We start from the raw sequence: 57,270 nt of genomic DNA, 5'->3' as shown, positions 1-57,270 counted from the left end.
TGCCAACGAAGTCATCGCCAACATCGCGCTGGAGGCCATGGGCCATCAGAAGGGCGAATACCAGTACCTGCACCCCAACAACGACGTGAACATGGCGCAGTCGACCAACGACGCCTACCCGACCGCGATCCGCCTGGGTCTGCTGCTGGGCCATGACGCGCTGTTGGCCAGCCTCGACAGCCTGATCCAGGCGTTCGCCGCCAAGGGCGAAGAGTTCAGCCACGTGCTGAAAATGGGCCGCACCCAACTGCAAGACGCCGTGCCGATGACCCTCGGCCAGGAATTCCGCGCCTTCGCCACCACTCTCGGTGAAGACCTGGCCCGCCTGAAAACCCTGGCGCCAGAGCTGCTGACCGAAGTGAACCTGGGCGGCACCGCCATCGGCACCGGCATCAACGCCGACCCGCGCTACCAGGCCCTGGCCGTACAGCGCCTGGCCGTCATCAGCGGCCAGCCCGTGGTTCCGGCGGCCGACCTGATCGAAGCCACTTCCGACATGGGCGCCTTCGTGCTGTTCTCCGGCATGCTCAAGCGTACTGCGGTGAAGCTGTCGAAGATCTGCAACGACCTGCGTCTGCTGTCCAGCGGCCCACGCACCGGCATCAACGAGATCAACCTGCCGGCACGCCAGCCAGGCAGCTCAATCATGCCCGGCAAGGTCAACCCGGTGATTCCGGAAGCGGTCAACCAGGTGGCGTTCCAAGTCATCGGCAACGACCTGGCCCTGACCATGGCGGCCGAAGGCGGCCAGCTGCAACTGAACGTGATGGAGCCGCTGATCGCTTTCAAGATCTTCGACTCGATCCGCCTGCTGCAACGCGCCATGGACATGCTGCGCGAGCACTGCATCGTCGGCATCACCGCCAACGAAGCCCGCTGCCGCGAACTGGTGGAGCACTCCATCGGCCTGGTCACCGCGCTGAACCCGTACATCGGCTATGAAAACGCCACCCGCATTGCGCGTATCGCCCTGGAAAGCGGCCGCGGTGTGCTGGAACTGGTGCGCGAAGAAGGCTTGCTCGACGACGCCATGCTCGACGACATCCTGCGCCCCGAAAACATGATTGCCCCACGCTTGGTCCCGCTGAAGGCCTAAGCGTTAGATGCACCGCTCACCAGGTTGAGGGACTAGACACCTCTCACCTTTTGAGGGCCTGAAGGCTCGTTCTTCAGGCCCTTTTTTTTGCCTCAAGGTTGTGAAATGAAGCCCATAAAAAATCCAATATCGCCCTGCAAACCCACCTTGCCTGCAACAGCTTGGCTGAAACCTTTAATCAGCCCGAGCAGACGGATCACGTTCGCCTAGGTATAGTGCCGCCCCTCTTCGCGTCTGCGGCTGTCGGTAACGACGCCCGGAAATCCGCGAAACCGCATGAATAACAACCCGCAAAAGGATTGGGGTCGAACCGTCGCGCACTGCCTGGTGCGATGCGACGTCTTTGAGCCGTCCTGCGTTTGCCATTAGAAAAATCAGCGAGGAACACTCCATGCTCGAAGTCATCAACGACTTCCTCTCAGGGAAAGTACTGATCGTGCTCATTGTCGGGCTCGGCGGTTATTTCACGATCCGCTCGCGTTTCGTACAGCTACGCCACTTTTTCCACATGTTTTCGGTGTTTCGCGACAGCCTCAAGAGTAGTGCCGGCCAGCTCAGCTCGTTCCAGGCGCTGATGCTCAGCCTCGCCGGGCGCGTGGGTGCCGGCAACATCGCCGGTGTCGGCATTGCCGTTACCCTCGGCGGCCCGGGTGCCGTGTTCTGGATGTGGGTCACCGCATTGGTGGGCATGTCTTCGAGCTTTATCGAGTGCTCCCTCGGCCAGTTGTACAAGCGTACAGACGCGGAAGGCACCTTCCGTGGCGGCCCGGCTTATTACATCCAGCACGGTCTGCACAAACGCTGGCTGGGCATGGTCATGGCGTTCCTGTTGTTAGTGACCTTCGGTTTTGCCTTCAACGGCCTGCAAGCCCATGCCGTGACCCACTCGCTGAACAACGCCTTCGGCCTGGACACCACCTACACCGGCCTGGCCCTGGCGATATTGCTGGGCCTGGTGTTTATCGGCGGGATCAAGCGCATCGCGTCGATCGCCGACCTGCTGGTGCCGGTCAAGACCCTGGTCTACATCGCCGTGACTCTGTACGTGATCGTGCTGCAATTCGACCACGTACCGGCCATGCTCGCGACCATCGTCAAGAGCGCCTTCGGCCTCGACCAAGCCTTCGGCGGCCTGGTGGGCAGCGCCATCATCATGGGCGTCAAGCGCGGCGTGTTCGCCAACGAAGCCGGTTTGGGCAGTGCGCCTAACGTGGCGGCAGTTGCCTCGGTTGAGCACCCGATCGCCCAGGGCGTGGTCCAGGCATTCAGCGTGTTCCTCGACACTTTCGTGATCTGCACCTGCACCGCGCTGCTGATCCTGCTCTCCGGTTTCTACACCCCAGGCTTTGAAGGCGACGGCATTGCCCTGACCCAGAACTCCCTGGCGGCAGTGGTCGGCGATTGGGGCCGCATGTTCATCTCGGTAGCCCTGGCGTTGTTCGTGTTCACCTCGATCATGTACAACTACTACCTCGGCGAGAGCAACCTGCGCTTCCTGGTGGGCAACAACCGCAAAGTGCTGATGGGCTACCGCACCCTGGTACTGGTGCTGATTTTCTGGGGTTCGATCGAGAACCTGAGCACCGTGTTCGCCTTCGCTGACATCACCATGACCATGCTGGCGTTCGTCAACCTGTTCGCCCTGGCGTTCCTGTTCAAGATCGCCATGCGCATCCTCAAGGACTACGACGACCAGCGCGCAGCGGGCATCAAGACCCCGGTGTTCGACTCCAGCCAGTTCCCGGACCTGGACCTGGATCGCAAGGCTTGGCCGGCCAACCCGGTCAAGTCCGAGCCAGCCGCTCAAGCGAGCGCTGAACTGAACGCTCAAACGCAACGTTGAGCGTAGGTAGATGACACGCCGCCCGGCCTTGGGCATGCTCGGGGCCCGGCGGCGTTTTTCGTTCAGGAGAATTCTCGATGTCCCCAGCCAACAACATCATGGTGCTCTACACCGGCGGCACCATCGGCATGCAGGCCAGCGCCAACGGCCTGGCGCCCGCGTCGGGTTTCGAAGCGCGCATGCGCGAACAGTTTGCCGACGTGAAGGTGCCTACCTGGCGCTTCCGTGAAATGTCCCCGCTGATCGACAGCGCCAACATGACCCCGACCTACTGGCAGCACCTGCGCTGCGCCGTGGTCGAGGCCGTGGACGACGGCTGCGACGCGGTGCTGATCCTGCACGGCACCGACACCCTGGCCTACAGCGCGGCGGCCATGGCGTTCCAACTGCTGGGCCTGCCGGCGCCGGTGGTGTTCACCGGTTCCATGCTGCCGGCGGGCGTGCCCGACAGCGATGCCTGGGAAAACGTCCGCGGCGCCCTGCTGGCGCTGGGCGCGGGCCTGGCACCGGGCGTGCATTTGTACTTCCACGGCGCGCTGATGGCGCCGACCCGCTGCGCGAAAATCCGCAGCTTCGGCCGTCACCCTTTCGCCGCGCTACAGCGTCAGGGCGGCGCAGCCAAGGTCGATGCCATTGCCGATACCTTGGGCTATCGCCAGCCCAAGGCGCTGGCGAACGTCGGCGTGCTGCCTCTGGTGCCCGGTCTTTCGGCGGCGCTGCTCGACAGCCTGATCGACAGCGGCATCCAAGCGCTGATCCTGGAATGCTACGGCAGCGGCACCGGGCCCAGCGACAATCCGGCCTTCCTCGCCAGCCTGCAGCGCGCACAGAATCAGGGCGTGGTGGTGGTGGCCATCACCCAATGCCATGAAGGCGGCGTAGAACTGGACGTGTATGAAGCTGGCAGCCGCTTGCGCGGCGTCGGTGTGCTGTCCGGTGGCGGCATGACCCGTGAGGCGGCGTTCGGCAAGCTCAACGCCCTGCTCGGGGCGGGGCTGCCCACTGCCGAGGTCCGTCGTCTGGTCGAACTGGACCTGTGCGGCGAACTGAGCTGACGTCCGATACATAGTCACTCCCGCCGCTGACCTGGCGGTGCCTAGCATGGAAAACCCGAGCCCTCGCTCGGGTGTTTTCCATCAGCCGGCACCACAGGAATGCCCCCATGACCTCTTCAACCTCCACTTCCACGCAACAACCCACGGGCAATGACCCCAGCCTGGAGCTGATCGCGCAGTTCTATGCAGGCCCCTCCTTCCGCGAAGCCGCCACCGCAACGTTGCGCCAGGCGCTGAACGAACACTATCCGAACCTGAACATCGACCCCGGCAGCACCCTGATGGGGTCGCCAACCTGGACCCTGGTAGGCGATGAACTTGTGGCCGGGCCGCCCGACTATCACGCGCTGAGCGATCTGCTGGCGCGCCAGGCAGTGCTTGCCGTACCGGCGCTGTGTATCGAGGGCGAACATTTTCTCACCCGCCAACCGGTGACCGACCCGCCGGTGCATTTGCCCGTGCGCATGACCGACATCGCAAAAATCCTCAACACCCGTGCCCCGGTGATGCTCAGTGTGTTTCAGGAATACCTGGTCGAGTACTGGAACGAGAGCAATACCCTGGGCCCGCGCTGGCAGGAACTGTCCAGCACCCTGCGCAATGGCTGGAACGTGCAAAACGTCGAAGGCTGGGACGAGACCGACCACGCCATGGCACGTCGGCTGTTCCGCTTGCCCGAGCGCGCCACTCGGCAGGTCGACGACCCGTACACCAGCACCGCCAGCATCGTCGAGGTCCAGCAGTTGCATGGCGAATCGGCACAGGGGTTCACTCCGCTGATGTTCGCGGTGCTGTCGGGGCAGGTTCAAGGGCGCCCGGTCATCCTCAGTTACTCCCTGCTCAAGGGCTATGAGAAGTTCGATTCTTTGCAGCAGTTAGGCCAGTCATTGCCCGATCACGTTGGGCCACAGGCACAGCTGTCAGGGTTGCAATGGCGCCTGTATGAGCCCGACGGTCACTTTTTCGATTACCTGGCCTGCACCTTCATCGCTCAACAGGTGGACGCCGTTGGCGCGATGGATTTCTCCGATCTGCGCCAGGGCAGCCCCAGCCGGATCAACAGCGCGTTGAACTCAACCCCTGGCGCGGATGATGCGGCGGCGCAGAAAGGCCCAGGCTTGGAGTGGTATCGCGATGCCCTGCCCGACTGGCTGAGCGCCGGCTCCACCGCAGACTTGAACAACTACGCGCGGCACCTCAAAGACCTCGCGGCCCTTAATAGCCAGCATGCCGGCCAGTCCTACCTCGATGGCATCCCCGGCATCGAGGAGTACGCCCTGGCCCAGCTCAGGCAACAGGTGCTGATTGACCACCCGGACGCCCAGCATCTGCCCTTGGACAAAGTCGTGGTGAGGGTGCAAAGCGTCGTCACCTGGGGCACGTTCATCGTGCCCGGCGCCACCGAGACCACCACCTTTACCCTGGTGGAGCTGGCGCTGCAGAACTTGATCGCACTGCCCCTGGGCACCAAGACGGTTCAACTGCCCAACGGCGCACAGCTGCCCGCCTGGCTGACCGTCGATTACGTAGAGCAACTGATTCAAGAGGTGGATATCGGCAAGAACTACCCCGAGCTGATCAAAGCCCAATTGGTGGATATTCGCCAGGAAGCTGCGCGGCGCAGGAATCTGTACACCGAACAGGTGCGTATCCAACTGCCGCTGATGGCGCTGCAAAGCAAACTTCGCCAACAGAACGGAATCGACGAGCAAGGCTACCGTTACATCGCCGCGCTGATGAATGCCGAGGCCCACGAGCGCAAAGTCGATAACCAGACGATTGTCATGCGCCCGTTGGCGTTCGCGCCCAAACGCCGCACGGATGGCACGTATGACACGGTGGAAAACATGTACGTGATCGGCCCGCAAAGCCTCACGGCCGGCCCCTGCCTGCTGTATCGCCCACTGTTCGACCCACCGCTGGTTCAATACGCCTCGCCCGCCAACCTGATCTATGCGATCGCGCAATCGGAATCGCTGCGCAGCTCGGTCCTGGCCTGGCTGCCCGACGCGGTGCGCGAGGACTACGCCAACTACGTATTCCCAGGGGACCTGCCGTCGCCGTGGGCGGTTGCCGAGTACCTGGTCGAGCCCGATAAACTCTGGACCCTGAGCGGCCCTATGACCCTGGCCAACACCGTGTTGAACGGCGACCTGCTGGGGACGTTGTTCAATGCCAACGCGCAGGCACTGATCGCCTTGGCGGACCGCACGTCGGTGTCCAACGCCGAAAGCCGCTGGGCAACGTTCAAGCAGGCCGGCTGGACCCTGCTCAATGCCGTGCTGCCCTTTCTCAGCCCGACGCTTGGCACCGCGGCGTGGATTTGGCAGATCCTCGATCAACTCAAGCAATTGGCCGAGGCCGAACAGCAACACGACACCGCGACGCAACAAGCCACCCTCACCGACGTGCTGCTCAACCTCGGCCTGGCGATCACCCTGCACATCGCCACACGCCATTCGCGTATAGGCCCGACACTGGCAGCGCGCCGGGGGCCGGAGGCGGAACCGCCAGTCAAGAAACTCGTCATCCAACAAGTGCTTGCCACCCCGGCGAGCGACCCGTTGACCGAACGTGGATCCCCGCTGAACATCCTCGGCGCCGTCAATCGCCTGCCCGAAAAACTCGGCACCGTCCTGGACCGCTTCAAAGTGGATAAGCCCTCAGACCTGAGTGCTCCCATCGCCGAAGCCGGTACTTATCAGCACCTCTACCGTTCAGGGCAGCACTATTACGTGCCCGTGGGCGCACGCTGGTTTCAGGTCTCGGCTCAACCGGACGAGCCGGTGCACATCGTCGATCCGAAACAACCGGAACGTAGCGGGCCGATGCTGGTGCACAATGCCGCCGGCCAATGGTTTATCGATACCCGCTTGCGCTTGCGCGGTGGTGGCCCCAAACGGGCGATCAAGCGAGCCAGCCTTGAAGCCGCGGAAAGAGCCAAGCAACTGCGCGACAAACTGCAAGCCTTCGAGAAAGCCAAAAAAACCGCACAGGTTGAATTGCAGCAAGCGCACACAGCCATGACCGATGCCCCCGGCACCTCGACCGAGGCCAAGCGCCAGCTTTACCTGCAAAAGCTCGCCAGCCAGCGCGCGGACTATGAAACCGCACTGCAACAGCTCAAAGAACTGAACGTGTTTGACCCCTTGCCCGATTACCAGCCCAGGGCCATGGCCTACCTCAAGGCACAGCTGGATTTATCCGAAGCCAGCATCAGCGAGACCCAGCGCAGCTTTACCCCGGTGTTCCGCCGCGTGTTGGACCAGATCGAACGCCAGGCTCATGCACCCCAAGAGCGACATATCGAAGACGCTCGAACCCTCACCGAAATGAACCGAGACATGATCGAACGCCTGGACTACGTGCAGTCGCGCTTCGAACAGTTACGCCAATTGCCCTCCGAAGGGCTGCGCCAGATCCAGGAACGGAAAAAACGCCTACCCGCCTACAACAGCAGCGATCTACGGGCCATGCAAGTGACCATGGCGCGCAACCTGTGCATGCGTGAAGCCTCGCTGAGCAGCGCGCCCGATGCGTGGGAGGCCTTGGACCAGATCGTCAATGCCGCCGATATCGCGATCCAGGCCCTGCGCGACACCTTGCACGAGCGCAGCGAAACACGCCTGGATGAGCGCATCGAGGCGCTGGGGAGTCTGATCGAACAATTTGCCGTGATCGATGAGCGCCTCGAAGACCTGCCGCAAGATTTTGCCGACGCCATCATTCCCGAGCAGCTGGCCAGTTTGCGCAGCAAAATACGCCAATACTCACAAGACACGCAGGTGCAACTGGCCCTCCTGCACCTGGACCGCGATGCCCTCAGGAGCCGCCCCACGCCGCCGCCCACGCCGCCCAAGCCCAAGATGAAATTCATCCACACCCGCTACAACGGCGTATTGATCGGCGAACCGCGCTTGACGCCGGTCGGACTGGAAACCGGCCTGGTGGATATCAAGTCGCCGATCACACAGCAGGTGATCGCGACCTATCACCAGAAAGGTCAGGATGTGTACGTGCAGCGCATCAGCACACCGACGCCAACGCCGCCCGCCGTGCCGGATATCCAGGTTGCCCTCGATAAAGCCAAGGGGTTTCTCGACGATTTGCACAGCTTCAAGACCCGCGCCGACGAACAGGCGGCCAAGCCCACCCGCACCGCAATGGGCATTGAGTACCTGTACCACCAGCACGCCCTGCGGCTGGAAGAGACCGACCAGGCCATCGAGCATGGCTTGGCGTCGGCCAGCCTTACCGCCGACCAGCACCGCGCCGCCGCGATTCTCAGCCGCAAACTCAAAGAGGCCACCGCCGAACTCTACCAAGAGGCCACGCAACATATGCTGCGCATGATCCGCGAAAAGCCGCCGACCATCGCCGGTGTGGATTGGCTGCTGCAACGCCACAAAGTCACTTTGAAGAAAACCATGAGCCGCCGTCGACTCAAGAGCGCCAAGCCCGATTACCTGGATGAATACACCGTCGCCGATCGCACCACCCATGAAGTGCTCTGGTACGCCCACTTCCACTACTCAACGTCATGGACGCCGGCCAAGGCGTTTATTTCCGCTCGGTTGAAAACCCCGGCCGAGCGCCGTCTGGGGCTGGCCGCCGACACCGTCAATGGGCTGAACGCGCAGCAGCGGCTGGATTACTACCGCAGCGAAATCAATCTGGAGCAAGCCCGTCGGTTGTTCTTCAACCTCTGATCGGGCATTGCACGCGGCATGGGAATTGCTCGCTTCTGGCAATCGTCCCAGGGACTTACCCCATGCTGCACTCGCACCTGACCACCCTCAACGCCGTTTCGCTGGTACTCGACGCCTTCAGCGCCGACGGCATCCATCAGCAGGTGCTGCTGGCCGGCAGCGGCATTGCGAGCGCGGACCTGCACCAGCCCGACACGCGAATCACCACGCGTCAGGAGATGCGGGTCTGCGCCAATGCCGTAGCGCTGCGCCGCGACCTGGGGCTGGACCTGGGCCAGCGCATGCACGTGTCGTCCTACGGCATGCTGGGTTATGCGCTGCTCACCAGTGCCACCTTCGGTGACGCTTTGCGCCTGGCGCTGCGCTACCCCGCATTGCTGGGAACACTTTTCGAGCTGAGCCTTGAAGAGGACGGCCAACGGATCTGGTTCACTGCCAGCGATTATCGGGAAGACCCGGCGCTGGCCGCGTTCAATATCGAGCTGTGCCTGGTGTCGCTCAAAGTCATCTGCGACGACCTGCTCGGCCAGCCGCTGCCACTGTTGGGGGCGCGCTTCGACTATCCGGCGCCGGCCTATCAGGCACGCTACCGCGAACGTTTCACCTGCCCGTTGCAGTTCCAGGCCGCCGGCAACGCGTTTGCCTTCGACCGTCACTGGCTCGATCAACCGTTGCCGCTGGCCGATGCCATCACCCATCGCGCCATGGCCGAACGCTGCCGCAAACAGAACACCGAATTCACCGGGCGCCAGGCGTGGCTGGGGCGCGTGCGCCAGTTACTGGCCTCGCAACTGCACGCCGCGCCGGGGCTGGATCGGCTGGCCGAACAGCTGAACTGCTCGTCACGCACCTTGCGGCGGCACCTGCACGATCTGGGCAGCAGCTACCAGGAGTTGCTCGACGAATTGCGGTTCGAGCGCGCCAAGCAATGGTTGGCAGAGGATGCGATGCCGATCCACTGCATCGCCGAGCAGTTGGGTTTCAGTGAAACCGCGAGTTTCCGACATGCCTTCGTGCGCTGGAGCGGGGTCGCGCCGAGCCAGTTCCGGCCATGAAGGGGCAAAAGAGGCCAGACTGGACAGCGCGCCTGGCCATATTTATCCCCTTTTGGCCGCTCCTGTCGTTCTCTTGCCGCGCCGGCCCGGCAACACTGCAAGGCATCACCCTCAGCCCGCGAGAACAACAACATGCTGACGATCTACTCGGACGATCATCACCTGCACCACGGCCGCTGCGAACTGATGGATGGGCAACTGATGCCCTGTTTCGAAATGCCCTCCCGCGCCGACCATGTATTGCAGCGAGTCCAGCAACGCGAACTCGGCCCAGTGCAGGCGCCCCACGACTTTGGCCTGGCGCCGCTGGCACGCATTCATGACCCGGCCTACCTGGAATTCTTCAAAGGCGCGTGGGCACGCTGGGCCCTGTCGGGTCATGAGGGCGACTTGCTGCCCTACACCTGGCCCGCCCGCACGTTGCGCCAGGTAATGCCCACCAGCCTGCACGGGCAATTGGGCTATTACAGCTTCGACGGCGGCGCGCCGATCACCGCCGGCACCTGGCAGGCGGCATACAGCGCGGCGCAAGTGGCGCTCACCGCGCAGCAGGCGATCCAAAACGGTGCCCACAGTGCGTTTGCCTTGTGCCGCCCGCCCGGTCACCACGCCGCCGCCGACCTCATGGGCGGTTATTGCTATCTCAATAACGCAGCCATTGCCGCCCAGGCGTTCCTCGACCAGGGCCATCGCAAAGTCGCGATCCTCGATGTGGATTACCACCACGGCAATGGCACCCAATCGATTTTCTACGCCCGCAACGACGTGCTCTTCGCCTCCATCCACGGCGACCCGCAAGCCGAGTTCCCGTTTTTCCTCGGGTATGCCGATGAGCGCGGCGAAGGCGCGGGCGAAGGCTTCAACTTCAATTACCCATTGCCGGCCGGCACCGGCTGGGCGCGTTGGAGCGCTGCACTGGACAGCGCTTGCGCCGAGATCGAAGGCTATGGCGCCGATATTGTGGTGGTGTCGCTGGGGGTCGATACGTTCAAAGACGACCCGATCTCACAGTTCAAGCTCGACAGCCCGGACTACCTGGCCATGGGGCAACGTATCGCCCAACTCGGCAAGCCGACGCTGTTCGTGATGGAAGGCGGTTATGCGGTGGAAGAAATCGGCATCAATGCCGTCAACGTTCTCGAAGGTTTTGAGGGGTCAGCCGAATGAACATATTCAAGTCTCTGTTGCTCTGCGCCGCCGTGGCGAGCAGCGCCGTGCACGCCGAAGAAAAAACCCTGCGGGTCTACAACTGGTTCGACTACATCACGCCCAAGGCGCTGGATGACTTCAAGGCTGCCAACCCGGCGATCAAGCTGATCTACGACATCTTCGATACCAACGAAGCCCTGGAAGCCAAGCTGCTGACCGGCAACTCCGGCTATGACGTGGTGGTACCGTCCAACGTATTTCTGGCCAAACAGATCGAAGCCGGCGTGTTCCAGCCTCTGGACCGCAGCCAGTTACCCAACTGGAACCACCTGGACCCCAAGCTGATGAAGCTGATCGAGGCCAACGACCCCGGCAACAAATTCGCCGTGCCCTACATGTACGGCACCATCCTGATCGGCTTCAACCCGGCCAAGGTCAAGGCGGCGTTGGGCGACGATGCGCCGGTGGACAGCTGGGACTTGATCTTCAAGCCGGAAAACATCAGCAAGCTCAAGCAGTGCGGCGTCGCCCTGCTCGACTCGCCTTCGGAAATCCTGCCCCTGGCCCTGCAACACCTGGGCCTGGACCCCAACAGCCAGAACCCCAAGGACTATGAAAAGGCCGAAGCGCTGCTGCTGAAAATCCGCCCCTACATCACCTACTTCCATTCCTCCAAATACATGGCCGACATCGCCAATGGCGATATCTGCGTGGCCGTGGGTTACTCCGGTAGCTTTTCCCAGGCCGCCAACCGCGCCAAGGAAGCCAATAACGGCGTGACCGTGGACATGCGCCTGCCCAAGGAAGGCGCACCGATCTGGTTCGACATGCTGGCCATTCCCAAAGGCGCGAAAAACCCGCAGGACGCCTACACCTTTATCAACTACCTGCTGCAACCCCAAGTGATCGCGCCAATCAGCGATTTCGTCGGTTACCCCAACCCGAACAAGGACGCCACCGAGCAGGTCGACCCGGCGATCCGCAACAACCCCAACCTTTATCCCACTGAGGCGGCGATGGCCACGCTGTACACCTTAAAACCCCTCGACAACAAGGCCGAGCGCGCCAGGACGCGGGCCTGGACCAAGATCAAGTCCGGCACCTGAGCCGGCCGCCACCTGGGCAATGTGCGAACTGTCCTTTACTGAAGTTCGCCACAGTCATAACCAGGCTTTACGCAGTCGCATCAAGGCCTGGGCGATGGCCGCCTCGGGCACGGCGGCGAACCCCAGCACCAGGCCGGCGCGCTGATCCGGCGCAATGGCCGAGTGCGGCAGCCAATAGCTGCTCAGGCCATTGACCTCGACATCCACCGCGCGGGCCTGTGCCAACAATTGTTGCTCCCGGGCGAGGCTGTCCACCCGCACGGTCAGGTGCAGGCCCGCTGCCACGGTGGGCAACTCGCCTACCCCCGGCAGCGCCGCCGGCCAGCCTGCCAGCAAGGTGTTGCGCCGACTCAGCGCGGCGCGGCGCATGCGGCGGATATGCCGTTGAAAGTGCCCCGCCGCCATGAATTCGGCCATGACTGCCTGGGTACTGACTTCCGAGTGGCGCATGTCCACGGCGCGGCGCCGCGAGAACGCATCCACCAGCCCCGGCGGTAACACCAGGTAGCCCAGGCGCAAAGCCGGAAATGCGACTTTGCCGAACGTGCCGACGTACAGCACCCGGCCGCTACGATCCAGCGCAGCCAGGGGCGACAGCGGTGCACCGCTGTAGCGGTATTCGCCATCGTAGTCGTCCTCGATAATCCAGCCGCCCGTGCGCTCGGCCCAGGCCAGCAGTTCCAGGCGCCGCGCCAGGCTCATTACCACCCCGAGCGGGTACTGATGGGACGGCGTGACATAGGCCACGCGGCAGTCAGCCAAGGTATCGAGCACCTCACACTCGATGCCGTCGGCATCCACCGGCACACCATGCAGGTGCGCACCGGCCAGGGCGAAGGCATGGCCCGCGGCGCGATAGCCCGGATTTTCCACCGCCACGCCGTCACCGGGCTCCACCAGCAGCTGTGCACAAAGGCTGATCGCCTGCTGCGCGCCACTGGTGATCACTATTTGCTCAGCGCAGCACTGCATGCCCCGCGAACTGCGCAGGTACGCCGCGATCAAGCCACGCAGGCGACCGTCTCCGGCAGGGTCGCCGTAGCACAGCTGCTCCAGGTTCGGCTTGCGCCAGAAAGCCCCGTTGAGCTTGGCCCAGACCTCAAACGGGAACAGATCGAAGGCCGGCACGCCGACACGAAACGCCTTCGGCGGGCCAGCCGGCGGCGGCGGCAAATGGTTGTTTTCCAAGCGGCCCAATCCAGCCTTGTGGATAACTTTCGGGAGCGAATTAACCGGTAAATCCAGCCAATTTGTGGATAAGGCTGGGGATAAGCCTGGTGATAACCCTGTGGACAGTTTTGTGGATAGTTTTTCAGCGGTCGGCAATTGGGCAACATAGGTGCCGTCTCCCACCCGCCCTTCGATAAAGCCTTCGGCATACAGCTGATCGTAGGCGCGCACCACGCTGTTACGGGAAATCGCCAAGGCCGCCGCCAGATCACGGCTGGCGGGCAAGCGCGTGCCGCCAACCAAGCGCCCATCCAATACACGCTGGCGCAGGGCGTCGTAGAGCTGGCGGGTCAGGCCCTGGCGGCGGTCCAGCTCGATACCGGCGGGGTTGAATGACAAAGGCGGTGCGATGGGCGACATATTGGACCTATGAAATTGGCCACAGATGGCTCTTACAACAGACCATTAGCCTGCCTAGGATGCAGCCATTCGCCAAGGAAAATAATCATGTACACACCGCGCGCCTTTGCCCTCGACGACTTGCCAGAAATCCAGCAATTGATCCAGCACACCCGTCTGGCGCAGTTGGTCAGCGTCGGCGAACACGGCTTGCAAGCCAGCCACCTGCCGCTGTTGCTCAACCCCGATGAGGGCGCCAATGGCACGTTGTACGGGCATATGGCCAAGGCCAATCCACAGTGGCGCGACTTGCAAAACGGCGCTGAAGCCTTGGTGATCTTTGCTGGCGCCGACGCCTACGTCAGCCCCGCGTTCTACCCGGCCAAGGCCGAACACGGCAAAGTCGTGCCCACTTGGAATTACCTGGCGGTGCACGCCTACGGCAAGGCCGAGGTGTTCACCGATGCCGAGCGCTTGCTGGCCGTGGTCAGCGCTTTGACCGATCGCCACGAAGGCGGCCGCCCGCAGCCGTGGGCCGTCAGCGATGCGCCGGCCGATTACATTGACGGCATGCTCAAGGCCATCGTTGGCTTCGCCCTGCCCATCGAGCGCGTGATCGGCAAACGCAAGCTGAGCCAGAACCGCAGCCAGGCCGACATCAACGGCGTGCGTAACGGCCTGGCGGCCAGCGACGACGTACGCGACCAGACCCTCGCCCGCTTTATTCCCCAAGGAGTTGCTGAATGAGCCAGATCGACATCCGCCCAGTCACCGCCGCCGACCAAGCCGCCTGGCTGCCGCTGTGGCAGGCGTACTTGAAGTTCTACAACACCGAACTGCCGGACGCCGTCACCCAAAGCACCTGGCAGCGCCTGATCGACCCCAGAGAACCGACCCATTCGGCGCTGGCCTGGCAGGACGGCAAGGCGGTGGGCATGGTCAACTTCATCTACCATCGCTCCAACTGGAGCATCGAGAATTCCTGCTACCTGCAGGATCTGTTGGTGGACCCCGCCCAACGCGGCACCGGCGTGGGTCGCAAACTGATCGAATTCGTCTACGCCACCGCCAAAGCCGACGGTTGCTGCAAGGTGCACTGGCTGACCCACGAAACCAATGCCACCGCGATCCAACTGTATGAACGCATCGCCGAACGTCCGGGTTTCATTCAATTTCGCCAAGGTCTTTAAGGAGCGCAGCATGCCCACTTCCCTCGCCGACTGGAAAGGTGCCCCGGCCCCCTCCGCTCAACTGCTCGAAGGGCGCTTTATCCGCCTGGAAAAACTCGACCCCGCACGCCACGCCGAGCAACTGTGGCAAGCCCTCGAAGGCCCCGGCGCCGACCCCAAACTGTGGGATTACTTGCCCTATGGCCCGTTTACCGAGCGCACCGCGTTCGATGCCTGGCTGAACAACCACGCGGCCAACGGCGACCCGTATTTCTTCAGCGTGATCGACCGCGCCAGCGGCGAGGTGCAAGGCATCCTCAGCCTGATGTCGATCGTGCCGGCCCAGGGCCGCATCGAAATCGGCCACGTCACCTTTGGCGCACCGATGCAGCGTTCGCCGAAAAGCACCGAAGCGGTGTACTTGCTGGCCAAGTACGCCTTCGAGCAGGGCTATCGCCGCCTGGAGTGGAAATGCAACAACGGCAACGCCCGCTCCAAGTACGCGGCCGAACGGTTGGGGTTCAGTTTTGAAGGGGTGTTCCGCCAGCACATGGTGGTCAAGGGGCAGAACCGGGACACGGCGTGGTATTCGATTTTGGACGGGGAATGGCCGGTGGTGGGCGCGGCTTTTGAGCAATGGTTATCGGAGGCCAATCAGACCGCTTCGGGGCAGCTCAAGAGCCTGGCGGAGTTCCGCCAGGCGCTTTAAACGTCAGTTCAGCTTCTGCGCCAGCACCGCAATATGCTCCGGCCCGATCCCGCAGCAGCCGCCCAGGTGACTGGCGCCACGGGCCTGCCAGTCGGCAGCCCATTGCAGGTAGCCCGGCGGGTCGAGGTCTTCGCGCAGCGGGTCCAGGCCGTCGTTGGCCGTGGCTTCCTTGGGTTGCGGCGGGAAGGCATTGGCGTAGGCGCCGATCTGGATCTGCACGCCCAGGCGTTCGAAGGTCTGACGCGCCGCATCGATCGCCGCGCCAATCACTTCAGGCTGGCTGCAGTTGAACAGCAGCACCTGTACACCCAATTGCGCCGTCGCCTCGGCCGCGTCCGCCACCGGCTCGCCGGAACGCAGGCGCGGCACTTCATCGGTGTCTTCGTCTTTCAAGGTAAACGACAGCCAGAATGGCTTGCCGTCCTTTGGCAGACCGGCGTGGATCGCCCGCGCCTCGGCGATGGAACTCTGGGTTTCCGCCAGCCACAGGTCGACATAGGGCGCCAGGCCCTGCACCAAAGGCGTGAGCAATTCGGACACTCGCGCCGGCTCGAACAGATCCGGCCGGTACGAGCCGAATAACGGCGGCAACGACCCCGCCACGCGCACCGCTTTGCCCGAGGCGTCCGCTGCGCGGCGCGCCAATTCACCCGCCAACGCCGCCAGGGCCTGGCCTTCGGCGGCAAAGCGCGCTTCGCCGATATGGAACGGCACCACGGCGTAGCTGTTGCTGGTGATCACGTCGGCGCCGCTGTCGATGTAGGCCGCGTGCACCGCCTCTACCGCTTGCGGGGCCTCGCTCAGGGCCAGCGCCGACCACTCCGGCTGCCGGAAGGGCGCGCCGCGCCGTTGCAGTTCACGGCCCATGCCGCCGTCGAGAATTACTGTGCTTTTAGCGCCCATATAGCTTTTACTCATATGCTTATGAAAATAACTCACTATGAGAGTCGTTCTTATAACTATTTAATGCGTACCAATCGGTTAATAACAACTTCTTTTTTAATCAGGTGTTCATTTTGAAACTCAAACCGCTATTGGCCCTGGGCCTGACGATGCTGGCCGCTTCAACCCAAGCCTTTGGCGGCGCCACGCTGGATCGGATCGAACAGAAAAAAGAACTGGTGGGCGTGCTGATGGAAAGCTACCCGCCGTTTTCGTTTCTCAACGATCAGAACCAGCTCGACGGCTTCGATGTCGACGTGGCCAAGGCCGTGGCGCAGAAATTGGGCGTGAAGCTGCGCCTGGAAACGCCGTCCTGGGACGTGATCGCCGCCGGCCGCTGGAGCGGGCGCTATGACATCTGCATCTGCTCCATGACCCCAAGCAAAGCGCGCGCCGAGGTGTTCGACTTCCCGGTTGAGTACTACGCCTCGCCTGCGGTGATTGTGGTCAACGCCAAGGATGAGCGCATCCACGGCGCCAAGGACCTGAGCGGCAAAAAGGTCGGCCTGACCAGTGCCTCCAGCTATGAAAGCTACCTGAATAAAAACCTGGTGATCGAAGGCGCTGAGGACACGCAGTTGCAGTACCCGTTCGAAGACGTGCAAATCGCACCGTACGACACCGACAACGTGGCATTTCAGGACCTCGGCCTGGGCGCGGGCGTACGCCTGGATGCGATCCTCACCAACCTGGTCACTGCCCAGCCGCGCCTGAATCAAGACAAGCGCTTCAAGCTGGCTGGCGAGCCCCTGTATGCCGAGCCCAACTCGGTAGCCATCGAAAAAGGCGACCCGCAGTGGGACAGCAAAGTGCGTGAAGTCTTCGCGCAGTTGAAACAGGACGGCACCTTGAGCAAGCTGTCGCAAAAATGGATCGGTGCCGACATCAGCCAATGAGTCATCTCCCCAAACCTGCGCGCGGGCTGTTCGGTTTTCGCACGCGCCTGTACCTGACCTGGGCGGCATTGTTTGCCCTGTTCGCCAGCTTCTTCCTGAGCTTTGACCTGAAGTTCTCGATCATCCTCGACAAGCTGCCCAACCTGGTCGGCGTGCACCTGGCGCCCAATGGCTTCCTGCAGGGCGCGGCGCTGACACTGTTCCTGTGTCTGTGCTCGATGCTGGCGTCGTCGGTGCTGGGCTTTATCACTGCCCTGGGGCGCCTGTCGAAAAGCGCCGTGGCCTTTGGCATTGCCAGTTTCTATGCGTCGTTCTTCCGCGGCACGCCGCTGCTGATTCAAATCCTGCTGATCTACCTGGGCCTGCCGCAACTGGGGCTGGTGCCGGGCGCAATCGTCGCCGGGATCATCGCGCTTTCACTGAACTACGGCGCGTACCTGAGCGAGATTTTCCGCGCCGGCATCCTTGGCGTCCCCCAGGGCCAACGGGAAGCCGCCCTGGCCCTGGGCATGCGCGACCGTGAGATCTTCTGGCACGTCACCCTGCCCCAGGCCATGCGCACCATCATCCCGCCGGCCACCAACCAGTTCATCTCGATGCTCAAGGACTCGTCACTGATCTCGGTGATGGGCGTATGGGAAGTGATGTTCCTGGCGCAGTCCTACGGCCGTTCGAGCTACCGCTACATCGAGATGCTCACCACCGCCGCGATCATCTACTGGGTGATGTCCCTGGGCCTGGAACTGATCCAGGCACGCATGGAGCGGCACTACGGCAAGGGCTATGCGGGGCGGGGGTGAAGGGTGTCGATCGCGCCTGATTCACCGTGCACTCAATGCTGTGCAGATTTAACGAATTGTTTTATCGCAACGGACTAGAGACATCTCCCGCAAACCCGCAGCAACCGGCCTGACAGTTATCCCCCAGACACCTCGCTAAATTCCCCGCCTCATACATCACGAGGTGGGTTTACATGCCGCTCATACACAAGCAATTCGCACTCGCCATCACCTTGGCATTGGGTGCAATCGGGGCTCAACATGCACAGGCTCGCGGCGATATGGCGCCAGAGGATGAAGTGCTGCAGCCACTTAGAATGAGCAGCACCAAACACCCTTATCAGCCGGTGACGCCCGCACCGGAAGACTTTTATTTCGCCGACCGTGCCCTCAGCCGCAACGGCCTGAGCGTGGCCCGTGTGTTGGATGCGGCGGTAGACGAACTGCTGGCATCGGATGAATTCGGCCCACGGGAGAAATACCATCTGGAACATTACGCGCAGTATCTCGCCAGCCTCGAACCCGGTCGCCTGGGGGTTTGGCTTGAGCAACTGGCGGGCAGCCATAACGCCAACCTAGGCACGGCCACCCAAGCCAGCTTGGAGCCTTTGAACGCCAGCCTGCTTTCGGCCATCCGCCAGTTGGATAACGACACCGACGAGGCAGGCCGCGTGTGGCTGCAGGCCTTTGGAAGCAGCGGCAATCTCGACGCACAACACGGCAGCGCCGGTTTGAAACAGCGTCGCCAAGGCGTGTTGCTGGGTGCCGACTGGTCCCTCGATCAAGCTTGGCGGATCGGCCTGGTGGGCGCCAAATCCGCTAGCGACCTCAGCGCCGGTCGTTTCAAGGGCGACGTGGACAGCTGGCACCTGGGCGCTTACGCGGCACGTCAGGACGGGCCGATTGCACTGCGCCTGGGTGCGCTGTACAGCCGCCACGCGGGGCAAAACAAGCGCGAGGTCGATTTCAATTTCATCGATTACCGCGAACATCTCACCGGCCAATACAAGGCCGTCAGCCAGAATGTATTCGCCGAATTGGGCTATCGATTGGACACCGGCGACCTACGCGCCGAACCGTTTGCCGGTATCGGCTTCGCGCGTTATCACCGTCAGGGTTTTCAGGAAAAAGGCGGCTACAGCGCGCTGAATGTCGGGTCTCAGACTCAACAAAACCTCAGCAGCACCTTGGGTCTGCGGGTGGCCAAGGACTTCACGCTGGATAACCAGATGACCCTCAAACCGAACCTGAGCGCCAGTTGGAAACACCTGTATGGCGACGTGAGCAGTCGCGTGCGTCAGTCGTTCGTTGAGGAGAAACGCGAAGACTTCAACAGCGAGTTCACCATCGGCGGCACGTCCCTGGACCGAGATAACCTGACCCTGCGCACCGGCCTGGATCTGGCACTGTCGGCCGAACACAGCGTGGGCCTGACTTACACCGCCGCCTTCGGCAGCCACAGTCGCAACCAAGGCTTGATGGGGCAGTGGGCGATGGCGTTCTAAGGCGTCAAATCCGGCGCAAAAAAAAGGGGAGCACCTGCTCCCCCGAGGATTAAGCGGTTGTATCGAAGGCTGTATCAGCCTTCGATTTCAATCAGGATTTCGCCAGGGTTGACCCGATCGCCCTTGGCCACATGCACGGCCGTCACCTTACCGGCAATGGCGGCCTGCACTTCGGTCTCCATCTTCATGGCTTCGGTGATCAACACAGCCTGACCGGCTTTGACCATGTCGCCTTCCTTGACCAGTACATCGACGATATTGCCCGGCATCGCGGTGCTCACATGGCCCGGCGCCGTGGCGTGCTTGCGCTGGTTACCGCCGCTGCTGACGAATTCATTGAGCGGTTCGAACACCACTTCTTCCGGCATGCCGTCGATGGACAGGTAGAAGTGGCGCTTGCCTTCGGCCTTCACGCCTACACCAGTGATGTCGACGCGGTAGCTTTCGCCGTGCACGTCAATGACGAACTCGGTCGGCACCCCTTCGCCACCGGCACGGGCCACGCCGCCGGCTTCTGGGATCGGCAACAGCACTTCCGGCGCCAGCGTCCCGGCTTCGCGCTCTTCAAGGAACTTGCGCCCGATGTCCGGGAACATGGCGTAGGTCAGCACGTCTTCTTCAGACTTGGCCAGCCCACCGATTTCCCCACGCAGCTTGGTCATTTCTGGCTTGAGCAGGTCAGCCGGGCGCACGTCGATCACGTCTTCGCTGCCAATGGCCTGACGGCGCAGTTTTTCGTTCACCACGCCCGGCGCTTTGCCGTAGCCACCTTGCAGGTACAACTTCACTTCGTTGGTGATGGTCTTGTAGCGCTCACCGGCCAGCACGTTGAAGAACGCCTGGGTGCCGACGATTTGCGAGGTCGGGGTCACCAACGGTGGGAAACCGAGGTCTTCGCGTACCCGCGGGATTTCCGCCAGCACTTCGCTCATGCGGTTGAGGGCGCCCTGCTCTTTGAGCTGGTTGGCCAGGTTGGAAATCATGCCGCCCGGCACCTGGTTGACTTGCACGCGGGTGTCGACTGCGGTGAATTCGCTCTCGAACTGGTGGTACTTCTTACGCACCGCGTAGAAGTACAGGCCGATCTCTTGCAGCAGCTCCAGATCGAGGCCGGTGTCGAACTCACTGCCCTTAAGGGCGGCGACCATCGATTCGGTGCCTGGGTGGCTGGTGCCCCAGGCGAAGCTGGAGATGGCGGTGTCGATATGGTCGGCACCGTTTTCGATGGCCTTGAGTTGGCACATCGCAGCCAGGCCGGCGGTGTCGTGGGAGTGGATAAACACCGGCAGGCTCTGCTCGGCTTTCAGCGCCTTGACCAGTTCGCCGGTGGCGTACGGCGTCAGCAGGCCAGCCATGTCCTTGATCGCGATGGAGTCGCAGCCCATGGATTCCAACTGCTTGGCCTGGGCGACGAATGCCTCGACGGTGTGCACGGGGCTGGTGGTGTAGGCGATGGTGCCTTGGGCATGTTTGCCGGCGGCCTTCACCGCTTCGATGGCCACGCGCAGGTTACGCACGTCGTTCATCGCATCGAAAATGCGGAATACGTCGATGCCATTTACAGCCGCCTTGGCCACGAAGGCTTTGACCACGTCATCGCTGTAGTGGCGGTATCCCAGCAGGTTCTGCCCACGCAGCAGCATTTGCAGGCGCGTGTTGGGCAACGCGGCGCGCAGTTTGCGCAGGCGCTCCCATGGGTCTTCCTTGAGGAAGCGCACGCAGGCGTCGAAGGTTGCGCCGCCCCAGACTTCCAGGGACCAGTAGCCGACTTTGTCGAGCTTGTCGCAGATCGGCAGCATGTCGTCGGTGCGCATGCGGGTGGCCAGCAACGATTGGTGGGCGTCGCGCAGGATGGTGTCAGTAACGAAGATCTTTTTAGTCATTGGTATCTCCTCATAGCGGCAAGTTTCAAGCTACAAGCCGCAAGAAAAAGCCAATCTGCCTTTACTTGCAGCTTGCCGCTGACAACTTGCCGCTGTTTATTCATAAACCCGCATGCGCGGCAATGGCGGCGGCGATGGCCAGGGCCAGCTCTTCGGGTTTGCGCTTGATCGAGTAGTTGGTCAGCTCAGGGTGGCTTTCCACAAAACTGGTGTTGAACTGGCCGCTGCGGAATTCCGGGTTGCGCAGGATTTCCTGATAGTAGGCGGCGGTGGTCTTCACGCCTTGCAGGCGCATGTCGTCCAGGGCACGCAGGCCGCGGTCCATGGCTTCTTCCCAGGTCAACGCCCAGACCACCAGTTTCAGGCACATGGAGTCGTAGAACGGCGGGATGGTGTAACCGGTGTAGATCGCCGTGTCGGTGCGCACGCCGGGGCCGCCGGGGGCGTAGTAACGGGTGATCTTGCCGAAGCTGGGCAGGAAATTGTTCTTCGGGTCTTCGGCGTTGATACGGAACTGCAACGCAAAGCCACGGTGCTGGATGTCTTCCTGTTTCACCGACAACGGCAGGCCCGAGGCGATGCGGATCTGCTCACGAACGATGTCGATCCCGGTGATTTCTTCGGTGATGGTGTGTTCCACCTGCACCCGGGTGTTCATCTCCATGAAGTACACCTCGCCCTCGGCGAGCAGGAACTCTACGGTGCCGGCGTTCTCGTACCCCACGGCTTTGGCCGCGCGCACCGACAGGTCACCGATGTAGGCGCGCTGTTCGGGGGTCAGCTGCGGGCTGGGGGCAATCTCGATCAACTTTTGGTTACGGCGCTGGATCGAGCAATCGCGCTCGAACAAATGCACCACGTTGCCAAAGCTGTCACCGAGGATCTGCGCCTCGATGTGCTTAGGATTGACGATGCATTTTTCCAGGAACACTTCCGCCGAACCGAAAGCTTTGGTGGCTTCGGAGATGACGCGGGGGAAGGCTTGTTCGAGTTCTTCGCGGCTGTTGCAGCGACGGATGCCGCGACCGCCACCACCGGACGTGGCCTTGAGCATCACCGGGTAACCGATACGGTCGCCTTCGGTGAGCGCTTCGTGGATGTCGGCCACGTTGCCTTCGGTGCCGGGGGTAACCGGCACGCCGGCCTTGATCATGCTGCGGCGCGCTTCGGTCTTGTCGCCCATGCGGCGGATCACTTCAGCGGCGGGGCCGATGAACTTGATCCCACGTTCGGCGCAGATATCCGCCAATTCAGCGTTTTCCGACAGGAAACCATAGCCAGGGTGCAGGGCATCGCAACCGGTTTCCACCGCCAGGTTCACCAGCTTGCGCGGGTTGAGGTAGCCCGCCAGAGGCTCGGCGCCGATGCTGTGGGCTTCGTCGGCCCGTTTGACGTGCAACGCGTGGCGGTCGGCATCGGAATAGACCGCGACCGAACGGATACCCATCTCGGCGCACGCCCGCACGATGCGGACGGCAATTTCACCGCGGTTGGCGATCAGGATCTTTTTTATCACTTGGAAATTCCCTTGAGCCGATTGCTGCGTTCTTCGACCCGCTGAAGCCGGGTCGACGCGTGACCAAATGTTTCAGGTCAGTCGCGAGACACACACTAAGCCGCGCAAGGGATTAACAAAAATCAATAATTATTGGGTCGTGCATAAGTAAAGACTTATAGTTGGCCGGACGGCCTTGGGCGAAAGGAATGAAATAATGCGTAAGTCATTGATGCGTATGACGTTGCGTCAATTGCAAATCTTCAATGAAGTGTGCGATTTGCGTTCTTACAGCCGCGCCGCCGAGGAAATGTCCCTGACACAACCGGCGGTCAGCCTGCAAATCCGCCAGCTCGAAGAGCTGATCGGCCAGCCGCTGTTCGACTATGTCGGCAAGAAACTCTATATGACCGAGGCCGCCGAGGCTCTGCAACGGGCCAGCCGCGATATCTTCGGGCGCCTGGAAAACCTCGATATGCAGTTGTCGGACATGCAGGGCTCGCTGCAAGGCCAGTTGAAGCTGGCGGTGGAGTCCAGCGCCAAGTACTTCGTGCCGCACCTGTTCGCCGCCTTCAAGCGCCAGCACCCGGAGGTGCAACTGCAACTGACCGTGGTCAACCGCGCCCAGGTGATCCGCCGCCTCTCGGACAACCGGGACGACCTGGTGATCATGTCCATGGTGCCCCAGGACATGGGCCTGGAATTCCTGCCCTTCCTGAATAACCCCATCGTCGCCGTGGCGTTGCCGGATCATCCGCTGAGCCTGCAAGGCCCACTGCGCCTGCAAGACCTGGAACCCTACACTTTGCTGCTGCGCGAGCCCGGCTCCGGTACACGGCTGGCCTGCGAAGAGTACTTCAAGGAAAAACGTGTGCACTTCACCCAGACGGTGGAAGTAGCCTCGGCCGAAGCGCAGCGCGAATGCGTGGTGGCCGGCCTGGGCATCGCCCTGCTGACCCGCCACGCCCTGAACCTGGAACTGGCCACCGGCGGGCTCAAAGAGCTGCCGGTGGAAGAGCTGCCGCTTTACCGCAGTTGGTGCCTGGTGCAGGCCAAGGCCAAGCGCCTGTCACCGGTGGCCCATGCGTTCCTGGGCTTTATCCGCAGCGAACGGGTGCAGATCAGCGCGCTGGCTGAGCGCTTCGCTGGGCGGCCGCGGGTGCCTGCCAATGAAGTTCCGGGTAGTCACTGATGCTCTGGAGCAATTGGCGCTCCTCACAACGGTCTTCGATTGCGCGACGAAACGCCATGCGGCGCTGGTCTTCCTGCTGACGACGGGTCTTGACGGCGCTGTTGCTGTCTTCGTAGGGACGTGCCATTTGGAATCTCCCAATGCGAGTACGGGAGTTCAGGATGGCCTTGGGGGATGACGGGGCGATGACAGCCTGATGAAGATTCTGGACACACAGGACAATCCAATGTCGGAGAGGGCAAGCGCCCTCCCACATTTGCCTGTATCTACAGCGTTCAGTCGTCGAGGGCTTTGACGGATTTGGGCGAGAGACGCAGGCTGCGCAAGCTGCGCTTCACGCTCTTGAGGTGATTGACCAGGCTCGGCCCGCGCGCCATGGCCACGCCCATGGCCAACACATCGATCACCACCAGATGGGCGATACGTGAGGTCAGCGGGGTGTAGATTTCAGTGTCTTCGTGCACATCGATGGCCAGATTGACCGTGGACAGTTCCGCCAATGGCGTCTGGCTCGGGCACAGGGTGATCAACGACGCACCGCTTTCACGCACCAGGTTGGCGGTGATCAGCAGGTCCTTGGAGCGGCCCGACTGGGAAATGCAGATCGCTACGTCGGTCGGCTTCAAGGTCACGGCCGACATCGCCTGCATATGCGGGTCGCTGTAGGCCGCCGCCGTGAGCAATAGACGGAAGAATTTGTGCTGGGCATCGGCCGCTACCGCACCGGAGGCGCCAAAACCGTAAAACTCCACACGCTGGGCCTGAGACATGGCCGTCACGGCTTTTTGCAGCGCCACCGGGTCGAGCTTTTCGCGCACTTCCATCAGGGTGTGCAAGGTGGTGTCGAAGATTTTCAGGCTGTAGTCGGCGACGGAATCGTCTTCGTGAATCGCGAACTGACCAAAGCTGGCGCCAGCAGCCAGGCTTTGGGCCAGTTTGAGTTTTAAGTCCTGGAACCCGGAACAACCGATGGCGCGGCAAAAACGCACGATGGTCGGTTCGCTGATGCCCACGCTGTGGGCCAGGTCGGCCATGGAACTGTGCATCACAGCCGCAGGGTCAAGCAGCACATGATCGGCAACCTTGAGTTCCGATTTGCGTAACAGGTGGCGCGACTGGGCGATATGTTGCAACAGGTTCAAAGGGCAGGACTCTTGTTATTGGCAGGGCCAGGGGATGTAGCAAGCTTGTAGTTATACTACAAGAATTGCGCTTTTGCCCGTCCAACACGTCACTAAATCGCCCTGCTGCCCTCTGATTCAAAGGGCAGACGCTTTGTAGCCACAATGGCGCCCTCGGCGCCCCTAAGGAAAATCCGCATTTTTCCGTAACAAATCCGCCACCCCCTCGGCCTGCATCGGCCGACTGATCAGATAGCCCTGCACCTCGTCGCACTGCTCTGCGCGCAGGAAATCCAACTGCTGGTGATCTTCCACCCCTTCGGCCACCACCTTGAGCGCCAAGCCGTGGGCCATGGCGATGATCGCGCGAGTGATCGCCGCGTCTTCGCGACCTTGGCCCAGGCCGCGAATAAACGTTTGATCGATCTTTACGTAATCCACCGGAATGCGCTTGAGGTAACTGAGGGACGAATACCCCGTGCCAAAGTCATCGATGGCCAGCTTCACGCCTAGATCGCGTAATTGCTGGAAGGTCGCAATGATGTGTTCGACGCTGTCGAGCAACTGACTTTCGGTGAGTTCCAGCTCCAGGTACTGCGGGTCCAGACCGGTTTCCTCCAACACCTGGCGCACCAGGCTGACCAGTTTGCCCTGACGCAGTTGGTGCACCGACAAATTCACCGACACCCGAATCGGCGCCAACCCCTGACGCTGCCATTCGCACGCCTGCCAGCAGGCTTCACGCAACACGAACTCCCCCAGCGGCACGATCAGGCCGGTCTCCTCGGCCAGGCCGATAAACTCGGCCGGCGGCACCATGCCCCACTGCGGATGCTCCCAGCGGATCAGCGCCTCGGCGGCGTTGAGCTTGCCGGTGGCCAGGCACAACTTGGGCTGGTAGAACACGCTGAGCTGGCGCTCTTCGATGGCTTTGCGCAGGTGGTTTTCCAGCTGCAAGCGCTCCAGGGTGCTGGCTTGCAGGCTGTCGGTGTAGAACTGGAAGTTGTTGCCGCCCAGATGCTTGGCATGTTGCATGGCCATGTTGGCTTGGCTGACCAGCGCGGAAATTTCCCGTGCGTTATCCGGCAAAAGGCTGACACCCATCGACGCACTGACCACCAATTCATGCCCCTCCACCGTGACCGGCACCCGCAGCTTGGCCAGCAGCCGCGTGGCCACCCGCGCCAGGCTCGACAGGCTGCCGTAGGCATCGAACAACACGGCAAATTCATCGCCGGACAAGCGCGCAATAGTGTCGGCCTCGGGCAAGGCGTTGATCAGGCGGCGCGCCATTTTCTGCAGTAGCTGGTCGGCCACTTCGTGCCCCAGGCTGTCATTGAGCAGCTTGAAGCGGTCCAGATTGATGTGCAGCAGCGCCAGGCTGCGCCCTCCTTTACGCACTCTTTGATGGGCTTCACGCAGACGTTCACGGAACAGCGAGCGGTTAGCCAGGCCGGTCAGTTCGTCGTAGTGAGTAAGGTGACGCATGCGTTCTTCGGACTCGCGGCGCGCCGACAAATCGGCGAAGAATCCCACGATATGACTGACGTTTCCCCGAACATCGCGCACTACATTCAATTGCAGCCATTGCGGGTAGAGTTCGCCGTTCTTGCGCGTTTCCACCAATTCGCCCTGCCAGGTGCCGTGCGTGAGCAGTGCCTGACGGATCATCGGGAAGTGACGCCGCGCATCGCGGCTGCTGGGCAACTCCACCACGTTGCGGCCCAGCATGTCATCGCGATCAAAGCCGGTGACACGGCTGAACGCCTGGTTGACGGCAATCAGCACGTAGTTCGGGTCGAGGATTACAATGCCTTCGCTGGCCGCCTCGAACACCGTCGATGCCAGGCGCTGTTGCTCTTCCAGGGCTTTGCCGGCGCTGATATCCCGGCGGGTGCCGAGCATGCGGATCACGCGCCCGCTGGGGCTATGTTCAACCGCACGGCCGCGGTCTTCGATCCAGACCCAGCGACCGTCGGCGTGCCGCACACGGTATTCCACCTGGTAGTCCTCGCTACGGCCTTTGAGGTGCTCTACCAGTGCGCGCTTGAGCAATGGCAGGTCATCGGGGTGCAGGCGCGGCTTGAGGTGACTGAGCATGGCCGTGATGCATTCAGACTCCAGGCCGAACAGCTCTTTGATCTGGGTGTGATGCACTTCGTCGGTTTGCAGGTTCCAGTCCCACAGCCCCAACTCACTGGCCTGCAACGCCATGGCCAGGCGCGCTTCGCTTTTATTCAGGGCCTGGCTGGCGAGGTCTAGTTCCTGGCTACGTTGCGCCACGCGATCCTGCAAGCCGACTTGTACGTCGCGCAATTCCTGCTCGACCTGACGCCGTTGCTCGACTTCACGCACCAGGTCCTGATTCAACTGCTCACTGCGCTGCTGCGCCTGCTGCAGATGCTCGATCAATGCCTGGTTCTGAAAGCGACGCAATAAGCCACGCTGAATCAGGCGATTGACCTGCCATGCCACCAGGCTCAAGGACGCCAGCAGAATCAGGCCGAGTACGCCCCAACCTTGTTGCTGCGGCTCGCCGTTCCAGAACAGATAAACAATGGAAGGCACCAGGCAGGGCAAAGCAAATGACAGAAACGCAGGAAAACTCACGGCATACGCCACGCTGGCCGACAACGTGGCCGCTCCGATCAAGCCGAACACCCAGGCCTGCTGCATAAAGCTGTTGACCGGCGCCAGGGCGATGGCGGCGGTGGCCAAGGTCAGACCGCTGACTGCCGAACCGAGCATGAACATGCGTCGCCAAATCGGCCTGGCCTGACGGCTGGGCATGGCCGAATCGAACGCCGCCACCTGGATCACGCGCAGCGCCACCAACGCCAGCAGCCACACCAGCCAGATGCTGTCGAGCAGGTATTGGGCGGGGTTCCACAACAACCAGGCACACACCACTCCGTTGACCAGCATCAACAAGGTCGGCAGCAGCGACCCCTGATACAACAGGCGTGTGCGTTCGACGGCCATTTCGGTGGCGTACTGTTTGTGAATAACCTGCGCGGGCGCGGGCGCGGCCGAGGAGCTGGGCAGGTCAGTGCTGAGGGTCATAGGCAGTGTTCTTATAATGGTGAGCCCGAAACGTCGACGGAGCATACACAAGCAAGCGCTCCGGCCAAACTGCTCCACGTCATAAAAACCTCACGGCTGCGCCGCGCAAACCTTTGGGCCAGACGGCTTGAGCGAGACACCGCGCGGGCTGCGGCGCCTGACTAACCGGTCATCCGCCTCACCGCCCTAAGGAGCATGCCGATGGTTTTGTCTCGACCGCCCGGCATTGGCATTTGCCCCACTCCCCCGAGGGCCATAGAATGCGCCGATGCGCGATGATCTCTCTCTTTTGCTTAATTCCCTCAACGATGCCCAACGCCAGGCCGTAGCAGCCCCCGTTGGCCGTCAGTTGGTCCTGGCCGGTGCTGGCTCCGGTAAAACCCGAGTGCTGGTGCACCGTATCGCCTGGTTGATCCAGGTCGAGAACGCATCGCCACACTCCATCCTGTCGGTGACGTTCACCAACAAGGCCGCCGCCGAGATGCGCCATCGCATCGAGCAGCTGATGGGCATCAGCCCGGCCGGTATGTGGGTCGGCACCTTCCACGGCCTGGCGCATCGCCTGTTGCGTGCCCACTGGCAGGAAGCGGGCCTGAGCCAGACCTTCCAGATTCTGGACAGCGACGACCAGCAACGCCTGGTCAAGCGCGTGATTCGCGAGTTGGGCCTCGATGAACAACGCTGGCCCGCGCGTCAGGCCCAATGGTTTATCAACGGCCAGAAAGACGAAGGCCTGCGCCCGCAACATATTCAGGCCAGTGGCGACCTGTTCCTGGCCACCATGCGCAGCATTTATGAAGCCTACGAGGCTGCTTGCGTACGCGCCGGCGTGATCGACTTCTCCGAATTGCTGCTGCGCGCCCTTGACCTGTGGCGCGACAACCCGGGCTTGCTGGCCCATTACCAGAAGCGCTTCCGGCACATTCTGGTGGACGAGTTCCAGGACACTAACGCCGTGCAGTACGCGTGGTTGCGCCTGCTGGCCAAGGGCGGCGACAGCCTGATGGTGGTGGGCGACGACGATCAGTCGATCTACGGCTGGCGCGGCGCGAAAATCGAGAACATCTATCAGTATTCCGAGGATTTCCCGGACGCGGTCACTATCCGCCTGGAGCAGAACTACCGCTCCACCGCCGGCATTCTCAAGGCCGCCAACGCCTTGATCGCCAACAACACCGGGCGTCTGGGCAAGGAATTGTGGACCGACGGCGGCGAAGGCGAAGCGATCAACCTGTACGCCGCATTCAACGAACACGATGAAGCGCGCTATGTGGTCGAAACCATCGAAAGCGCCTTGAAAACCGGCATCGCCCGCAGCGATATCGCCATTCTGTACCGCTCCAACGCCCAATCGCGGGTGCTGGAAGAAGCCTTGTTGCGCGAGCGCATCCCCTACCGCATTTATGGCGGCCAGCGCTTCTTCGAGCGCGCGGAAATCAAGAACGCCATGGCCTACCTGCGCTTGCTGGAAGGCCGTGGTAACGACGCGGCGTTGGAGCGGGTGATCAATATCCCGGCCCGTGGCATTGGTGAGAAAACCGTTGAAGCGATCCGCGAGCATGCCCGCCACGCCGATGTGTCGATGTGGGAGGCCATGCGCCTGCTGATCGCCAACAAGGGTTTGACCGGTCGCGCAGCCGGGGCGCTGGGCGTGTTTGTCGAACTGATCGAGAACCTCGCGGCCAAGTGCGCGGAAATGCCCCTGCACTTGATGACCCAGACCGTGATCGAGCAGTCCGGACTGATCGCCTATCACGAAGCGGAAAAAGGCGAGAAAGGCCAGGCCCGGGTGGAAAACCTTGAGGAACTGGTCAGCGCGGCTCGTGCATTCGAGAACACTGAGGAAGACGAAGAACTGACCCCGCTCGCCGCATTCCTCGGCCATGCGTCTCTGGAAGCCGGCGATACCCAGGCCGACGAGCACGAAGACAGCATTCAGCTGATGACGCTGCACAGCGCCAAGGGCCTGGAATTCCCGTACGTGTTCCTGGTGGGCATGGAAGAAGGCCTGTTCCCACACAAGATGAGCCTGGAAGAACCCGGCCGCCTTGAGGAAGAACGCCGCCTGGCCTACGTGGGCATTACCCGGGCCATGCAGAACCTGGTGATGACCTACGCCGAGACCCGACGGCTGTACGGGAGCGAAACCTACAACAAGGTGTCGCGCTTCGTACGCGAAGTGCCAAAGGGTCTGATCCAGGAAGTGCGCTTGTCCAACAGCGTCAGTCGCCCATTCGGCGGTGGCCAGCAGCAGAACTCCAGCAACATGTTCGCCGGTTCTGAGATTCCGGAAACGCCGTTCAGCCTTGGCCAGCAGGTCAAGCATGCGATCTTCGGCGAAGGCGTGATCCTCAACTTCGAAGGCGCCGGTGCCCAGGCCCGCGTGCAGGTGAACTTCGCCGAAGGCAGCAAGTGGCTGATGATGGGTTACGCCAAGCTCGAAGCGATCTGAACTGCGGGCTTGCCGCTCGTTATCCTTGTTTTTAACGAGCGCGGGCCCATATCTGTAATTAGTCCTACAGATCTTTCGGATTCAGTCCTACGCAAAAGCCCGAAACATTATGTCGCTAGCCACTGTCATTACACCTGTGCAACATGGCGCGCGTGCAATCCACAAATGGGAATTCCCTTTATGAAACGTTTTCTTAGCATCGCCATGGCGTTGTGCATCGGCCTGACGATGAGCCTCGACGCCAACGCCAAACGCTTCGGTGGCGGCAAAAGTTCGGGCGCAGCCCCCACTCACCAGACCAGCCAAATGGCCCCATCCGCCGGTGCGGGCGGTGCAGCAGCCACCGCAGGCGCGGCCGGTGCAGCAGGCGCTGCGGCCAAGGCCGGCGGCGCTTCGCGCTGGTTGGGCCCTCTGGCCGGTATCGCAGCCGGTGGCCTGCTGGCGTCCATGTTCATGGGTGGCGGCTTCCAGGGCATGCAGATCTTCGACATCCTGATCCTCGCGGTCATCGCCTTCGTGATCTTCCGCTTTATCGCCGCCCGTCGCCGCAAGCAGCAGGAGCACCTGGCTCCAGCCGGCGCGCCGATGCAGCGTGAAGTGTTCGAGCAGAAGCCGGCCATGGGCTCGATCTTCGGTGGTTCGGCAGCGCCTGCCGCCCGTCCGGTGATCAATGCGCCGGCCTGGTTTAACGAAGAGCGTTTTATCGAAGCGGCCCGCAGCCACTTCCAGTCCCTGCAGCAGCACTGGGACGCCAACGAAATGGACAAGATCGCCGAGTTCGTGACCCCACAACTGCTGGAGTTCCTCAAGCGCGAACGCGCCGATCTGGGCGACGGTTTCCAGTCGACCTATATCGACGACCTGCGCGTCCAGCTTGACGGTGTGGATGACCGCGCCGACAAGACCATCGCCACCCTGACCTTCAGCGGTGTGTCGAAAACCTCGCGTTTCGACCAGGGCGAAGCGTTCAGCGAAAGCTGGAACATGGAACGCGCCCAGGGCGATAACCAGCCTTGGCTGGTCGCCGGTATCCGCCAGAACGGCTGATCCCCGCTCGCTTGAGCCCGCAACAACGAAACCCCGGACCTGTCCGGGGTTTTCTATTTCACGGTTGCACTTATAGCGAGCTACTGTATAAAACGCCCCTATCAACCCGCGCCATCAGCAAGAGGATCCCGGCCGTGGAAGAAATCATCGAACAACTGCGTGAAGCCAACGAACCGGTTCCGGTTCCGCTGGAACTGCCTGACGAAGACCTGCTGGTGGAAATCGAAGAACAGCTGTTCATCGATATCCCCTTTGTCTTCCGCGAATTTCTGCTGACCGTCAGCGACGTGGTCTACGGCAGCCTGGAGCCGGTGACCGTCACCGACCCTCAATCCCATACCTACCTGCCGGACGTGGCCGCCAATGCCTGGGATGCCGGTGTGGAGCGTAGCCTGATCCCGATCTGCCAGGACGGCGACGACTACTACTGCGTTGAGGAAGACGGCACTGTGGTGCTGTGGTCCGCCGAAGAGGAACTTGTCCAGGAAGAAACCTGGGAATCGGTCTGGCACTGGGCACGGGACGTCTGGCTGGAAAGCTGAGTCCCGTACTCGGCGCTTTAGTGCTCCGGCGTATCGTTATGGTTGTCCAGCGTTTCCAACAACGCGACCTGCATCCGCGTATGCACGCGGATGAACCAGCGCCAGAGCACCGCCGCCACCGCCGCCGCCACCACCGCGATCAGCACCAGCAACTTGTTGGTCGGCAGGATACTGGCCGACAACGCGGCTAAAAGTAGAAAGATCACCAGCAGCGACAGAATCGGAATCAGCTCGGCAATCACCCGCCGCACACGCTGGGTATGCCGTCCGGCCATTTCCGGCTTGACGCTCATCTCCGCCAGCAACATCGACAGGGCTTTGAGCTTGCGGTACGCCGCGATCAAAAACGGCAGCGACAACAGCAGCGCCGCGCCCCAGATCAATGCCTTTTGCCAGCTGGGATCGCTGATCCAACCTTCCAGATACCCGCCGATACGTGCGGCGAAATAGCTGCCAGCAAAGAAGATCGCCACCACCAGCGCCAGATTCACCCCCACTTGCAGGACGATTTTGCGGATCATCGCCGCCAGCATCGCGCCCTCTCCCTGAGGCTGAATGCTGCGCAGCCATTCGCCATACATACCGAACACCCGGCTCATGCGCCGAGGCATCACTGCCGCCATCTTCAATGACAACGGGTCGGCCCCACGAATCAGATAGGGGGTGAGCAAGGTGGTAATGGCCGAGACCGCCACCGCCACCGGATACAGAAAGTCGCTGGTCACCTGCAACGTCATCCCCAGCGCCGCGATGATGAAGGAAAACTCGCCTATCTGTGACAGGCCCATGCCGACCCGCAATGACGTACGCCCATCGTTACCCGCGATAAACGCTCCCAGGCCACAGGAAAGCATCTTGCCCAGCACCACCGCGACGGTGATCACAGCGATAGGCCAGGCGTGCTGAAGCAGGATCTGAGGGTCGATCATCAGACCGATGGCGACAAAGAAAATCGCACTGAACATGTCGCGAACCGGCTCGATCAGGCGCTCAATCTTAAGCAACTGCCGCGACTCGGCCATGATCGCGCCAATCAGGAACGCGCCCAGCACCATGCTGTATTCCAGCTTGACCACCAGCAGGCAGAAACCGAAGCACAGGCCCAACACGGTAATCAGCAACATCTCGTTGCTTTCGAACTTGGCCACATAGGCCAGCAGGCGCGGCACCAGCAAAATACCGATCACCAGCGCGACGACCATGAACAGCGAGAGCTTGCCGACCGTGGAAAACACCTCGCCGGAGCTGACCGTGCCGCTGACGGCGATGCTCGACAACAGCGCGATGATGCCGATCCCGAGGATGTCTTCCACGATCAGCACGCCGAAAATCAGTTGGGCGAAGCGCTGGTCTTTCATCTTCAGGTCATTGAGGGCTTTGACGATGATGGTGGTGGAAGAGATGGCCAGGATCGCGCCGAGGAACAGCGAGTCCATGGTGCTCCAGTCGAACCAGCGGCCAATTTCGTAGCCGATCCAGATCATCAGGATGATTTCCAGGAACGCCGCGATAAATGCAGTGGCACCCACCTTGAACAACTTGCGTAGGCTGAACTCCAGGCCCAGGCAGAACATCAGGAAGATCACCCCCAGCTCGGCCAGGGTCTTGATGGTGTCTTCGTCGTGGATCAGCCCGAAGGGCGGCGTGTGGGGGCCGATGATAAAGCCGGCGACGATATACCCCAGCACCACAGGCTGCTTAAGCCGATGAAACAGGATGGTAACCACCCCTGCCACCAACATGATCACAGCCAAGTCCTGGATAAAGCTGATGGCGTGCATGGCGAGGGGCTCCTTGAGGGTACCGGCGCTTTTCCCACTTCAGCTCGCAGCGTTAACTGGTCTTAAAAAGCTGAAGGAAAAGTCTACCTAAATCGTAAGAAATGCCCTGAGACGGGCTTTTGAAGGTTAACACCGCGACTTCCGGCGAAAAGCCGGTGCAATATATGGAAACAGATCGGCCTACGCGTGACGGCAAGCCGCCCGCCGGCGTCCCGTTAGGGCTAGCGCAGTAAAGAGTCCAGCACCCGCAGAGGTGCTCCCCCCACCAATGCCTACAACCCGTGAGTGTGCTATGGAACCCGGAAACGCCCAGCTGTCGATGACGGTCTTGATGACCCCTGATATGGCCAACTTCTCAGGCAATGTCCACGGCGGCACGTTGCTCAAGTACCTCGACGAAGTGGCCTACGCCTGCGCCAGCCGTTACGCCGGGCGCTATGTGGTGACGTTATCGGTGGATCAGGTGATTTTCCGCGAGCCGATCCATGTCGGCGAGCTGGTGACCTTTCTCGCGTCGGTCAACTACACCGGCAATACCTCCATGGAAGTGGGGATCAAGGTGGTCACCGAGAACATTCGCGAGCGCTCGGTGCGGCATACCAACAGCTGCTTCTTTACCATGGTGGCGGTGGACGACCAGCGCAAACCGGCGGCCGTACCGCCGTTGCAACCGCATAACAGTGAAAGCAAGCGGCGCTTTGTGCAGGCTCAACAACGTCGGCAGATTCGCCAGGAGCTGGAAAAGCGCTATCAGGAAATCAAGGCCGACGCGCCGTAAGGTTGAGGCTGTAAACCCAACAACAATGTGGGAGCGGGCTTGCTTCCACATTGGGTCAGGTGTGCTTACAAAGTGATGGGTGTCGCTTCGAAGCGAACGCGAGGATGGGCGATACGGTCCTGGGCGCGCACCAGTTCCAATTCATAACTGGCGCAAGCCTGGGTCTCCAGCAGTACTTCGTGGACGGCCGCAGCGGTGAACTCAAAGGCCGCCAGTAAGCTGTCGCCCAACAACACACGGGCGAGGAACAACCCGGATGTCAGGTCACCCACCCCCACCGGCTGGCGCGGGAAGGCCAGCAACGGCCGGCGCAGGTGCCAACTGGCGTCGGCGGTTACCAGCAGCATCTCGAAGCCGTCCGGCAACTTGCCCGGGTAATCCAAATGCTTGACCAGAACCGCCTTGGGCCCACGGGCTAGCAACGCCTTGGCCATGGCCAGGCAATCGAACAGCGAGCGCGGTTTGCGCCCGGCAAAACTATCCAGTTCCAGTTGGTTAAGGCACAGGAAGTCGGCCATGGCCGCGGCTTCATCAAGCAGGAAATCGCTGACTTCCTGGGGCACGATGCAGCCTTTTTCCGGATGCCCCATTACCGGGTCGCATAAGTAAAGCGCCTTGGGATTGACTGCCTTGATGCGCGCCACACCACTGAGGATCGCCCGGCCCTGGTCCGCACTGCCCAGGTAACCGGACAGGATGGCGTCGCAGTTACCCAGCTCGCCGATGGCGGCAATGCCTTCCACCAACGCAGGAATTTGCTGCGGCGCCAACACTTCTCCCGCCCACTGTCCATACTGGGTGTGGTTGGAGAACTGCACCGTGTTGAGCGGCCAGACGTTTACCCCGACCCGCTGCATGGGGAACACGGCGGCGCTGTTTCCGGCGTGGCCAAAGACCACATGAGACTGGATCGCAAGCAGATGAGGGGTGCGTTTCATGCAGGGGATTTCCGTAAAGCCGTTTGGATTCTGGCCGCGCAGTATGCGACTAAACGCAGCCTGTACGACAGACCGGCGACACAGTTAAGCTGCTCTCACTTTGTTGGAGTTCATCGCATGCTGACCCTGGGAAACATGTTTGTGTTGATGCTGCTGGCGACCGGTGCCGCCTGGGTGTGGCACAACCACGGCTTGCGCGAGCGCGCGTTGGAGCGGGTCAAGCAGCATTGCGCCAAGCTCGACATCGAGCTGCTGGACGGCGCGGTAGCGCTCAAGCGCATCGGCTTTGTAAAAGATGCCAATGGGCGGCGGCGTTTGGCGCGGGTCTACAATTTCGAGTTCACCGTGACTGGCGAAACCCGCCACCCCGGCACCATCACTCAGTTCGGCGCCCATAGCGCGCAGATTGAACTGGCGCCCTACCCGTTCGAGATCAAGACACCTTTGCCCAGCGCCGAGATTATCGAGCTGAGCCAATGGCGCCAGGACCACAGCACCAAGCACCGTCAATAACGGCAGGCCGCCAACCCGGCCTGCAATGCCGCCACGTCCTGTGGCGTGCTGAAGATCAATTCAAGACGAGAATCACGGCGCCATTCGCTGGGCAGCCACGCGAGCCAGCAGTTATCCACCGCATTGGCGCTGACCCAACCGTCGCGGCTGTGGATAACCAGCTTGGCGCGCCGCCACGCGAGGTCTGCCAGCCACGCCGCCACGCGTTGAGTGTCGAATTGCTGGCTAGGATGCCAACGCCAACCCACACTCCAGCCGCCGTCCTGGGCATGGCTCAAGCAGATCGGCACGGTCGGATCGCTCCAGATCGCCGGTATATGCGCCAAGCCTTGAGACTCATGACCTTTATCCACAGCCTCGCCCGCGTGCTGATCCAACCCCGGCAGCAGGGCCAATGGCAGATGCGCCTGATGGGTCCAGTAACGCGGGCAATCGGGTAACCGGGCCTCAATCGCCTGACGCTGCACCGCGTCCAGCCCCTCCTCCTTGTTCAAGACCAGCAGCCCAGCATTGGTCAGCGTTTCCTGTTGTGCCGGCGGCAAGGGATTGCCTCTGGCCAGGGCCTGGGCATCCAGGACCAGCACACAAGGCTGGACCGTCAACACGCCCTGCCACGGCACTTGGCGCAACTGCTTGAGCAACTGCGCCGGGTGGCCCAACCCCGATGGCTCGATAAACAAACGATGCGGCTTGGCCTTACGCAACAAACGGCCAAGACCTACCTGGAACGGTGCACCGTTCACACAACACAGGCAGCCACCGGCGACCTCGCCCAAGGCAATACCGTCGTCATCCTGGGTCAGCAGCGCGGCGTCCAAGCCGATCTGGCCGAACTCATTGATCAATACTGCCCAGCGCTCATCTTCCGGGCGTTGGGCCAGCAGTTGCTTGATCAGGCTGGTCTTGCCGGCACCTAATGGCCCGGCTATCACATGAGTGGGAATGTTCTGCAGCATAGAGGGCATCATTCAGGCCGTGTAGAGCGCTTGATCCTACGCGGTTATGCCAGCCAATCCAGCGTCAGGATCAATCGGCGCTCGCCTTCTTTGAGCGCCGGCGAACGATGGATCAAACCGTGGCCCTCGTTACCGTGCCACTTGCTGCCTTTGAGCAAGGCCACTTCGCCACAAAGGATCTGCTCAACGCGCGCGGTGGGTTCGGCTTCGGGTTGTCCTAAGTGACGCCGGTCCATGACCCCCTCCCGCAACCACTGGCTGCCGACCCCGGCATAGGTGGTGATCAGCCGCACCGGTACGTGGTCGACGTGAAACCGTGGGCACATGGCTTTATCCAGCAAGCGCAGGCGCACGCCTATGCGTCGGGCGCCGAGCAGGCAGGCAAAGGCGCTGGTCAACCAGGACACATCGGCAATAAATCCCTCATAGCCTTCAAGATCGCGGCAATTGCCCGCCAATCCTTGCAAATTCGACACTGCCTCATCACTGCCCAGTTCCACCACCAACGAATCGGCTACGGGCTCGTTGAGCGAAACCAGCAAGGCGCCGAATTCGGCAATGTGCAGGGGTAATTGGCGCTGCCACAGCGCCAGATTTACGCCATCTTCGAGGATCTCAGACAGCGCCAACGGGGTTTCGCCGCGGGTTTGGCGAATCAGCGGGCGCAAGGGCGTCAGTGCAGCGAGCATCAGGCCACCTCGTCGTACCAAGGGCCAAAAGGATCGGCCAGCAAGCGCCATCCATCGACACCCAGGGCCATTTCTGCATCGGTGAGCAAGCACGCATCCAACTCGGCGCGTAGCTGGGCAAAGTCGATGTGTTGCCCGATAAACACCAGTTCCTGACGGCAATCGCCGCTGCTCAGTTGCCAATTGCCCATGATTGCCGCGACGCTTTCTTCATCCTGCGGCCACTGGTTTTTCGGCACGAAACGCCACCAGCGCCCGGCGAATCCATGGCGCATCAAGCCACCGGCCTGGGACCAACTGCCCGCATCCTGATGCTTGCTGGCCAGCCAGAAAAAGCCTTTGGAACGCAGCAATTTGCCGTTGACCCAGGGGCGGTCAATAAAGTCGTAGAAACGCTGCGGGTGGAACGGGCGCCGCGCACGATAAGCGGTGGACGCGATACCGTACTCTTCGGTTTCCGGCACATGCTCGCCGCGCAATTCCTGCAGCCAGCCGGGCGCCTGGGCGGCGCGCTCGAAGTCGAAGCGGCCGGTGTTGAGGATCTGGTCCAGAGGCACCTCACCCATCACCATCGGGATGATCTTGGCGTGAGCGTTGAGGCGCTCAAGGATCGCCATCAACTCCTCGCGCTCGTGCTGGCTGATCAGGTCGATCTTGCTGATCAGAATCACGTCGGCGAACTCGATCTGCTCGATCAACAGGTCGGTGATCGAGCGCTCGTCCTCCTCACCCAACGTCTCACCGCGCGAGGCCAGGCTTTCGGCAGCCTGGTAGTCGAGCAGGAAGTTGATGCCGTCGACCACGGTGACCATGGTGTCCAAACGTGCGATATCCGCCAGGCTTTGCTGGTTTTCATCGCGGAAAGTGAAGGTTTCGGCCACCGGCAGAGGCTCGGAAATACCCGTGGATTCGATCAGCAGGTAATCGAAGCGCCCGTCCCTGGCGAGCTTGGCGACTTCTTCCAGCAGGTCTTCACGCAAGGTGCAGCAGATGCAGCCGTTGCTCATCTCCACCAGTTTTTCTTCGGCGCGGTTGAGGGTGACATCGCGCTGCACTTGGCTGCCGTCGATGTTGATTTCACTCATGTCGTTGACGATCACCGCCACCCGCAGGTTGTCGCGGTTGCGCAGGATGTAGTTGAGCAGCGTACTTTTACCGGCGCCGAGGAAGCCGGACAGCACGGTAACGGGGAGTCGATTGGGCATCAGGTCATTCTCATCAGGCCGCCCGTTCGAATCGGGCTGTTATTAATGTTATAGTATAACAACACAAATAAGCCAACCCCCGCTTGCTCAACGTGATGAAGACGGCAATGCTGGCGCCTGCTGATGTCGAGAACGCCCATGAACTATCTGCTGTATGGCCTGCTGCTGATTTTCGCGACCCAGGCCAATGCCCAAACACCAAGCCTGTTGGCCAGCTGCACGCGCAGCGCCAACCTGCTGGCCTGCGTAGACCCGCTGGGCAACGCCTACAGCGTAGCGACGGTTGGCAGCACCACATATTTGCGTGGCTTTGAGGTGATAGGTAAACGCTACTGGGCGCAGACCAACAGCCGTTACGGACAATTGACGTTCTTTACCGGCCTGGCGTCGGACGGCGAAGCGTGGGTCGGTTACACACGCAGAGTCGGTTGGACCACGATCAACCGCTTCTCCAGTTCCGGGGGCGCCGGCGCCACCTTCACCTGCAGCCGTCTCACCGGCTGCTAAGCACGGGCGTTTTTCTGGTCTTGCACCCAGGCCATATAGCTGTTGATCGGCGGATTCTTCTGGAAGTAATTTCTCAGGCCCTCGAATAATCCGTCAGCCACAGCCTGCTGGTGACGTGCAGTCACAAGCCGCTGCGCGTCCCGGGCATTGGAGATAAACCCGGTCTCCACCAAAATCGACGGCACATCCGGTGACTTGAGCACCGCAAACCCCGCCTGTTCCACACGCTTCTGATGCAACGAAGTGATGCTCTGCAAGCTGCCCAGCACCGAACTGCCCAATTGCAGGCTGGAAGCGATGGTGGCGTTCATCGACATATCAAGAATCACCCCTGCCAGCATCGGGTCCTTGTCCTTGAGATTGAGCAGCGTGGTCGCGCCCAGCAGGTCCGCGCCGTTTTCGCGCTGAGCCATAAAGCGCGCCGTGGCGGAAGTGGCGCCGCCTTCGGACAACGCATACACCGAAGCCCCCGACGCGGTCAGGCGTGGCGCGGCGTCGGCGTGTACGGAGATGAACATATCGGCTTTGTGTCGACGGGCGATGTCCACGCGCTTGCGCAGCGGCACGAAGAAGTCGTCGTTGCGCACCAGCTTCACATCAAAGCCCTTTTCGCGCTTCAAGCGCTTGGCCAGCAGTTGGGCGATGGACAACACCACATCTTTTTCGCGCTGGCCCTTGGAGCCAATGGCGCCGGGGTCTTTGCCGCCGTGACCGGGGTCGACCACTACGATGATGTCGCGCTTGGGATGGGCTTTGTCCACCGAAGCCACTAAAGGCGCCGATTCAGCTGCGATTTGACGGGGCGCCTGAGTCGCGCGGGTCAAGTCCAGCACCAGACGGTGCCCTTGGCCATCCTGAGGCGGCAGCACAAAGCTGTTGAGCTGCATCGGCGCCGCCAGGTCCAGCACGATGCGCGTGTCGTTCTGGCCGAAATGTCCCGAACGAATCGAAGTGATGCCGCTGTTTTTCAGCACCAGCTGCGAAAAATCCCCACTAAGCCCGGCGCCGCTCAGGTCGATGATCAAACGCTCCGGCGCGGTCAGCGAGAATGTCTTGTACTGCACCGGTCCACTAAGGTAGAACACCAGCCGTAGCTTGTCGTCCGAACGCCATAAGCGCGCGTTGCGGATTTGCGTGGCGCGAACCGTGAACGGCAGGACGAAAAGTGGGCTAGCCAGGAGCAGGTTAAGAAGCTGACGTCTGTGCATGACAAATACCGCAAATAAAGGAGCGTCCCTGCTCGACATGGCTGAACAAAGGCGGGCGTAGAAAATTCATCGTCGATTTGATTGTTATACTATAACATGTCGAATTATTTCCAACGATGGACCTGCTTATGAACGCGCTGACCTTGCCGGACATTGCCGCGCAGGCTTCACGCCAAGCCTTGCCACTCGACTGGGTCGGCATGTGCGGCATTGCCCTGCCAATTCTGATAGACGGCCAGCGCCTGGCCGCCACCGCCGACGCGGGGGTCAGCCTCGACGACGGCACCGCACGCGGCATCCACATGTCACGCCTGTACCTGGCACTGGAGATGCTCGACCAGCAGCCCCTCACCCCTGCACTTCTGCGCACTGTACTGCAGCGTTTTCTCGACAGTCATGAAGGTTTATCTAAGAACGCTTACCTGCGCATCCACACTGATTTGCTGCTCAAGCGCCCAGCGTTGGTCAGCCCGTTGGCCGGCTGGAAAAGCTATCCGGTCAGCATCGAAGCGCAGTTGAAAAACCAGATGTTCCACGTGGAACTAAAAATTGACGTCGCGTACTCCTCAACATGCCCATGCTCCGCTGCGCTCGCCAGGCAGTTGATTCAGCAGCAATTTATCGATGATTTCGCCAACACAGCCTTGCAGCATGCAGACGTACTGACCTGGCTCGGCAGCGCCAAGGGGATTGTCGCCACACCCCACAGCCAGCGCAGCAGCGCGCAACTACATGTGCACCTACAAGGTGAGCAGCTGCCCTTGGTCGAACTGATCAACGACGTCGAAGCCGCCCTCGGCACCGCCGTGCAAACCGCGGTGAAACGCGCCGACGAGCAAGCCTTCGCCCTCGCCAACGGGCAGAACCTGATGTTCTGCGAAGACGCCGCCCGCCGCGTAAACCTCGCCTTGAAACGCTCGGACGCGATCAACGCCTTTCATCTCAAAGTGATCCACGCCGAAAGCCTGCACGCGCACGATGCCGTGGCTGAAAGCCGCTGGACGAGACACTCTGCATGATCACCTGCACCGCTTTGCGCTGGGGCGCCCCCGGCCAACCGCTGACGCCACCAGTGGATTTCACCCTGGAAAAAGGCAGCCTCACCGGCGTGATCGGCGCCAATGGCACCGGCAAGAGCAGCCTGCTCAAAGTCATTGCGGGCCTGCAAAAGCCGTTGACCGGTAAGGTCAGCGTGAACGTGCCGCGACGTGGCGGCCTGGCGTTCCTGCCGCAGCAACAGCACTTGGATCGCCAGTTCCCCATCAGCCTGCAAGAACTGGTCGCCGCCGGTTTCTGGGGTTTGCAGCTCAGCCCGCAACAGCGCAGCCAGCGCCTGCAAGCCGTACTTGAAGACTGGTGCCTCAGCGGCCTGGAACAGCGCCCGTTAATGGCCTTGTCTGGCGGCCAGTTGCAGCGTGCGCTGCTGGCACGCATGAGCCTGTCGGAGTCGTCGGTGCTACTGCTCGACGAACCCCACGCCGCCCTTGATGAAGAGGGCCAGGCGCTGTGCTGGAAACACATCCATGCCTGGCACGCGTCGGGCCGCACCTTGGTGGTGGTCTGCCATGACCTGGCATCCGTGCGCCATCACACTCAAAACGTGTTGCAGATCAAAAGCACTGGCTGCTTGTTGGGCCCGAGCAAAGAGCTCATCCGACCCCAGCCCCGAATGCAGGTGGCCTGATGCACTTCGCCGCCCACCTGTGGATGCCATTCTTTGACTTCGTGTTTATGCGCCGCGCACTGATTGGCGGGCTGGTGCTGGCGTGCAGCACCGCGCCGCTGGGCGTGTTCCTGATTCTGCGGCGCATGAGCCTGATCGGCGACGCCGTGGCCCACGGCATCCTGCCCGGCGCCGCTCTGGGGTTTTGGTTCGCCGGTTTGAGCCTGCCGGCGCTGACCCTCGGCGGACTCGGTGCCGGCCTGGGCATGGCCGGATTGTCGGCGTGGATCACCCGCCGCACCGGCCTGCGCGAAGACGCCAGCCTCGCCGCCATCTACCCCATTTCCCTCGCCGCCGGCGTGTTGATCCTCGGCATCGCCGGCAAACGCCTGGACCTGTTGCACCTGTTATTCGGTTCTGCCCTGGCAGTGGATGAAACCACCCTTAGCGGCATGCTGTGGGTGTCAGGGTTCAGCCTGATCGCCATGACGCTGATCTACAAACCGCTGCTGCTGGACACACTCGACCCACTGTTCCTGCAAACCGTCAGCCGCCTCGGCCCTCTGGCTCACGGGCTGTTTTTGACCCTGGTGGTGCTGAACCTGGTGATCGGTTTCCAAGCCATCGGCGCGCTGATGGTGGTGGGGTTGATGATGCTGCCGGCCATCGCTTCACGGTTCTGGAGCCGGCGCCTGCCGGTGTTGATCGCGGTATCGGCGGTGCTGGGATGCCTGTCGGTATGGCTTGGCTTGTTGCTGTCGTTCTACTACTCGTTGCCCAGCGGCCCAGCAATCGTGCTGGTGGCGGGCGCCGGGTACTTGTTGTCCGTGGTCTTCGGTCCGGTGCACGGCTTGCTGCGCCGCCCGCCCCTACTGTCATCCCAATGAGGTGTTTGCCGATGCGCGCTCTACTCGTGCTGTTCAGTTTGTTGCTACCGCTGTCGATGGCCCAGGCCGCCGACAAACTCCAAGTGGTCACCAGTTTCAGTATTCTCGATGACATCACCCACCAGATTGGTGGCGATCACATCCAGATCAGCAATATGGTCGGCCCCGACGCCGACGCCCATACTTACGAACCCACCCCGGACGATGCCAAGGCGCTGCTCAAAGCCAAGCTGATTATCAAGAACGGCCTGGGCTTCGAGCCGTGGCTGGACCGCCTGGTGGCGAGTACCGAAACCCGGGCCACCGTGGTCACCGCCAGCAAAGGCGTGATCTCTCACACCATGGAAGAGGACGGCGAAACCATCCCCGACCCACACGCCTGGCACAACCTGGCCAACGCCGAAATCTATGTGAACAACATCACCAAGGCGCTGATAGCCGCCGACCCGGCCAACCAAGCCGATTACCAGCGCAACAGCCAAGCCTATCTGAAACAAATCTACCGCCTGCTGGCCGAAGCCAAAGCCAAGTTCGGCGCGCTACCGCCGGGTAATCGCCGCATCGTCACCTCCCATGATGCCTTCGGTTACCTGGGCCAGGCCTATGGCATTCAGTTCCTCGCCCCCCAAGGTTTGTCCACCGAGCGGGAGCCTTCCGCAGCCGAGGTCGCCGCGCTGATTACGCAGATTCGCAAGGACAAGGTCAAAGCGGTGTTTATGGAGAACATCAAGGACGCGCGCCTGCTCAAGCAGATCGCTGACGAAAGTGGCGCGCAGATCGGCGGGACGCTGTACTCCGACGCCCTCGCCGCCGAAGGCCCGGCCAGCACCTTTATCGGGCTGTTCGAATACAACCTCAACACCCTGTGCAACACATTGGGCAAGCCATGATCCGTAAGAACCCTTCAGGCGATCTGCCGGTGATTGCCGAATCGGCCTACGTGGATAAAACCGCGATCATCTGCGGCAAGGTGATCATCGGCGAGAACGTATTCGTCGGCCCTTACGCCGTGATCCGCGCCGATGAGGTCGACGCCAGCGGCGCCATGGACCCGATCACCATCGGCGCCAACTCCAATATCCAGGACGGGGTGGTGATCCACTCCAAGTCCGGCGCGGCGGTGACCATCGGCGAGTTCACCTCCATCGCCCACCGCTCCATCGTCCACGGGCCTTGCACCGTGGGCGACCGCGTGTTCATCGGCTTCAACAGCGTGTTGTTCAACTGCGCGGTGGGTGACGGCTGCGTGGTGCGGCATAACTCGGTGGTCGACGGCCGCGATTTGCCGGACGCCTTCTACGTACCCTCCACCACCCGCATCGGCCCGCACACCGACCTGTCGCAGTTCCCGCCGGTCAGCGTCAGTGCCTCGGAATTTTCCGAAGACGTGGCGCGCACCAATGTCGATCTGGTGCGCGGCTACAAAGCCCTGCAAAACGAGTTCTGAACCATGAGCCGGCTGCTGATTCGCAACGCACGCTTGGTCAACGAAGGCCAGATCCGAGACGCCGATGTGCTGGCCGCCAACGGCCGCATCGAAAAGATCGCCGACAGCATCACCGGCTGTAACGCCGCCGTGGCGATCGACGCCCAGGGCCAGTGGCTGCTGCCCGGCATGATCGATGATCAGGTGCATTTCCGTGACCCCGGTGCACCGGACAAAGGTAGTTTCTACAGTGAATCGCGGGCGGCGGTGGCCGGGGGTATCACCAGCTTTATGGACATGCCCAACACCTCCCCCGCCACCTTGAACCTGGCGGCCCTGGCCGACAAAAAACGCCGCGCGGGGCTGCATTCGGTGGCCAACTATGGCTTTCACTTTGGCGTCAGCCACGACAACCTCGATACGGTTGCCGCCCTCGACCCGCGCGAGGTCGCCGGGGTCAAAGTGTTTATGGGTGCCTCAACGGGCAATATGCTGGTGGACGACCCGCGGATTCTGGAGCGGCTGTTCGCCGAAGTGCCGACCCTTCTGCTCGCCCATTGCGAACACAGCCCCAGCATCCAGGCCAATGAGCAGCGCCTGCGCGCACGCTTCGGCGATGGAATCCCAGCGGTGGCGCACCCGCTGATCCGCGATGCCGAGGCGTGCTATCGCTCGTCGTCTTATGCGGTGGAGCTGGCCAGGCGGTACGGCACGCGGCTGCATGTGCTGCACCTGACCAGCGCCCGCGAGCTAGGATTGTTCGAAGACAAACCTCTGACGGAAAAACGCATCACCGCCGAAGTGTGCCTGCACCATCTGCTATTTGATGACCGCGACTATCACCGCCTCGGCCATCAAATCAAATGCAACCCAGCGATCAAGACTCGCGCCGACCGCGACGCACTGCGCCAGGCCTTACTCAGTGATCGTCTGGACGTGATTGGCAGTGACCATGCGCCGCATACCTGGGCACAAAAGCAGTTGGGTTATCGCGAGGCACCGGCGGGCTTGCCTCTGGTGCAGCATGCGCTGCCGGCGTTGATGGAATTGGTGGCCGATGGGCTATTGCCGTTGACCACTCTGGTGGCCAAAACCAGCCACCGAGTGGCCGATCTTTTCGCCATCCCGGATCGAGGCTATGTACGCGAAGGCTATTGGGCCGACTTGGTGCTGATCAAACCTGAGCCCCAGGGCAAGCCGGTCAGTGAGGAACCGATCCTGGCCCGCTGCGGCTGGACGCCCTTCGCCGAGCGCCGCTTTCGCCACAGCGTCAGTACCACGTTAGTCTCCGGCCACCTGGCGTGGCACAACGGCCAGGTGGTCGACAGTTGCCAAGGCTTGCCGCTGTACTTCCAGCGTTAGGCGCGCGGCTTGACGGTGCCGCAGTCGTTGCCCAGCCATTGGGCATGGCTGTCCAGGCTGCCCTTTTGTTGCATGCCAGTGGCATTGAAAGTGCCATTGACGGTGGTAGTGAATTCTTTCTGGCTCTGGAAGGTGGCCACGCCCGTACCCTGGGCTTTGGGGCAACTGAAGCGGAATTTCCACTGGTTGCCGGTCTTGTCGGTCACTTCCTGGCGGCAGCCCGATTGTGGGTCGGTCAGGGGGATCGAATCGGACGCCACCTGCGCCGGCGTCAGACACACCTGCACGCCTTTACCGGCCATGGTGATGCCCTGTTTTTCCAGCATGGCGCGCTGTTCGGGGGTCATCTGTTGCTTGAGCTGGCCGAGGATCAGCGACAGATCCGGCAGCTCCTGGTTATCGACTTTCATATTGCTGGTGGTCACTTCCCACAAGCCCGGCGCCAACATCTGGGCCTGCGCCGCCACGGGCAACGACAAACCAACAACCATGGTCATACACAGCAGACGAGCATTCATCGGGTAACTCCTGGGTAAAGGTGGAGCGTTAGACGCCGCAAAACAGCCAGTGTTGCACGGCAAATAAAATAGCGACATTCGTGGCCGAACATGGTCTGTTAGGCACTGGATTGCCTGGAGTAATGTCGTCCATGGATTTTTTTGGCCCGCACCTGCTGGCGTACTTTATCGCCACCCTGCACTTCTTTGGCACCCTAGCCGCGATCCACGCGGTGCTGACCGTCCGGACCGCCCAAGGCTCCATCGCCTGGGCCTTGTCGCTGATGTTCATGCCGTACCTGACCCTGATCCCTTACCTGATTTTCGGCCGCAGCACCTTCGATGCGTATATCCAGGCGCGCCGCCAGGCCAACCAGGAAATGCACAGCGCCATCGCCGCGCTCAACTGGCGCCCGTGGGTCGAGGAAGCACTGGCCGCGCGTCACTCCAACGCCTACGGCTCATTGCGCGCCATGCCCAAACTGGGCCGCATGCCGTGCCTGGCCAATAACCAAGTGCAACTGCTGGTCAATGGGGATGCCACTTTCAGCGCGATTTTCGACGCCATCCGCAACGCCAAGTCCGCTGTGCTGTTCCAGTTTTTCATCATTCATGACGACGAACTTGGCCGGCAATTGCACGCCCTGTTGAAGGAAAAGTCCGCGCAAGGCGTGGCCATTCATGTGCTGTACGACCGCATCGGCAGCCACGCCCTGCCCCATCACTACGTGCAATCACTGCGTGACGCGGGTGTGCAGATCAAAGCCTTCGCCACCCGCAGCGGCTGGCTCAACCGCTTCCAGGTCAACTTCCGCAACCATCGCAAGATCGTGGTAGTGGACGGCATCACGGGGTTTCTCGGCGGGCACAACGTGGGGGACGAATACTTGGGCAAAAAGCCGCCGCTGGCACCGTGGCGTGACACCCATGTGCAAGTCACCGGCCCGGTGGTGGCGTGCCTGCAGGAATCGTTTGCCGAGGACTGGTTCTGGGCCGCGCGGGAACTGCCGCCGCTGATCCTGCCGGATTCCTATCCCGAGGATGGCGTGCTCTGCCAATTGCTGTCCAGCGGTCCGGCCGACCCGTACGAAACCTGCTCACTGTTTTTCGTCGAGGCGATTCACGCCGCCACCGAACGGGTGTGGATTACCAGTCCGTATTTCATCCCCGACGAGGCCGTGTTCGCCGCCCTGCGCCTGGCGGTGTTGCGCGGCGTGGATGTGCGCCTGCTGCTGCCATCGCGCCCCGACCATCGCATCGTCTACGCCGCCTCTAGCCTGTACGCGATTGAAGCCGTGCGCGCCGGGGTGCGCGTGTTCCGCTATACACCCGGTTTTCTGCATCAGAAAGTGGTACTGGTGGATGGCGAAATCAGCGCCATCGGCAGTGCGAATATGGACAATCGTTCGTTCCGCCTGAATTTTGAAGTGATGCTGCTGACCGTCGATGAAGCCTTCGCCCAGCAGGTGGAGCAGATGTTGCTCGACGACTTCGCCCAAGCCCATGAAGTCAGCCAGGAAGAAAGCCGCGAAACCCGCCAGTTGCAGCATTTGGGAATGCGCGTCGCGCGCTTGATCTCACCGATTCTCTAACAGCCAACACGGTAGAAAAATGGTGGGAGGGGCTTGCCCCCCTCCCACCTCTGTATCACCGGTTCAGCGGTAGATATCTTCCCGCGTCCACGGCAGTTCATGACTGCCATCGGCATGGGGTTTGACCGCCAGGATCTGGTGCAGGTTGATCCAGCCCCGGGCGAACGCATAAGCACAGCCCGCCAGGTACAGCCGCCAGATTCGCAGTGCCTGTTCCGGCACCATTTTGGCTGCGGCTTCCAGGTTGTCTTCCAGGCGCTCGCTCCAGTGGTCAAGCGTGCGCGCGTAGTGCAGGCGCAGGCTCTCGACATCGACCACTTCCAGCCCCACTTCGCTGAGCTCGGCGGTCATCATCGCCAGATGCGGCAGCTCGCCATTGGGGAACACGTAGCGCTCGATAAAATCACCCGCACCGCGCCCGACCGGACGGCCGTCGGTGTGCTTGGCGGTGATGCCGTGGTTCATCACCAGGCCGCCTTCACGCACGGCGCCGAACAAGGTCTTGCAGTACTGCGCCAGGTTAGCGTGACCAACGTGTTCGAACATACCCACGCTGACCACTTTGTCGAAGCGGCCATCCTGGGGCAGATCGCGGTAGTCGAGCAGTTGCAGGTCAACCTGACCCTGCAAACCCTCGGCATTGACCCGCTCCCTGGCCAGTTGCAATTGCTCTTTGCTCAGGGTGATGCCGAACACCTTGACCCCAAACTCCCGCGCCGCAAACCGCGCCAGCCCACCCCAGCCGCAACCGACATCCAGCAGGTACTCGCCCGGCTGCAACCGCAGCTTGCGGCATAGGTGGCGGAATTTGTCCTGCTGGGCCTGGTCGATGGATTCGCTGCCGGTTTCGAAATAACCGCAGGAGTACGCCATGTCCTGATCGAGCCACAGCTGATAGAAGGCGTTGGACAGGTCGTAATGGTAGGAAATGGCCGCTGCGTCTGTGGCCTTGTCGTGGATCGAGCGCACCGGACGACTGCCTTCGTCGTCATCGACCAGGGCGTGACTTAACTCGTCGCAAACCCGGATCACTTCGGTGATGGAGCCTTCAAGCTCCAATTTGCCCACCACAAAGGCTTCGCCCAAGGTATCGAGCGTGGGATGGGAAAGCTGAGACACGACCGTGGGGTCCTTGACCACGATGGTGACGCTGGGCTCTGGGCCCAAGTTGAATTCATGGCCATCCCAGAGTCGAAGACGCAGCGGCAGCTGAAGATTCTGTAAGGCCGGTGGAAGTTGCGCGAGCATGAGTAGTCCCCCCTTGTTTCAGACGTCTGCTGTGAGGGTAGACCATCTCAAGACGCGTAGGAGGCTATCGATTAATAGCGCCTGACTATGCCGCTCGATACTGCAGCAAACCGTCCTGGACCCACTGTTTCAGCCACGTAACAGCCTGCAATGGGGCACCCTCTGCATAAGTGACTGCCAGTTGGGCACACAGTTCTGCAAAACACCCACCGGTCGTCACCATGGTCGTCAGGGCGCTGGCTTCCGCCGGCTCCAGCGTGCGGTAGCGACACACCTGTTCATGGCGCCATACCAGGCAGGTCTGCGCAGGTTCCACCGCATGGCTGCCTGGAAAGTCACCGTTATCTTTGGCCGCGCGCCAGATTGCCAGGGAGTTGAAATGGCAACCCAGTTGCTGCACCGACGGAACCCACGCCACTTGCAGCCCCGGCCACGCCTGCGGCGGTAGCTCGGCCATGTCCGCCAGGGTCAACGGCTCGCCATGGGGCGCATCGAAGGCCAGAGTAAACGCCCATTCCAAACGGGCCAGTTCGGCCAGCGGCGCGCCGTGTTCTTGCGCCAGGTGCTCAAGGATAAACGTCGCGAACCGCTCACCGAGCCAGCGCAAACTGTAATGCTCGGACGGATAACGCCGCACATAAGCGCCGGCCAGCGCGGCAAACTCATCATCCCCCAACCAGTAGCGCACGGCGCTGAAATCATGTCGCAGCACGTCCAACAGGCGCGCGCGATAAGCGTTGTGGTAGATCGCCAGGCCCGTGTCCACATCCAGGCTCGGCCCGCCGCGCAATGTCGCGGCAAACCCGTGGTCTTGCGCCGGCGCGTCGTTAAGCAGGTGCGCCTCGAACGCCAGCTGCCAGTCGGTCAGGCGCATAAGGCTCTCCCGGCCAAGGCGGATGCGCCTAATTGGCGAGCCTTAGTCAATTCGTCGAGCAGTTCCTGAAACGGCGGGAAATGGTCATCGCGCTCCAATAAGGTCGACACCGGCCCGATGTGCGCGAGGGTTTGTTGATACAGCGCCCACACCGGATCACACACCGGGTGGTCATGGGTATCGACCACGTAATCGCCATAATCGCGGTGCCCGGCCAGGTGCAATTGGCGGATGCTCTGCGGCGGCAGGTTACAGATAAAGGTCCACGGGTCGAACCCATGGTTACGCGCGCTGACATAGACGTTGTTCACGTCCAGCAGCAATTGGCACCCCGACAAATGGGCCAGGGCATTGAGGAATTCCCACTCGCAGAACTCATCGGCCTTGGCACGCACATAGCTGGAGACGTTTTCCAACACCAAAGGCCGCTGCAATACGTCCTGCACCTGACGAACGCGGCCGGCCACGTAATAAAGGCTTTCCTCGGTGTAGGGCAACGGCAGCAGGTCATGCAACTGGTGCGCGTTGCCGCGGCTCCAGCACAAATGGTCGGACACCCATGCCGGCTGGATGCGCTCGGCGAGCTGTTTGATCTGCTTCAGATAATCGAAATCGAGGGCATGGGGCCCACCGATGGACAGGGACACGCCGTGCATCACCAATGGGTAGCGCTCAGCGATGGCGTCCAGGTAGTACAAGGCTTTGCCACCCTGCACCAGGTAATTCTCGGAGATCACTTCAAACCAATCCACTGCAGGGGATTGCTCAAGAATCTGTTCGTAATATTCGTTGCGTAGACCCAGGCCGTAACCCAGGAAGGGAAGAGAGGTGGCCATCATGGACTCCGGAAAAAGTGTCCGCAGCGGTCGCAAAACACGCTGCGGGAGCACTTGGCTTGCGTTTATTCGCCGACTTTGCCGCCCGCCTTATCGCATTCCGCCTTGGTCATGGCCTTGAAACCGTGGCCCTTGCACACCGCCTGGCCTTTGCAGGCGTTTTCCGCAGTCTTGCAGTCGTTCATGCCTTTGCAAGACGTGACGCCGTAGCAATGCACCTGAGCATCAGCCGCTTGTGCCTGGGTGGCGACACCGGCAAACATGGAAGCGGCGGCGATCGCCAGGGCAGCACCGGAAACGGCTTGTTTGATATTCATGGGGTCATCCTCATTGTTCAGTTGGGAAGTCGGCCGAGCACTGCGCTCGGTCCTGACATGCCACTAGAGTGAGGCCCCCCATCGGCGTTACAGCCCCTCGCATGTATTTCTGAAAATTTATTCTTCCGGTTTCAGCAGCGGCTCCTGAAACCGCAGCAAACGCCCGGCATTACCCAGTACCAGTAGCGTGCTGAGGTTATGCAACAGCGCCGCAATCATCGCCCCCGCTGCGCCCAGCCAGCCGAAGGCCGCGAACACGACGATGGCCAGCGTCCAGCCCAGGCCAATGATCACATTGACCTGCAACGTCTGCCGGCACTGGCGACTCAAGCGCACACAGGTGCCCAAGCGCCGCAGATCGCTGCCGATCAGCACCACGTCCGCCGAGGCCAGCGCGATATCCGCCCCGCCCGCGCCCATGGCCACGCCGACCACGCCGGCCTTGAGTGCCAGGCTGTCGTTGATGCCATCACCCACCACCATTGGCCGGAAGCCGCTATCGATCTCGGCCAGCACGCGGTTGAGCTTGTCCTCCGGCAGCGCCTGGGCGGCGACATCACTGATGCCCACCTCCAACGCCAGGCTGTCGGCGACACTTTGGCGGTCGCCGGTGAGCAGCAACTGACGCCCCAGGCCCAGCTCGCGCAGCTCTTGCAGAGCCTGGCGGGCCTCCGGTTTGACGCTGTCGGCCAGCAGCAGCCAGGCCAAAAATTGCCCGTTCAGCGCCAACCCGGCAATCGGGCCGTCATGGGTCGGCACGGCGGTGGTCACGATGCCCAATTGCTCGAACAACTCAGGGCGTCCCAGGGCCGCTTCGCCCTCCTCGGTCTGTGCCACTACGCCCAGGCCCTGGCGTTCGCGGATGTCGGTCAGCACCCACATCTGTTCCTGCGTCGCCAACCCCGCCAACGCCCGGCTGACCGGATGGCTGCTGGCCGAGCCCAGGCTGGCTGCCAGGTTCAGCAACACCTGCCGATCGGGCGCAGTGGTTTCGATGGATTGCAGGCGCAGGGTGCCAAAGGTCAGGGTGCCGGTCTTGTCGACCACCAGGGACGTCAGGTCCGCCAACTCCTCTAGAAATGCCGAGCTGCGAATCAAAATCCCGTGGCGCGCCGCCACGGCAATCCCGGCAATCGCCGTGGCCGGTGCCGACAACACCAACGCACACGGGCACGCCGCCACCAGCACGGCGAGCATCGCCTGGGCGTCGTTGGTCACAAACCAGGTGACCGCTGCCAACAGCAACACCAGCACCATGTAACTGCCCGCATAGCGCTCCAGCAGCCGCGTGATCGGCGGCTTGGAGCGTTCCGCGTTCTGCATCAATGCAATGACTTTGCCCAAGGTCGACTCATGCCCGGTACGCGTCACTTCAAGACGCAACAAGCCATCCAGATTGATCGCCCCGCCAAACACCTGCACACCGGCGCTGGCCTCCAGTGGCACCGATTCACCGGTGATGGGCGCCGTATCCAGGCTGGCCTGGCCCGACAGCACCACGCCATCGGCTGGCACCCGGTCGCCCGCGCGCACTTCGACGATATCGCCGGTGTTCAGCGTGGCGTTGTTCACTTCCTGAATGCTGCCGTCGGCCTGCACAAGCCGCGCGTGGCTGCGGGTCAGCTTGCCCAGGGCGTGGATCGCCTCTTGGGAGCCGATCACACTGCGTTCTTCCAACACATGGCCGAAAATCATGATGATCGGCAGCAACGCCGCGGTCAGCAGATCGCCAGTGGCCCAGGCGCCGAGCATGGCCAAGGCGATCAGTTGGTCGGTGATGCCATGCAGGCTGGGAAAACGCAGGCTGTACCAGGCCGAACGCATCACCGGCACCGCCACCAGCAGCGAGGCCACGCCCAGCAGCAACTGGCTCACCCCGCTCTGGTCCGGCGCCAGCCAGCGCCACACCAGGCCCAGGATCAATAAGCCCAGCGCCAGCATCGCCAGGGTCAATTGCCGCGCTGCGCTGCGCTGCTCGGCGGACGTCAGCATCGCTGTGCTCATTGTTCGGCTCCCTGGATGATCAAGCGGGAGTCGTCTTTAGGATCGACCGTGGTCACGGAGCCGGCCTGGCCAAGTATTTTCGGCAGGCGCTCGCGGTACAGGCGCAACAGCAGGCCAGGATCTTTCACCTGGGCCAGGCTGGCCACCGCAGCGGTTTGCGCCTGGGCATTGGCCAAGCGTTCGCTAGCCTGGGCATGGGCCACTTGCACCAGCCGGTCGGCCTGCTGGGTGGCGGCCTGGGTGAGTTTCTCGGCTTCGGTGCGCGCATTCGCCACGGCTTTATCGGCCTGTTGGCTCGCGGTGAGCACCGCGTTGAAGGCATTGACCGCTGGGCCCGGCAGGCTCGATTGCACATCCACACGGGTGACTTCGATACCCAGGCCTAGCCCACTGGCGGTCAACTCGGCCAGGCGTTTGTTAATGCCTTGCACCAAATCGCCGCGCAAGCGCTCGCGGCGTTCGGCGGCGCCGTTGTCACTGCCGATCAATTCCGGGCGGGCCACCAGGATCGTGTCCAAGTCCCGCGCCGCCGTCAGCGCCACCGCGCTGCGGGTCACCAGGCGATCCAGCGCGGGCAGCACATGTTCGCCCTGCAATACAAAGGCATAGGGTTCGGTGACCTTGTAGAACACCCGCACATCCAGTTGCACCACGCCGGCATCGCCGGTCAACAGATAACCGGAACCGGCCAAAGCGTCGCTGAGCGGCGTGGCGAAACTGGCCACGCGGTCGGCCTGGAGTGCCGCGTCCGAACGCAACAACCCTTCCACCCGACGCTCGATCACGCGATCCGCCGCCGGCAGCAACACCACCTGTTCGAACGGCTGCGGCCAGGCCAGCAACAACCCGGCATTCTGGATGCGGTCCAGCGCACCGAAGTGCAACACCACCGCGCGATTCTGCGGGTCGATCTGGCGCACATTGGAAAACGCCCAGGCCAACGCCGCCAGCATCGTCACCGCGTACAGCGCCATAAAGGTCAAGCGTCCGGCCTGGATCCAGGGGCTGTCCGGGCTGCTACGCTCGGTCATGGCTGAACATCCTTGGGCCCGTCCACCAGCGCGCGAAACGGCGCGGCATCGGTGCGCAGGATGATTTTGCTGCCCGGCGTGACCACCGTGCCCAGGGTGTCGAGCGAGCGCAGCAGGTTATACAACTGCGGATTGCTGGCGTAGGCGCGCCCGTAGATCTGCGCCGCTTCGACCCGCGATTGGGCTTCGATATCGGCGGCCTTGACCGTGGCATCCGCTTGCACGATCCGTGCGTCACGCTCGGCGGCCGAACGGATCTGCGCCGCTTCACGCTTGCCCACGGCGGTACGTTCAGTGGCAATGGTTTCACGCTCGGCGCGCATGCGGTCGACGGTGGCGGTGAGGGTCACCGACGGCAAGGTCAGCCGTTCGACCCCCACCTGCGCCACGCGCACGCCGTACGTGGCAAGCAGTTGTTGATCGATCTGCTGGCGCAACTGCGCCTCGAAATCGGCGATACGCACCTGGCCGGCGTCGGTGTTGACCAGGCTGGACAGGTCGAAACTGGCGGCAGTGGTTTCCAGCGCCGAACCGACAAACGTACGAATCTGCCGCGCGGCTTCATCCGGTTGGTTCTGCACCGCGCGCATAAAGCGCTGCACATGCTCGGCGTCACCCTGCACCTGCCAGGCCACGTAGGCCTGCACGATGATGCGCAGGCCATCGCGCGTACCCACATCCTGCAAACCGCTGGAAGTGGTGCGCAGGCGCAGGTCCACCGGGATCGCCGCTTCGAACGGCGCCGGCCAGCGCCAGCCCAGGCCCGGTTCCAGCAATACCCGCGACGGGTTGCCGAAGCGGGTGATCACCGTGGCCTCGCCGGAACGCACCTGCACCAGGCTTGCCGCCGCCAGCGCAAACAGCACCAGCAACGCGGCCCAGCCCATGCGCCGCCAAGGGAACGGCCCGGCGGCGTGTTCCTCGCCATGGTGATGGTGGTGATGATGGCCGTGGTGATGACCGTGATCGTGGGAATGAGCGCTCAACAGACAGACTCCTTATTGCACGGCTTTACGCGGCGCCATGGGGTCGGCCGGCAAAGTGAAAGAACGCAGATCGATGGTCGGCGCGCCATCGGCGCCCAGACGGTGATCCAGAATGAGCAACTTGGCGTGGGCCAGGCCCTGGCTGAGCTGGCTGAAATACTGCTCCAGCACAAACGCCCGGCCCGCCGTGGCATAGGCCTTTTGTTCGGCCGTGAAACGCAGGTCCGCAGCCTGTGCGGCGGCATTCACTTCACGAGCGCTGGCCTGGGCCTGGTCACGGGCGGTGCTGGCTTGCAGTTGGGCCTGGTTGGTCTGCTCGCTGGCGGCGCCACGTTCGCGGGCAATCAGGGCCTGGGCTCCGATCTGCGCGGCCTGTACGGCGTGGTAGGCGTTGGCGGCGCCGGCCGGCGGGTGGATGGCTTCCACCACCGTGGCAAGGATTTCCACCCCGCTGTTCAGACGCTGCAAATCTGCTTGCACGGCGCGGCCGATTTCATCCGCCAGGCGGGTGCGCTGCTCACCGAGCAATTCATCAAGGGTGCGCGAGGCAAACTCATGCACGAGGATGCGGCTGGCGGTGCTGCGGATCAGCGTCGGCACATCCGCGCTGTTATAGATAGCGGCGAGCGCAGCCTGGTCGCTGAGGCCGATGCGGTAGACGAAACGCACGTCCATATTGACGATCTGAAAGCCCTGGGTGTCGCCCCGACGGCTGGCGATGACCTGGGATTTGTCGTTCACATGGCTGGCGTCCCAAAGACGATTGGCAATCAGCGGCGGCGGCCCTTCGGCGGGCGCCAGTGCCGGGGCGGCGGCGTCGCTGGCGCTGGTCGCCAGCTCATGCACCACGCCGTTTTCCACTGGCAACACACGCCCTAATGGCCAGGGCAATCCGGCGTGCAGCCCAGGGCCGAACACCTCGACCGGTTTACCGAAGCGCTCATAAATCCCACGGCCTTGCAGCGGGACTTCATGCACACCGGTCAACGCCCAACCAATCGCCAGCACCACCAGCAACACCGGTAAAAACGCTCGGCGCATGTAGGTAAATGCCCAGATCTGGCGCAGATCGATGCCGAAGCGGTTGTGCAATTCGTGCTGCAGCGCCAGCAACGGGCGCGGCGGCCAACGCAGCAGATCGGCGATAAAGCTCTGCGCCAGCAGGCGCGGTTCCAGCCGTGGCTGGCGCGGGCTGAACAGCGACAGCACGGCCCTGAGCAAAAACTCCAGCGCCACCAGCGCCGGCAACAACCCAATAAGGGTCGCCAGACGCAGTGGCCACACCGATGCCTCACTGGCAAATAGCAGGCAAACCGCACTGATCACCAGGCAACCGATCGCCACCCGGCACAACTGCGCCAGCTGCGCGGCTTCCGGCCATTGCGCGGAGGTTTCCTGGGCCAACCGACGCTCGAACACCAGCACGCCAAACGCCAGGGCCAAGGCCAGCGCGGCGCCGATACTGGCGGATTGGCCGACCTGGGCGGCCGGCAACGTCAGGTTCCAGAACTCCACCACGCTGATCAGCGCCAGCAGCGACCAACCGCACAGCCACAACACCGGAGTACCGACCTGCGCCAGTAGCCCGCTACCGA

General features: G+C 61.9%; 49 protein-coding genes (2 of these 49 running past the window's edge). 27 read left to right on the top strand and 22 right to left on the bottom strand.

Going from position 1 to position 57,270, the window contains the following annotated elements:
- From aspA to FIV35_RS02740, 7 genes are all read left to right on the top strand, one after another.
- Window positions 1–1,096: the 3' portion of an aspartate ammonia-lyase gene (gene aspA / locus FIV35_RS02770; RefSeq protein ID WP_034101530.1), read on the top strand. It extends 329 nt beyond the left edge of the window; 1,096 of the gene's 1,425 nt are visible here — the last part of the coding sequence; its start codon lies off the left edge, out of view; the stop codon is at window positions 1,094–1,096.
- A gap of 391 nt (window positions 1,097–1,487) precedes the next feature.
- Entirely contained in the window at window positions 1,488–2,939 is a 1,452-nt protein-coding gene (locus FIV35_RS02765; protein WP_034139850.1) for an alanine/glycine:cation symporter family protein, read from the top strand.
- 77 nt (window positions 2,940–3,016) lie between these two features.
- Window positions 3,017–3,994, top strand: a complete 978-nt coding sequence (locus FIV35_RS02760; RefSeq protein WP_034115473.1) for an asparaginase — start codon at window positions 3,017–3,019, stop codon at window positions 3,992–3,994.
- Between the two features lie 107 nt (window positions 3,995–4,101).
- Window positions 4,102–8,703: a coiled-coil domain-containing protein gene (locus FIV35_RS02755; protein ID WP_034139851.1), complete on the top strand. Its 4,602-nt coding sequence runs from the start codon at window positions 4,102–4,104 to the stop codon at window positions 8,701–8,703.
- 62 nt (window positions 8,704–8,765) lie between these two features.
- Window positions 8,766–9,758: an AraC family transcriptional regulator gene (locus tag FIV35_RS02750; RefSeq protein WP_034101534.1), complete on the top strand. Its 993-nt coding sequence runs from the start codon at window positions 8,766–8,768 to the stop codon at window positions 9,756–9,758.
- A 132-nt stretch (window positions 9,759–9,890) separates the two neighbouring features.
- Entirely contained in the window at window positions 9,891–10,925 is a 1,035-nt protein-coding gene (locus FIV35_RS02745; RefSeq protein WP_034139852.1) for a histone deacetylase family protein, read from the top strand.
- A complete protein-coding gene (locus tag FIV35_RS02740; protein WP_034139853.1) occupies window positions 10,922–12,013 on the top strand; it encodes a polyamine ABC transporter substrate-binding protein in 1,092 nt (363 codons plus the stop codon). The genes FIV35_RS02745 and FIV35_RS02740 overlap by 4 nt, the downstream gene beginning before the upstream one ends.
- 54 nt (window positions 12,014–12,067) lie before the next feature.
- On the opposite strand, the gene pdxR is transcribed toward FIV35_RS02740, so the two are convergent.
- Window positions 12,068–13,603: a MocR-like pyridoxine biosynthesis transcription factor PdxR gene (pdxR, locus tag FIV35_RS02735; RefSeq protein WP_034139854.1), complete on the bottom strand. Its 1,536-nt coding sequence runs from the start codon at window positions 13,601–13,603 to the stop codon at window positions 12,068–12,070.
- Window positions 13,604–13,690: 87 nt separating this feature from the next.
- Between pdxR and FIV35_RS02730 the strand changes: the two genes are divergently transcribed.
- The 3 genes from FIV35_RS02730 to FIV35_RS02720 are packed head-to-tail and all read left to right on the top strand — an operon-like array spanning window position 13,691 to window position 15,460.
- Entirely contained in the window at window positions 13,691–14,329 is a 639-nt protein-coding gene (locus tag FIV35_RS02730) for an FMN-binding negative transcriptional regulator (protein WP_034139855.1), read from the top strand.
- The gene (locus FIV35_RS02725) at window positions 14,326–14,772 is read left to right on the top strand and encodes a GNAT family N-acetyltransferase (RefSeq protein ID WP_034139856.1); all 447 of its coding nucleotides are present in this window, start codon (window positions 14,326–14,328) and stop codon (window positions 14,770–14,772) included. The genes FIV35_RS02730 and FIV35_RS02725 overlap by 4 nt, the downstream gene beginning before the upstream one ends.
- Before the next feature lie 10 nt (window positions 14,773–14,782).
- Entirely contained in the window at window positions 14,783–15,460 is a 678-nt protein-coding gene (locus FIV35_RS02720; protein WP_034139857.1) for a GNAT family N-acetyltransferase, read from the top strand.
- A gap of 3 nt (window positions 15,461–15,463) precedes the next feature.
- Here the strand turns inward: FIV35_RS02720 and FIV35_RS02715 are convergent, their stop codons facing one another.
- On the bottom strand, window positions 15,464–16,363 hold the full coding sequence (locus tag FIV35_RS02715) for a homocysteine S-methyltransferase family protein (protein WP_034139858.1): 900 nt from the start codon (window positions 16,361–16,363) through the stop codon (window positions 15,464–15,466).
- A 113-nt stretch (window positions 16,364–16,476) separates the two neighbouring features.
- On the opposite strand from FIV35_RS02715, the gene FIV35_RS02710 reads away from it, so the two are divergent.
- From FIV35_RS02710 to FIV35_RS02700, 3 genes are all read left to right on the top strand, one after another.
- The gene (locus tag FIV35_RS02710; protein WP_034101542.1) at window positions 16,477–17,298 is read left to right on the top strand and encodes an ABC transporter substrate-binding protein; all 822 of its coding nucleotides are present in this window, start codon (window positions 16,477–16,479) and stop codon (window positions 17,296–17,298) included.
- On the top strand, window positions 17,295–18,098 hold the full coding sequence (locus tag FIV35_RS02705; protein ID WP_034101543.1) for an amino acid ABC transporter permease: 804 nt from the start codon (window positions 17,295–17,297) through the stop codon (window positions 18,096–18,098). The genes FIV35_RS02710 and FIV35_RS02705 overlap by 4 nt, the downstream gene beginning before the upstream one ends.
- Before the next feature lie 173 nt (window positions 18,099–18,271).
- Window positions 18,272–19,582, top strand: a complete 1,311-nt coding sequence (locus tag FIV35_RS02700; RefSeq protein WP_034139859.1) for an autotransporter outer membrane beta-barrel domain-containing protein — start codon at window positions 18,272–18,274, stop codon at window positions 19,580–19,582.
- A 74-nt stretch (window positions 19,583–19,656) separates the two neighbouring features.
- On the opposite strand, the gene oadA is transcribed toward FIV35_RS02700, so the two are convergent.
- Entirely contained in the window at window positions 19,657–21,465 is a 1,809-nt protein-coding gene (oadA, locus tag FIV35_RS02695) for a sodium-extruding oxaloacetate decarboxylase subunit alpha (protein ID WP_034139860.1), read from the bottom strand.
- A 100-nt stretch (window positions 21,466–21,565) separates the two neighbouring features.
- A complete protein-coding gene (locus FIV35_RS02690) occupies window positions 21,566–22,981 on the bottom strand; it encodes an acetyl-CoA carboxylase biotin carboxylase subunit (protein ID WP_034101546.1) in 1,416 nt (471 codons plus the stop codon).
- A 196-nt stretch (window positions 22,982–23,177) separates the two neighbouring features.
- On the opposite strand from FIV35_RS02690, the gene FIV35_RS02685 reads away from it, so the two are divergent.
- Window positions 23,178–24,152: a LysR family transcriptional regulator gene (locus tag FIV35_RS02685; protein ID WP_034101547.1), complete on the top strand. Its 975-nt coding sequence runs from the start codon at window positions 23,178–23,180 to the stop codon at window positions 24,150–24,152.
- Here FIV35_RS02685 and FIV35_RS02680 read toward each other — a convergent pair.
- The 3 genes from FIV35_RS02680 to FIV35_RS02670 all read right to left on the bottom strand — a co-directional run bounded on the left by FIV35_RS02680 (window position 24,082) and on the right by FIV35_RS02670 (window position 28,336).
- Window positions 24,082–24,279: a PA3496 family putative envelope integrity protein gene (locus FIV35_RS02680; RefSeq protein ID WP_080761500.1), complete on the bottom strand. Its 198-nt coding sequence runs from the start codon at window positions 24,277–24,279 to the stop codon at window positions 24,082–24,084. The genes FIV35_RS02685 and FIV35_RS02680 overlap by 71 nt on opposite strands.
- A 148-nt stretch (window positions 24,280–24,427) precedes the next feature.
- The gene (gene hexR, locus FIV35_RS02675; protein ID WP_003187110.1) at window positions 24,428–25,294 is read right to left on the bottom strand and encodes a transcriptional regulator HexR; all 867 of its coding nucleotides are present in this window, start codon (window positions 25,292–25,294) and stop codon (window positions 24,428–24,430) included.
- Between the two features lie 162 nt (window positions 25,295–25,456).
- Window positions 25,457–28,336 carry a GGDEF domain-containing phosphodiesterase gene (locus FIV35_RS02670; protein WP_034139861.1) on the bottom strand — a complete coding sequence of 960 codons (2,880 nt, stop codon included), beginning with the start codon at window positions 28,334–28,336 and terminating at the stop codon, window positions 25,457–25,459.
- 268 nt (window positions 28,337–28,604) lie between these two features.
- Between FIV35_RS02670 and uvrD the strand changes: the two genes are divergently transcribed.
- From uvrD to FIV35_RS02655, 3 genes are all read left to right on the top strand, one after another.
- Window positions 28,605–30,788 carry a DNA helicase II gene (gene uvrD, locus FIV35_RS02665; protein ID WP_034101549.1) on the top strand — a complete coding sequence of 728 codons (2,184 nt, stop codon included), beginning with the start codon at window positions 28,605–28,607 and terminating at the stop codon, window positions 30,786–30,788.
- 180 nt (window positions 30,789–30,968) lie between these two features.
- Window positions 30,969–31,835, top strand: coding sequence for a Tim44 domain-containing protein (locus tag FIV35_RS02660; protein WP_034101550.1), 867 nt, complete (start codon window positions 30,969–30,971; stop codon window positions 31,833–31,835).
- Window positions 31,836–31,969: 134 nt separating this feature from the next.
- On the top strand, window positions 31,970–32,377 hold the full coding sequence (locus FIV35_RS02655) for an SMI1/KNR4 family protein (RefSeq protein ID WP_034101551.1): 408 nt from the start codon (window positions 31,970–31,972) through the stop codon (window positions 32,375–32,377).
- A 17-nt stretch (window positions 32,378–32,394) separates the two neighbouring features.
- Here the strand turns inward: FIV35_RS02655 and FIV35_RS02650 are convergent, their stop codons facing one another.
- Window positions 32,395–34,158 (bottom strand): cation:proton antiporter, encoded by a 1,764-nt coding sequence (locus FIV35_RS02650; protein ID WP_034139862.1) that lies wholly within the window; start codon window positions 34,156–34,158, stop codon window positions 32,395–32,397.
- Window positions 34,159–34,450: 292 nt separating this feature from the next.
- Here FIV35_RS02650 and FIV35_RS02645 point away from each other — a divergent pair, with 292 nt between their 5' ends.
- A complete protein-coding gene (locus FIV35_RS02645; RefSeq protein WP_034101553.1) occupies window positions 34,451–34,936 on the top strand; it encodes an acyl-CoA thioesterase in 486 nt (161 codons plus the stop codon).
- A 65-nt stretch (window positions 34,937–35,001) separates the two neighbouring features.
- On the opposite strand, the gene pdxY is transcribed toward FIV35_RS02645, so the two are convergent.
- Window positions 35,002–35,874: a pyridoxal kinase PdxY gene (gene pdxY / locus FIV35_RS02640; protein ID WP_034139863.1), complete on the bottom strand. Its 873-nt coding sequence runs from the start codon at window positions 35,872–35,874 to the stop codon at window positions 35,002–35,004.
- 117 nt (window positions 35,875–35,991) lie between these two features.
- Here pdxY and FIV35_RS02635 point away from each other — a divergent pair, with 117 nt between their 5' ends.
- On the top strand, window positions 35,992–36,387 hold the full coding sequence (locus FIV35_RS02635) for a DUF3301 domain-containing protein (protein WP_034101555.1): 396 nt from the start codon (window positions 35,992–35,994) through the stop codon (window positions 36,385–36,387).
- On the opposite strand, the gene FIV35_RS02630 is transcribed toward FIV35_RS02635, so the two are convergent.
- The 3 genes from FIV35_RS02630 to zigA are packed head-to-tail and all read right to left on the bottom strand — an operon-like array spanning window position 36,381 to window position 39,237.
- Window positions 36,381–37,343 (bottom strand): CobW family GTP-binding protein, encoded by a 963-nt coding sequence (locus FIV35_RS02630; RefSeq protein WP_034139864.1) that lies wholly within the window; start codon window positions 37,341–37,343, stop codon window positions 36,381–36,383. The genes FIV35_RS02635 and FIV35_RS02630 overlap by 7 nt on opposite strands.
- A 44-nt stretch (window positions 37,344–37,387) precedes the next feature.
- Window positions 37,388–38,032 carry a DUF1826 domain-containing protein gene (locus FIV35_RS02625; protein WP_034139865.1) on the bottom strand — a complete coding sequence of 215 codons (645 nt, stop codon included), beginning with the start codon at window positions 38,030–38,032 and terminating at the stop codon, window positions 37,388–37,390.
- A complete protein-coding gene (gene zigA, locus FIV35_RS02620) occupies window positions 38,032–39,237 on the bottom strand; it encodes a zinc metallochaperone GTPase ZigA (protein ID WP_034139866.1) in 1,206 nt (401 codons plus the stop codon). Before zigA ends, FIV35_RS02625 begins: the two co-directional genes overlap by 1 nt.
- A 138-nt stretch (window positions 39,238–39,375) precedes the next feature.
- Here zigA and FIV35_RS02615 point away from each other — a divergent pair, with 138 nt between their 5' ends.
- Window positions 39,376–39,744 carry a hypothetical protein gene (locus FIV35_RS02615; protein ID WP_034139867.1) on the top strand — a complete coding sequence of 123 codons (369 nt, stop codon included), beginning with the start codon at window positions 39,376–39,378 and terminating at the stop codon, window positions 39,742–39,744.
- Here FIV35_RS02615 and FIV35_RS02610 read toward each other — a convergent pair.
- The gene (locus FIV35_RS02610; RefSeq protein WP_034139868.1) at window positions 39,741–40,952 is read right to left on the bottom strand and encodes an N-acetylmuramoyl-L-alanine amidase; all 1,212 of its coding nucleotides are present in this window, start codon (window positions 40,950–40,952) and stop codon (window positions 39,741–39,743) included. The genes FIV35_RS02615 and FIV35_RS02610 overlap by 4 nt on opposite strands.
- 128 nt (window positions 40,953–41,080) lie before the next feature.
- On the opposite strand from FIV35_RS02610, the gene folE2 reads away from it, so the two are divergent.
- From folE2 to FIV35_RS02580, 6 genes are read left to right on the top strand one after another with little or no spacing between them, the layout of a single operon-like run.
- Window positions 41,081–41,971: a GTP cyclohydrolase FolE2 gene (gene folE2, locus FIV35_RS02605; protein ID WP_034139869.1), complete on the top strand. Its 891-nt coding sequence runs from the start codon at window positions 41,081–41,083 to the stop codon at window positions 41,969–41,971.
- Window positions 41,968–42,636, top strand: a complete 669-nt coding sequence (locus tag FIV35_RS02600) for a metal ABC transporter ATP-binding protein (RefSeq protein WP_034139870.1) — start codon at window positions 41,968–41,970, stop codon at window positions 42,634–42,636. Before folE2 ends, FIV35_RS02600 begins: the two co-directional genes overlap by 4 nt.
- Complete coding sequence (locus tag FIV35_RS02595) at window positions 42,636–43,502, top strand: metal ABC transporter permease (protein WP_034139871.1); 867 nt, start codon at window positions 42,636–42,638, stop codon at window positions 43,500–43,502. Before FIV35_RS02600 ends, FIV35_RS02595 begins: the two co-directional genes overlap by 1 nt.
- An 11-nt stretch (window positions 43,503–43,513) precedes the next feature.
- A complete protein-coding gene (locus FIV35_RS02590) occupies window positions 43,514–44,392 on the top strand; it encodes a metal ABC transporter substrate-binding protein (RefSeq protein WP_034139872.1) in 879 nt (292 codons plus the stop codon).
- The gene (locus FIV35_RS02585; RefSeq protein ID WP_034139873.1) at window positions 44,389–44,949 is read left to right on the top strand and encodes a gamma carbonic anhydrase family protein; all 561 of its coding nucleotides are present in this window, start codon (window positions 44,389–44,391) and stop codon (window positions 44,947–44,949) included. Before FIV35_RS02590 ends, FIV35_RS02585 begins: the two co-directional genes overlap by 4 nt.
- Before the next feature lie 3 nt (window positions 44,950–44,952).
- Window positions 44,953–46,290, top strand: coding sequence for a dihydroorotase (locus FIV35_RS02580; RefSeq protein WP_034139874.1), 1,338 nt, complete (start codon window positions 44,953–44,955; stop codon window positions 46,288–46,290).
- Here the strand turns inward: FIV35_RS02580 and FIV35_RS02575 are convergent.
- A complete protein-coding gene (locus FIV35_RS02575) occupies window positions 46,287–46,808 on the bottom strand; it encodes a DUF3617 domain-containing protein (protein ID WP_034139875.1) in 522 nt (173 codons plus the stop codon). The genes FIV35_RS02580 and FIV35_RS02575 overlap by 4 nt on opposite strands.
- A 131-nt stretch (window positions 46,809–46,939) precedes the next feature.
- Between FIV35_RS02575 and cls the strand changes: the two genes are divergently transcribed.
- Complete coding sequence (gene cls / locus FIV35_RS02570) at window positions 46,940–48,379, top strand: cardiolipin synthase (RefSeq protein WP_034139876.1); 1,440 nt, start codon at window positions 46,940–46,942, stop codon at window positions 48,377–48,379.
- Window positions 48,380–48,442: 63 nt separating this feature from the next.
- Here cls and cfaB read toward each other — a convergent pair whose 3' ends face one another.
- From cfaB to hflK (FIV35_RS02530), 8 genes are all read right to left on the bottom strand, one after another.
- Window positions 48,443–49,627, bottom strand: coding sequence for a C17 cyclopropane fatty acid synthase CfaB (cfaB, locus tag FIV35_RS02565; RefSeq protein WP_034139877.1), 1,185 nt, complete (start codon window positions 49,625–49,627; stop codon window positions 48,443–48,445).
- Between the two features lie 85 nt (window positions 49,628–49,712).
- Entirely contained in the window at window positions 49,713–50,501 is a 789-nt protein-coding gene (locus FIV35_RS02560; RefSeq protein WP_034139878.1) for an HvfC/BufC N-terminal domain-containing protein, read from the bottom strand.
- Window positions 50,492–51,337 (bottom strand): MNIO family bufferin maturase, encoded by an 846-nt coding sequence (gene bufB / locus FIV35_RS02555; RefSeq protein WP_034139879.1) that lies wholly within the window; start codon window positions 51,335–51,337, stop codon window positions 50,492–50,494. Before bufB ends, FIV35_RS02560 begins: the two co-directional genes overlap by 10 nt.
- 65 nt (window positions 51,338–51,402) lie before the next feature.
- Window positions 51,403–51,654: a BufA2 family periplasmic bufferin-type metallophore gene (gene bufA2 / locus FIV35_RS02550; protein WP_034101572.1), complete on the bottom strand. Its 252-nt coding sequence runs from the start codon at window positions 51,652–51,654 to the stop codon at window positions 51,403–51,405.
- A gap of 117 nt (window positions 51,655–51,771) precedes the next feature.
- The gene (locus FIV35_RS02545; protein ID WP_034139880.1) at window positions 51,772–53,658 is read right to left on the bottom strand and encodes a cation-translocating P-type ATPase; all 1,887 of its coding nucleotides are present in this window, start codon (window positions 53,656–53,658) and stop codon (window positions 51,772–51,774) included.
- On the bottom strand, window positions 53,655–54,689 hold the full coding sequence (gene hflK, locus FIV35_RS02540) for a protease modulator HflK (RefSeq protein WP_034139881.1): 1,035 nt from the start codon (window positions 54,687–54,689) through the stop codon (window positions 53,655–53,657). The genes FIV35_RS02545 and hflK (FIV35_RS02540) overlap by 4 nt, the downstream gene beginning before the upstream one ends.
- Window positions 54,686–55,678: a protease modulator HflC gene (gene hflC, locus FIV35_RS02535; protein WP_162276721.1), complete on the bottom strand. Its 993-nt coding sequence runs from the start codon at window positions 55,676–55,678 to the stop codon at window positions 54,686–54,688. Before hflC ends, hflK (FIV35_RS02540) begins: the two co-directional genes overlap by 4 nt.
- A gap of 9 nt (window positions 55,679–55,687) precedes the next feature.
- Window positions 55,688–57,270: the 3' portion of a protease modulator HflK gene (gene hflK, locus FIV35_RS02530; protein WP_034139883.1), read on the bottom strand. 343 nt of this gene lie beyond the right edge of the window; 1,583 of the gene's 1,926 nt are visible here — the last part of the coding sequence; its start codon lies beyond the right edge, outside the window; the stop codon is at window positions 55,688–55,690.

The organism is Pseudomonas rhodesiae (assembly GCF_007858255.1).
GTDB lineage: Bacteria > Pseudomonadota > Gammaproteobacteria > Pseudomonadales > Pseudomonadaceae > Aquipseudomonas > Aquipseudomonas rhodesiae.
This window is presented reverse-complemented; position numbering and strand designations above follow the sequence as displayed.

What these genes read in the sequence shown, in the direction of transcription:
- FIV35_RS02765 (WP_034139850.1), top strand. Translation starts at nt 1,488, where the DNA reads ATGCTCGAAGTCATCAACGACTTCCTCTCAGGGAAAGTACTGATCGTG.
- FIV35_RS02760 (WP_034115473.1), top strand. Translation starts at nt 3,017, where the DNA reads ATGTCCCCAGCCAACAACATCATGGTGCTCTACACCGGCGGCACCATC.
- FIV35_RS02755 (WP_034139851.1), top strand. Translation starts at nt 4,102, where the DNA reads ATGACCTCTTCAACCTCCACTTCCACGCAACAACCCACGGGCAATGAC.
- FIV35_RS02750 (WP_034101534.1), top strand. Translation starts at nt 8,766, where the DNA reads ATGCTGCACTCGCACCTGACCACCCTCAACGCCGTTTCGCTGGTACTC.
- FIV35_RS02745 (WP_034139852.1), top strand. Translation starts at nt 9,891, where the DNA reads ATGCTGACGATCTACTCGGACGATCATCACCTGCACCACGGCCGCTGC.
- FIV35_RS02740 (WP_034139853.1), top strand. Translation starts at nt 10,922, where the DNA reads ATGAACATATTCAAGTCTCTGTTGCTCTGCGCCGCCGTGGCGAGCAGC.
- pdxR (WP_034139854.1), bottom strand. Translation starts at nt 13,603, where the DNA reads ATGTCGCCCATCGCACCGCCTTTGTCATTCAACCCCGCCGGTATCGAG.
- FIV35_RS02730 (WP_034139855.1), top strand. Translation starts at nt 13,691, where the DNA reads ATGTACACACCGCGCGCCTTTGCCCTCGACGACTTGCCAGAAATCCAG.
- FIV35_RS02725 (WP_034139856.1), top strand. Translation starts at nt 14,326, where the DNA reads ATGAGCCAGATCGACATCCGCCCAGTCACCGCCGCCGACCAAGCCGCC.
- FIV35_RS02720 (WP_034139857.1), top strand. Translation starts at nt 14,783, where the DNA reads ATGCCCACTTCCCTCGCCGACTGGAAAGGTGCCCCGGCCCCCTCCGCT.
- FIV35_RS02715 (WP_034139858.1), bottom strand. Translation starts at nt 16,363, where the DNA reads ATGGGCGCTAAAAGCACAGTAATTCTCGACGGCGGCATGGGCCGTGAA.
- FIV35_RS02705 (WP_034101543.1), top strand. Translation starts at nt 17,295, where the DNA reads ATGAGTCATCTCCCCAAACCTGCGCGCGGGCTGTTCGGTTTTCGCACG.
- FIV35_RS02700 (WP_034139859.1), top strand. Translation starts at nt 18,272, where the DNA reads ATGCCGCTCATACACAAGCAATTCGCACTCGCCATCACCTTGGCATTG.
- oadA (WP_034139860.1), bottom strand. Translation starts at nt 21,465, where the DNA reads ATGACTAAAAAGATCTTCGTTACTGACACCATCCTGCGCGACGCCCAC.
- FIV35_RS02685 (WP_034101547.1), top strand. Translation starts at nt 23,178, where the DNA reads ATGCGTAAGTCATTGATGCGTATGACGTTGCGTCAATTGCAAATCTTC.
- FIV35_RS02680 (WP_080761500.1), bottom strand. Translation starts at nt 24,279, where the DNA reads ATGGCACGTCCCTACGAAGACAGCAACAGCGCCGTCAAGACCCGTCGT.
- FIV35_RS02670 (WP_034139861.1), bottom strand. Translation starts at nt 28,336, where the DNA reads ATGACCCTCAGCACTGACCTGCCCAGCTCCTCGGCCGCGCCCGCGCCC.
- uvrD (WP_034101549.1), top strand. Translation starts at nt 28,605, where the DNA reads ATGCGCGATGATCTCTCTCTTTTGCTTAATTCCCTCAACGATGCCCAA.
- FIV35_RS02660 (WP_034101550.1), top strand. Translation starts at nt 30,969, where the DNA reads ATGAAACGTTTTCTTAGCATCGCCATGGCGTTGTGCATCGGCCTGACG.
- FIV35_RS02650 (WP_034139862.1), bottom strand. Translation starts at nt 34,158, where the DNA reads ATGCACGCCATCAGCTTTATCCAGGACTTGGCTGTGATCATGTTGGTG.
- FIV35_RS02645 (WP_034101553.1), top strand. Translation starts at nt 34,451, where the DNA reads ATGGAACCCGGAAACGCCCAGCTGTCGATGACGGTCTTGATGACCCCT.
- pdxY (WP_034139863.1), bottom strand. Translation starts at nt 35,874, where the DNA reads ATGAAACGCACCCCTCATCTGCTTGCGATCCAGTCTCATGTGGTCTTT.
- FIV35_RS02635 (WP_034101555.1), top strand. Translation starts at nt 35,992, where the DNA reads ATGCTGACCCTGGGAAACATGTTTGTGTTGATGCTGCTGGCGACCGGT.
- FIV35_RS02630 (WP_034139864.1), bottom strand. Translation starts at nt 37,343, where the DNA reads ATGCTGCAGAACATTCCCACTCATGTGATAGCCGGGCCATTAGGTGCC.
- FIV35_RS02625 (WP_034139865.1), bottom strand. Translation starts at nt 38,032, where the DNA reads ATGCTCGCTGCACTGACGCCCTTGCGCCCGCTGATTCGCCAAACCCGC.
- zigA (WP_034139866.1), bottom strand. Translation starts at nt 39,237, where the DNA reads ATGCCCAATCGACTCCCCGTTACCGTGCTGTCCGGCTTCCTCGGCGCC.
- FIV35_RS02615 (WP_034139867.1), top strand. Translation starts at nt 39,376, where the DNA reads ATGAACTATCTGCTGTATGGCCTGCTGCTGATTTTCGCGACCCAGGCC.
- FIV35_RS02610 (WP_034139868.1), bottom strand. Translation starts at nt 40,952, where the DNA reads ATGCACAGACGTCAGCTTCTTAACCTGCTCCTGGCTAGCCCACTTTTC.
- folE2 (WP_034139869.1), top strand. Translation starts at nt 41,081, where the DNA reads ATGAACGCGCTGACCTTGCCGGACATTGCCGCGCAGGCTTCACGCCAA.
- FIV35_RS02600 (WP_034139870.1), top strand. Translation starts at nt 41,968, where the DNA reads ATGATCACCTGCACCGCTTTGCGCTGGGGCGCCCCCGGCCAACCGCTG.
- FIV35_RS02595 (WP_034139871.1), top strand. Translation starts at nt 42,636, where the DNA reads ATGCACTTCGCCGCCCACCTGTGGATGCCATTCTTTGACTTCGTGTTT.
- FIV35_RS02590 (WP_034139872.1), top strand. Translation starts at nt 43,514, where the DNA reads ATGCGCGCTCTACTCGTGCTGTTCAGTTTGTTGCTACCGCTGTCGATG.
- FIV35_RS02585 (WP_034139873.1), top strand. Translation starts at nt 44,389, where the DNA reads ATGATCCGTAAGAACCCTTCAGGCGATCTGCCGGTGATTGCCGAATCG.
- FIV35_RS02580 (WP_034139874.1), top strand. Translation starts at nt 44,953, where the DNA reads ATGAGCCGGCTGCTGATTCGCAACGCACGCTTGGTCAACGAAGGCCAG.
- FIV35_RS02575 (WP_034139875.1), bottom strand. Translation starts at nt 46,808, where the DNA reads ATGAATGCTCGTCTGCTGTGTATGACCATGGTTGTTGGTTTGTCGTTG.
- cls (WP_034139876.1), top strand. Translation starts at nt 46,940, where the DNA reads ATGGATTTTTTTGGCCCGCACCTGCTGGCGTACTTTATCGCCACCCTG.
- cfaB (WP_034139877.1), bottom strand. Translation starts at nt 49,627, where the DNA reads ATGCTCGCGCAACTTCCACCGGCCTTACAGAATCTTCAGCTGCCGCTG.
- FIV35_RS02560 (WP_034139878.1), bottom strand. Translation starts at nt 50,501, where the DNA reads ATGCGCCTGACCGACTGGCAGCTGGCGTTCGAGGCGCACCTGCTTAAC.
- bufB (WP_034139879.1), bottom strand. Translation starts at nt 51,337, where the DNA reads ATGGCCACCTCTCTTCCCTTCCTGGGTTACGGCCTGGGTCTACGCAAC.
- bufA2 (WP_034101572.1), bottom strand. Translation starts at nt 51,654, where the DNA reads ATGAATATCAAACAAGCCGTTTCCGGTGCTGCCCTGGCGATCGCCGCC.
- FIV35_RS02545 (WP_034139880.1), bottom strand. Translation starts at nt 53,658, where the DNA reads ATGAGCACAGCGATGCTGACGTCCGCCGAGCAGCGCAGCGCAGCGCGG.
- hflK (WP_034139881.1), bottom strand. Translation starts at nt 54,689, where the DNA reads ATGACCGAGCGTAGCAGCCCGGACAGCCCCTGGATCCAGGCCGGACGC.